The organism is Streptomyces sp. NPDC028722, assembly GCF_040637655.1.
Classification (GTDB): Bacteria; Actinomycetota; Actinomycetes; order Streptomycetales; family Streptomycetaceae; genus Streptomyces.
Genome location: NZ_JBEZWU010000038.1, coordinates 1 through 46461 on the forward strand (window position 1 = coordinate 1; position 46461 = coordinate 46461).

46 protein-coding genes and 3 pseudogenes are annotated in these 46461 nt (G+C 72.2%); 24 read left to right on the forward strand and 25 right to left on the reverse strand.

Going from position 1 to position 46461, the window contains the following annotated elements; genetic code table 11:
• Positions 1–128 precede the first annotated feature (128 nt).
• The 4 genes from AB0F03_RS34225 (at position 129) to AB0F03_RS34240 (ending at position 4254) form a co-directional block, all read left to right on the forward strand.
• Positions 129–884, forward strand: coding sequence for a (Fe-S)-binding protein (locus AB0F03_RS34225; protein WP_361999413.1), 756 nt, complete (start codon positions 129–131; stop codon positions 882–884).
• A complete protein-coding gene (locus AB0F03_RS34230) occupies positions 881–2368 on the forward strand; it encodes a lactate utilization protein B (protein WP_361999415.1) in 1488 nt (495 codons plus the stop codon). The genes AB0F03_RS34225 and AB0F03_RS34230 overlap by 4 nt, the downstream gene beginning before the upstream one ends.
• Positions 2365–3006, forward strand: a complete 642-nt coding sequence (locus tag AB0F03_RS34235; protein WP_361999417.1) for a lactate utilization protein C — start codon at positions 2365–2367, stop codon at positions 3004–3006. Before AB0F03_RS34230 ends, AB0F03_RS34235 begins: the two co-directional genes overlap by 4 nt.
• 93 nt (positions 3007–3099) lie before the next feature.
• On the forward strand, positions 3100–4254 hold the full coding sequence (locus AB0F03_RS34240) for an ATP-binding cassette domain-containing protein (protein WP_361999419.1): 1155 nt from the start codon (positions 3100–3102) through the stop codon (positions 4252–4254).
• Between the two features lie 6 nt (positions 4255–4260).
• On the opposite strand, the gene AB0F03_RS34245 is transcribed toward AB0F03_RS34240, so the two are convergent.
• From AB0F03_RS34245 to AB0F03_RS34260, 4 genes are all read right to left on the reverse strand, one after another.
• Positions 4261–5205, reverse strand: a complete 945-nt coding sequence (locus AB0F03_RS34245; RefSeq protein WP_361999422.1) for an ABC transporter substrate-binding protein — start codon at positions 5203–5205, stop codon at positions 4261–4263.
• The gene (locus tag AB0F03_RS34250) at positions 5202–5873 is read right to left on the reverse strand and encodes an ABC transporter permease (RefSeq protein ID WP_361999425.1); all 672 of its coding nucleotides are present in this window, start codon (positions 5871–5873) and stop codon (positions 5202–5204) included. The genes AB0F03_RS34245 and AB0F03_RS34250 overlap by 4 nt, the downstream gene beginning before the upstream one ends.
• Before the next feature lie 28 nt (positions 5874–5901).
• Complete coding sequence (locus AB0F03_RS34255) at positions 5902–6582, reverse strand: ABC transporter permease (protein ID WP_361999427.1); 681 nt, start codon at positions 6580–6582, stop codon at positions 5902–5904.
• Between the two features lie 151 nt (positions 6583–6733).
• Complete coding sequence (locus AB0F03_RS34260) at positions 6734–7321, reverse strand: TetR/AcrR family transcriptional regulator (protein WP_361999430.1); 588 nt, start codon at positions 7319–7321, stop codon at positions 6734–6736.
• 207 nt (positions 7322–7528) lie between these two features.
• Between AB0F03_RS34260 and AB0F03_RS34265 the strand changes: the two genes are divergently transcribed.
• The 3 genes from AB0F03_RS34265 to AB0F03_RS34275 all read left to right on the forward strand — a co-directional run bounded on the left by AB0F03_RS34265 (position 7529) and on the right by AB0F03_RS34275 (position 10825).
• Positions 7529–8386 carry a MoxR family ATPase gene (locus AB0F03_RS34265; protein WP_361999432.1) on the forward strand — a complete coding sequence of 286 codons (858 nt, stop codon included), beginning with the start codon at positions 7529–7531 and terminating at the stop codon, positions 8384–8386.
• Complete coding sequence (locus AB0F03_RS34270) at positions 8383–9738, forward strand: VWA domain-containing protein (RefSeq protein ID WP_361999434.1); 1356 nt, start codon at positions 8383–8385, stop codon at positions 9736–9738. Before AB0F03_RS34265 ends, AB0F03_RS34270 begins: the two co-directional genes overlap by 4 nt.
• A gap of 112 nt (positions 9739–9850) precedes the next feature.
• A complete protein-coding gene (locus tag AB0F03_RS34275; RefSeq protein ID WP_361999436.1) occupies positions 9851–10825 on the forward strand; it encodes a D-cysteine desulfhydrase family protein in 975 nt (324 codons plus the stop codon).
• Positions 10826–10944: 119 nt separating this feature from the next.
• Here the strand turns inward: AB0F03_RS34275 and AB0F03_RS34280 are convergent, their stop codons facing one another.
• Complete coding sequence (locus AB0F03_RS34280; protein WP_361999438.1) at positions 10945–12096, reverse strand: LysR substrate-binding domain-containing protein; 1152 nt, start codon at positions 12094–12096, stop codon at positions 10945–10947.
• Between the two features lie 148 nt (positions 12097–12244).
• Here AB0F03_RS34280 and AB0F03_RS34285 point away from each other — a divergent pair, with 148 nt between their 5' ends.
• The 3 genes and pseudogenes from AB0F03_RS34285 to AB0F03_RS34295 all read left to right on the forward strand — a co-directional run.
• Complete coding sequence (locus AB0F03_RS34285; protein ID WP_361999441.1) at positions 12245–12940, forward strand: type 1 glutamine amidotransferase domain-containing protein; 696 nt, start codon at positions 12245–12247, stop codon at positions 12938–12940.
• Positions 12941–13204: 264 nt separating this feature from the next.
• Positions 13205–14170 carry a pirin family protein gene (locus AB0F03_RS34290; protein WP_361999444.1) on the forward strand — a complete coding sequence of 322 codons (966 nt, stop codon included), beginning with the start codon at positions 13205–13207 and terminating at the stop codon, positions 14168–14170.
• 4 nt (positions 14171–14174) lie between these two features.
• A pseudogene (locus tag AB0F03_RS34295) lies at positions 14175–14312 on the forward strand (SAM-dependent methyltransferase); the annotation flags it as partial.
• 165 nt (positions 14313–14477) lie between these two features.
• Here AB0F03_RS34295 and AB0F03_RS34300 read toward each other — a convergent pair.
• A complete protein-coding gene (locus AB0F03_RS34300) occupies positions 14478–15329 on the reverse strand; it encodes a class I SAM-dependent methyltransferase (RefSeq protein ID WP_361999447.1) in 852 nt (283 codons plus the stop codon).
• Between the two features lie 216 nt (positions 15330–15545).
• Between AB0F03_RS34300 and AB0F03_RS34305 the strand changes: the two genes are divergently transcribed.
• On the forward strand, positions 15546–16799 hold the full coding sequence (locus tag AB0F03_RS34305; protein ID WP_361999520.1) for an Ig-like domain-containing protein: 1254 nt from the start codon (positions 15546–15548) through the stop codon (positions 16797–16799).
• A gap of 580 nt (positions 16800–17379) precedes the next feature.
• Positions 17380–17895, forward strand: coding sequence for a DUF2231 domain-containing protein (locus AB0F03_RS34310; RefSeq protein ID WP_361999449.1), 516 nt, complete (start codon positions 17380–17382; stop codon positions 17893–17895).
• A 312-nt stretch (positions 17896–18207) separates the two neighbouring features.
• On the opposite strand, the gene AB0F03_RS34315 is transcribed toward AB0F03_RS34310, so the two are convergent.
• Both AB0F03_RS34315 and AB0F03_RS34320 read right to left on the reverse strand, forming a co-directional pair.
• Positions 18208–18438, reverse strand: coding sequence for a 4-oxalocrotonate tautomerase family protein (locus AB0F03_RS34315; RefSeq protein ID WP_361999451.1), 231 nt, complete (start codon positions 18436–18438; stop codon positions 18208–18210).
• A gap of 104 nt (positions 18439–18542) precedes the next feature.
• Entirely contained in the window at positions 18543–19325 is a 783-nt protein-coding gene (locus tag AB0F03_RS34320; protein ID WP_361999453.1) for an SDR family oxidoreductase, read from the reverse strand.
• 158 nt (positions 19326–19483) lie between these two features.
• On the opposite strand from AB0F03_RS34320, the gene AB0F03_RS34325 reads away from it, so the two are divergent.
• Positions 19484–20389, forward strand: a complete 906-nt coding sequence (locus AB0F03_RS34325; protein WP_361999456.1) for a helix-turn-helix transcriptional regulator — start codon at positions 19484–19486, stop codon at positions 20387–20389.
• 96 nt (positions 20390–20485) lie between these two features.
• Here the strand turns inward: AB0F03_RS34325 and AB0F03_RS34330 are convergent, their stop codons facing one another.
• The 6 genes from AB0F03_RS34330 to AB0F03_RS34355 form a co-directional block, all read right to left on the reverse strand.
• The gene (locus AB0F03_RS34330) at positions 20486–21049 is read right to left on the reverse strand and encodes a fasciclin domain-containing protein (protein ID WP_361999458.1); all 564 of its coding nucleotides are present in this window, start codon (positions 21047–21049) and stop codon (positions 20486–20488) included.
• Positions 21050–21344: 295 nt separating this feature from the next.
• Complete coding sequence (locus AB0F03_RS34335) at positions 21345–22247, reverse strand: hypothetical protein (protein WP_361999460.1); 903 nt, start codon at positions 22245–22247, stop codon at positions 21345–21347.
• Positions 22181–22618, reverse strand: a complete 438-nt coding sequence (locus AB0F03_RS34340) for a LysR family transcriptional regulator (protein WP_361999523.1) — start codon at positions 22616–22618, stop codon at positions 22181–22183. The genes AB0F03_RS34335 and AB0F03_RS34340 overlap by 67 nt, the downstream gene beginning before the upstream one ends.
• Before the next feature lie 237 nt (positions 22619–22855).
• Positions 22856–24010, reverse strand: coding sequence for an enolase C-terminal domain-like protein (locus AB0F03_RS34345; protein WP_361999462.1), 1155 nt, complete (start codon positions 24008–24010; stop codon positions 22856–22858).
• Positions 24007–24213, reverse strand: coding sequence for a hypothetical protein (locus tag AB0F03_RS34350; RefSeq protein WP_361999528.1), 207 nt, complete (start codon positions 24211–24213; stop codon positions 24007–24009). The genes AB0F03_RS34345 and AB0F03_RS34350 overlap by 4 nt, the downstream gene beginning before the upstream one ends.
• Before the next feature lie 342 nt (positions 24214–24555).
• The gene (locus AB0F03_RS34355; protein ID WP_361999465.1) at positions 24556–25251 is read right to left on the reverse strand and encodes a haloacid dehalogenase type II; all 696 of its coding nucleotides are present in this window, start codon (positions 25249–25251) and stop codon (positions 24556–24558) included.
• 82 nt (positions 25252–25333) lie between these two features.
• Here AB0F03_RS34355 and AB0F03_RS34360 point away from each other — a divergent pair.
• Positions 25334–25592 (forward strand): annotated as a pseudogene (locus AB0F03_RS34360) (beta-glucosidase); the annotation flags it as partial.
• A 95-nt stretch (positions 25593–25687) separates the two neighbouring features.
• Here AB0F03_RS34360 and AB0F03_RS34365 read toward each other — a convergent pair.
• Both AB0F03_RS34365 and AB0F03_RS34370 read right to left on the reverse strand, forming a co-directional pair.
• Positions 25688–26770, reverse strand: a complete 1083-nt coding sequence (locus AB0F03_RS34365; protein WP_361999468.1) for a DUF1996 domain-containing protein — start codon at positions 26768–26770, stop codon at positions 25688–25690.
• Positions 26771–26900: 130 nt separating this feature from the next.
• Positions 26901–29081 (reverse strand): discoidin domain-containing protein, encoded by a 2181-nt coding sequence (locus AB0F03_RS34370; RefSeq protein ID WP_361999470.1) that lies wholly within the window; start codon positions 29079–29081, stop codon positions 26901–26903.
• Positions 29082–30003: 922 nt separating this feature from the next.
• On the opposite strand from AB0F03_RS34370, the gene AB0F03_RS34375 reads away from it, so the two are divergent.
• Positions 30004–30459, forward strand: a complete 456-nt coding sequence (locus AB0F03_RS34375; protein ID WP_361999473.1) for a TerB family tellurite resistance protein — start codon at positions 30004–30006, stop codon at positions 30457–30459.
• Positions 30460–30629: 170 nt separating this feature from the next.
• Here the strand turns inward: AB0F03_RS34375 and AB0F03_RS34380 are convergent, their stop codons facing one another.
• Both AB0F03_RS34380 and AB0F03_RS34385 read right to left on the reverse strand, forming a co-directional pair.
• Positions 30630–31013, reverse strand: coding sequence for a BlaI/MecI/CopY family transcriptional regulator (locus tag AB0F03_RS34380; protein ID WP_361999476.1), 384 nt, complete (start codon positions 31011–31013; stop codon positions 30630–30632).
• 340 nt (positions 31014–31353) lie between these two features.
• Positions 31354–32427, reverse strand: a complete 1074-nt coding sequence (locus AB0F03_RS34385) for a hypothetical protein (RefSeq protein WP_361999479.1) — start codon at positions 32425–32427, stop codon at positions 31354–31356.
• 242 nt (positions 32428–32669) lie between these two features.
• Between AB0F03_RS34385 and AB0F03_RS34390 the strand changes: the two genes are divergently transcribed.
• Both AB0F03_RS34390 and AB0F03_RS34395 read left to right on the forward strand, forming a co-directional pair.
• Entirely contained in the window at positions 32670–34538 is a 1869-nt protein-coding gene (locus tag AB0F03_RS34390; RefSeq protein WP_361999482.1) for a hypothetical protein, read from the forward strand.
• A 163-nt stretch (positions 34539–34701) separates the two neighbouring features.
• Positions 34702–35229, forward strand: coding sequence for a TerD family protein (locus AB0F03_RS34395; RefSeq protein ID WP_361999485.1), 528 nt, complete (start codon positions 34702–34704; stop codon positions 35227–35229).
• Positions 35230–35271: 42 nt separating this feature from the next.
• On the opposite strand, the gene AB0F03_RS34400 is transcribed toward AB0F03_RS34395, so the two are convergent.
• Positions 35272–35400, reverse strand: coding sequence for a hypothetical protein (locus AB0F03_RS34400; protein WP_361999488.1), 129 nt, complete (start codon positions 35398–35400; stop codon positions 35272–35274).
• Between the two features lie 35 nt (positions 35401–35435).
• Here AB0F03_RS34400 and AB0F03_RS34405 point away from each other — a divergent pair, with 35 nt between their 5' ends.
• The 3 genes from AB0F03_RS34405 (at position 35436) to AB0F03_RS34415 (ending at position 38485) form a co-directional block, all read left to right on the forward strand.
• The gene (locus tag AB0F03_RS34405) at positions 35436–36296 is read left to right on the forward strand and encodes an aldo/keto reductase (protein WP_361999526.1); all 861 of its coding nucleotides are present in this window, start codon (positions 35436–35438) and stop codon (positions 36294–36296) included.
• A gap of 22 nt (positions 36297–36318) precedes the next feature.
• A complete protein-coding gene (locus AB0F03_RS34410; protein WP_361999491.1) occupies positions 36319–36666 on the forward strand; it encodes a MerR family transcriptional regulator in 348 nt (115 codons plus the stop codon).
• 211 nt (positions 36667–36877) lie between these two features.
• Complete coding sequence (locus tag AB0F03_RS34415) at positions 36878–38485, forward strand: N,N-dimethylformamidase beta subunit family domain-containing protein (protein WP_361999494.1); 1608 nt, start codon at positions 36878–36880, stop codon at positions 38483–38485.
• Between the two features lie 34 nt (positions 38486–38519).
• On the opposite strand, the gene AB0F03_RS34420 is transcribed toward AB0F03_RS34415, so the two are convergent.
• Entirely contained in the window at positions 38520–38906 is a 387-nt protein-coding gene (locus tag AB0F03_RS34420; protein ID WP_361999497.1) for a metalloregulator ArsR/SmtB family transcription factor, read from the reverse strand.
• A gap of 93 nt (positions 38907–38999) precedes the next feature.
• Between AB0F03_RS34420 and AB0F03_RS34425 the strand changes: the two genes are divergently transcribed.
• Both AB0F03_RS34425 and AB0F03_RS34430 read left to right on the forward strand, forming a co-directional pair.
• Positions 39000–40976, forward strand: a complete 1977-nt coding sequence (locus tag AB0F03_RS34425) for a heavy metal translocating P-type ATPase (protein WP_361999499.1) — start codon at positions 39000–39002, stop codon at positions 40974–40976.
• Positions 40973–41389: a (2Fe-2S) ferredoxin domain-containing protein gene (locus AB0F03_RS34430; protein ID WP_361999502.1), complete on the forward strand. Its 417-nt coding sequence runs from the start codon at positions 40973–40975 to the stop codon at positions 41387–41389. The genes AB0F03_RS34425 and AB0F03_RS34430 overlap by 4 nt, the downstream gene beginning before the upstream one ends.
• Positions 41390–41522: 133 nt before the next feature.
• On the opposite strand, the gene map is transcribed toward AB0F03_RS34430, so the two are convergent.
• The gene (gene map / locus AB0F03_RS34435) at positions 41523–42305 is read right to left on the reverse strand and encodes a type I methionyl aminopeptidase (RefSeq protein WP_361999504.1); all 783 of its coding nucleotides are present in this window, start codon (positions 42303–42305) and stop codon (positions 41523–41525) included.
• A 66-nt stretch (positions 42306–42371) separates the two neighbouring features.
• Here map and AB0F03_RS34440 point away from each other — a divergent pair, with 66 nt between their 5' ends.
• Positions 42372–42674, forward strand: coding sequence for a helix-turn-helix transcriptional regulator (locus tag AB0F03_RS34440; RefSeq protein ID WP_361999507.1), 303 nt, complete (start codon positions 42372–42374; stop codon positions 42672–42674).
• 128 nt (positions 42675–42802) lie between these two features.
• On the opposite strand, the gene AB0F03_RS34445 is transcribed toward AB0F03_RS34440, so the two are convergent.
• The 3 genes from AB0F03_RS34445 to AB0F03_RS34455 form a co-directional block, all read right to left on the reverse strand.
• The gene (locus tag AB0F03_RS34445; RefSeq protein ID WP_361999509.1) at positions 42803–43822 is read right to left on the reverse strand and encodes a CorA family divalent cation transporter; all 1020 of its coding nucleotides are present in this window, start codon (positions 43820–43822) and stop codon (positions 42803–42805) included.
• 473 nt (positions 43823–44295) lie between these two features.
• Positions 44296–44946, reverse strand: coding sequence for a peroxiredoxin-like family protein (locus AB0F03_RS34450; RefSeq protein WP_361999512.1), 651 nt, complete (start codon positions 44944–44946; stop codon positions 44296–44298).
• A gap of 119 nt (positions 44947–45065) precedes the next feature.
• Positions 45066–45212, reverse strand: a complete 147-nt coding sequence (locus tag AB0F03_RS34455) for a hypothetical protein (protein WP_361999515.1) — start codon at positions 45210–45212, stop codon at positions 45066–45068.
• Positions 45213–45375: 163 nt separating this feature from the next.
• On the opposite strand from AB0F03_RS34455, the gene AB0F03_RS34460 reads away from it, so the two are divergent.
• A complete protein-coding gene (locus tag AB0F03_RS34460) occupies positions 45376–45975 on the forward strand; it encodes a TetR/AcrR family transcriptional regulator (protein WP_361999517.1) in 600 nt (199 codons plus the stop codon).
• A gap of 75 nt (positions 45976–46050) precedes the next feature.
• Here AB0F03_RS34460 and AB0F03_RS34465 read toward each other — a convergent pair.
• Positions 46051–46461 (reverse strand): annotated as a pseudogene (locus AB0F03_RS34465) (sodium:solute symporter); the annotation flags it as partial.

A 46461-nucleotide genomic window follows, 5' to 3' on the forward strand; every position in this document is an offset into this window, starting at 1 on the left:
GGCGCTGCTGCGCGGCACCGACGAGGTGCTCCTGCTGGACGAACCGGTCACCGGGCGGTGAGCCGCGCCGCGGCCCCCGCCGGCGCACTACCCTGCATGCGTCCGACGACCGTCACCGAGGAGCCGCGATGCGTGTCGCCCTGTTCCTGACCTGTGTCAACGACACGCTGTATCCGGACACCGGGCGGGCCGTGGTGAGGCTGCTGACCAGACTCGGTGTCGACGTCGACTTCCCGGGCGGCCAGACGTGCTGCGGACAGGCCCACTACAACACCGGCTACCGGCACCAGGCCGAACCGCTGGCCCGGCACTTCGCCGAGGTGTTCGGCGGGTACGAGGCGATCGTGACCCCGTCGGGGTCCTGCGGGGCGATGGTGCGCGAGCTGTATCCGCGGCTGGGTGAGCGGGCGCGGGCCGAGGGGCGCGGGGACGCGCTGGCGAGGACGCTGGCACCGGTGGTGCCGAGGACGTACGAGCTGACGGAGTTCCTGGTGGACGTGCTCGGGGTGACGGACGTCGGGGCGTACTACCCGCACAAGGTGACCTACCACCCCACCTGCCACGGCCTGCGCGGCCTCGGGCTCGGCGACCGGCCCCGGCGGCTGCTGGCGGCCGTCCGGGGGCTGGAGCTGGCCGAGCTGCCCGGTGCCGAGGAGTGCTGCGGCTTCGGCGGCACGTTCGCGCTGAAGAACGCCGAGGTGTCGGCCGCGATGGGCGCGGACAAGGTGCGCAACGCCGAGTCGACGGGCGCGGAGGTGCTGTGCGCGGCCGACAACTCCTGTCTGATGCACATCGGCGGCATGATGAGCCGGCTGCGGACGGACCTGCGGCCGGTGCACCTGGCGGAGATCCTGGCGAGCACGGAGGAGGAACCGGCGGTATGAGCGGAACGTTCGTCGGCATGCCCGCGTTCCCGGCGTTCCCGGAGGCCGCGCACCGGGCGGTGCACGATCCCGTCCTGCGCGCGAACCTGCGGCACGCCACGCACACCATCCGGGCCAAGCGCGCCAGGGCGGTGGGCGAGTTGTCCGACTGGGCGGAGCTGCGGGAGGCGGGCCGCCGGATCAAGGACCACACGCTGCGCCATCTCGACCGCTATCTCGTGCAGTTGGAGGAGTCGGTCACCGCCGCCGGGGGCACGGTCCACTGGGCCGCCGACGCCGGGGAGGCCAACGCCATCGTCGCCCGGCTGGTGAAGGAGACCGGTGAGTCGGAGGTCGTCAAGGTCAAGTCGATGGCCACGCAGGAGATCGGGCTGAACGAGGCCCTGGAGGCGGAGGGCATCCGTGCCTACGAGACCGATCTCGCCGAACTGATCGTGCAGTTGGGGAGGGACCGGCCCTCCCACATCCTGGTGCCGGCGATCCACCGCAACCGGGGGGAGATCCGGGACATCTTCGTCCGCGAGATGGGCGCGTGGGGCCGCCCGGCGCCGGCGGGCCTGACCGACACCCCCGCCGAACTCGCCGAAGCCGCCCGGCTGCACCTGCGGGAGAAGTTCCTGCGCGCCAAAGTGGGCGTCTCCGGCGCCAACTTCATGGTCGCCGAGACCGGCACCCTCGTCGTGGTGGAGTCCGAGGGCAACGGCCGGATGTGCCTGACCCTGCCCGAGACGCTGATCTCTGTCGTCGGCATCGAGAAGACCGTGCCGACCTGGCGGGACCTGGAGGTCTTCCTCCAGACACTCCCCCGCTCCTCCACCGCCGAACGCATGAACCCGTACACGAGCATGCGGACCGGCACCACCGACGGGGACGGGCCGCGCACCTTCCACCTCGTGCTCCTCGACAACGGCCGCACCGACACCCTCGCCGACCAGGTCGGCCGCCAAGCGCTGGCCTGCATCCGCTGCTCGGCCTGCCTGAACGTCTGCCCGGTCTACGAACGGGCGGGCGGCCACGCCTACGGCTCGGTGTATCCCGGCCCCATCGGCGCCATCCTGAGCCCGCAACTGCGGGGCACGGGCAGCGACATCGACGCCTCCCTGCCGTACGCCTCGTCGCTGTGCGGCGCCTGCTACGAGGTGTGCCCGGTCGCCATCGACATCCCCGAGGTGCTGGTGCACCTGCGGGAACGGGTCGTGCAGGGCGGGCCGGCGGTACGGCAGGGCAACAGGGTCGTCCTCAAGCCCGCCCGGGGACACGCGGCCGAGCGGGCGGCCATGCGGGCCGCGTGCTGGGCCCTCGCCCGCCCCGGTGCTCTGCGCACCGGCCAGCGGCTCGCCTCCCGCACCCGCCGGCTGCATCCCCGTACCCTCCCGGGCCCGGGGAGGGCGTGGAGCGGCACCCGGGATCTGCCGGCCGTACCGGCCGAGCCCTTCCGGGACTGGTGGCAGCGCACCCGCGGCGGAAAGGACGGCGCCGAGTGAACAGCAGGGAGCGGATCCTGGGCCGGGTGCGGCGGGCCCTCGCCGACGTCACGCCGGACGAGCGGCCGTACGAGGAGGCCGTGGTCCGGCGCTACCTGCGCGAGCACGGGCGGCGGACCGTCGAGCGGACGGTGGAGCTGCTCGCGGAGAACCTGGCCGACTACCGGGCGACCGTGCACCGCTGCGACGCCGATGAGCTGCCGCACCTCGTTTCGCGGCTGCTGGCCGAGCGCGGCGCGCGGGAGGTACTGGTGCCGCCCGGGCTGCCACCGGAGTGGCTGCCGGCCGCCGGCGCCGCACTGATCCACGACCGGGCGGTGAGCACACCGCACCGGCTGGACCGGGTGGACAGTGTGGTGACGGGGTGTGCCGTGGCGATCGCCGAGACCGGCACGATCGTTCTCGACGGCTCCCCGGATCAGGGCCGGCGCCGCATCTCGCTCATCCCCGACCACCACATCTGTGTCGTCCGCGTCCCCGGCCAGGTCGTCTCCTCCGTCCCGCAGGCCCTCGAACGCCTGGACCCCGCCCGCCCGTCGACCTGGATCTCCGGCCCGTCCGCCACCAGTGACATCGAACTGGACCGGGTGGAGGGCGTGCACGGCCCGCGGACGCTGGAAGTGGTGCTGCTGAGCTGACCCGGCACGGCGCCGGCCGGAGCGGTCCCCGGCCGTCCGCCGGTCGGAGCACGGTGGGGCGAGGTGTCCGGCGCCCTGCCGTAACGTGAGGGAATGATCCGGTTCGAGCAGGTCGGCAAGCGGTATCCGGACGGTACGACGGCCGTGGACGACCTCTCCTTCGAGGTGTCCGAGGGGGAGCTCGTCACCCTGGTCGGCCCGTCCGGGTGCGGCAAGACGACGACCATGATGATGGTGAACCGGCTCATCGAGCCGACCTCCGGCCGGATCTTCGTCGCCGGCGACGACATCGCGACCGTCGACCCGGTGCTGCTGCGCCGCCGTATCGGCTACGTCATCCAGCAGGTCGGCCTCTTCCCGCACCGCACGGTCCTCGACAACACGGCCACCGTGCCCGCGCTGCTCGGCTGGAAGCGGGCGAAGGCGCGGGCGCGGGCGGCCGAACTGCTGGAGCTGGTGGGCCTCGACCCGCGGACGTACGGGTCCCGCTACCCGGAGCAGCTGTCCGGCGGGCAGCGGCAGCGGGTGGGCGTGGCGCGGGCCCTGGCCGCCGATCCGCCGGTGCTGCTGATGGACGAGCCGTTCGGCGCGGTGGACCCGGTGGTGCGCGAGCAGTTGCAGGACGAGTTCCTGCGGATGCAGGCCGCCGTGCGCAAGACGGTGCTGCTGGTCACCCACGACATCGAGGAGGCCGTCCGGCTCGGCGACCGGATCGCCGTGTACGGGCAGGGCCGTATCGAGCAGTTCGACACGCCGGGCGCGGTGCTCGGGGCGCCCGCGTCGCCGTACGTCGCCGGGTTCGTGGGCGCGGACCGGGGGCTGAAGCGGCTGTCGGTCACCGCGATCGAGCCGGAGGACCTGGAGGAGCCGCCGGTGGCCCGCCTGGACGAGCCCGCCGGCCGGGCGCTGGACCGGCTGCGGGCGGAGGGCGCGCGCTGGGCGGTGGTCCTGGACGCGGGCGGTGACCTGCACGGCTGGGTCGGCATCGGGGAGCTGGCGGCGGGCGGCACGGTCGCGGCCCTGGCCCACCGGATGACCGCCTGGGTGCCGGTGGGCGCGCCGTTGAAGCAGGCGTTCGGGGTGATGCTCCAGTACGACGCCGGGTGGGTGGCCGTGCTGGACGGGTCGCGGTTCCTCGGCGTGCTGACCCCGGCGCGGCTGCACGAGGCGCTGCGCCGCTCGGTGGACGCGGACGCCCGCGGGGTGGCGCGCGGGCAGGTGCCGTTCGACTCGGTGGCGGATGCCTGAGCCGGGTCATGCCAGCAGCCCCTTGGCCTTCAGGTAGGCGCGGGCCACGTCGGCCGGCAACCGGCGCCAGCTGTCGACCTGCCGGTTCAGACCGGCCAGGTCACCGGTGGTGAGGACGCCGTTCAGCGCCCCGAGGGCCTTCGTCACACCGGCGCCGCCCGCGCGGGAGCGGTTGACGACGGGGACGATCAGGTCGGCGTTCTGAAGGTGTCTGTCGTCGGCGAGCAGGACGAGGCCGAAGGAGTCCAGGGTGGCGTCGGTGCTGGTGGTCAGCACCAGCTGGTCCCGGCCGTCCTGCACGGCCCGCTTGGCCTGGGTGGTGCCGACGCCCTTGGGATCGACGCCGGTGACGTCGACGCCGTACACCTTTCTCAGGCCGGGGGCGCAGTACGGCCGCTGGACGCACTCGTCACCGGCGGCGAGTCGCACGCCCAGCCGCGAGGCGCCCAGGTCGCTGAGGGTGCGCAGGCCGTGCCGGCGGGCGTAGGAGGCGCTCACGGCGAAGGCGTTCTGGTCGACGGCCCGGCCGGGCGGGAGCACGGTGAGGCCGCGGGGCGCGGCGAGGGCGCGCAGGGCCCGCAGGGTGGTGGCGGGGTCGGGTGAGCCGGCCGGGGGCGCGCCCGTGCCGTGGCTCCTTGCGGCGAGCCAGTCGGCGAAGGTGGCCGCGTACTCGGGCACCACGTCGATCTGGCCGGACTCCAGGGCGGGTTCGTACAGTTCGCGGTTGGCGACGGTGAGGAGGGACGTGCGGTAGCCGGCCTGGTTCAGCAGCTGCGCGTACATCTGGGCGAGCAGGTCGCTCTCGGTGAAGCCGGCGGAGCCGATCACCAGGTGACGGCGGTCGCCGGGCGGTCCGGTGACCTGGCCGCGGTGCTCCAGGGACGGACCGGTGGAGCAGGCGCTCAGGAGGAGGAGCAGGGCGAGGGCGGCGAGGGCCGTACGGGTTGTCATCGGCCGCCCCGGACCCACGGCGGCGCCAGCCGTCCGGCGATCTCGAAGACGCCCTCGACGAGGAGGGCGAACACGGCGACGAGCAGGGCGCCCGCGACGACCTGGGGTGTGCTGGCGAGACTGAAGCCGGCCGTGATGATCCGGCCGAGGCCGCCGCCGCCCGCGAGCGCGGCGATCGTGGCGGTGGCGACGAGCTGGACGGCGGCGATCCGCACCCCGTTCAGGATCATGGGGAGCGCCAGGGGCACTTCCACGCGGAACAGCAGTTGTCGGCCGGTCATCCCCATGCCGCGCGCGGCCCGCACCACGCTCCGGTCGACCTCGCGCATGCCGACGTAGGCGTTGGTGAGCAGCGGCGGCGCGGCGAACAGGACGAGGGCGACCACCGTGGGGCCCTCGCCCCACCGGCCGACCGGGGTCAGGAGCAGCAGGACCAGGACGGCGAAGGTGGGCACGGCCCGGCCGGCGTTGGCGAGGTTGACGGCGAGCGCGCCGCCCTTGCCGAGGTGGCCGAGGACGAGGGCGACGGGCAGCGCGATCAGGCAGCTGACGAGCAGGCAGACGACGGTGAGCAGCAGGTGCTGGAGCAGCCGGTGCCGGATGCCGTCGTCGCCCGCCCAGTGCGCGGGGTCGGTGAGCCAGTCCCAGGTGGCGGTGAGGGTGGTCATGCGGGGCCCGTCCGCGTCCGGGGCCGGCTCATGCGCGGCCGGCCCGGGTCCAGGGGGTGATCAGCCACTGCACGCCGAGCAGGAGCAGGTCGGCGGCGACGGCGATCAGCACGCACAGGACGGACGCGGTGAGCACCTGGGCCTTGAAGTAGGTGTTCATGCCCGCGTAGAGGAGGTTGCCGAGGCCTCCGAAACCCACGATCGCGCCGACCGTGACCAGGGAGACCGCCGAGACGGTGGCGATGCGCAGGCCGGCCATCGCGGCGGGCAGCGCGAGGGGCAGTTCGACGGTGAGGAGCAGGCGGAGGGGGCCGTAGCCCAGGCCGCGCGCGGCCTGCCGGGTCTCCTCCGGGACCGCGCGCAGGCCCGCGAGGATGTTCCGTACGAGCAGGGTGAGCGAGTACAGCACGAGACCGGCGACGACGAGGGCGGCCGACAGGCCGTAGAGGGGCAGCAGCAGGGAGAACATGGCCAGCGACGGGATCGTGTAGAGCACCGTCGTGACGGCGAGGACCGGGCCGGCCGCCCAGCCCCGGCGGCGGGCCAGGAGCGCGAGCGGCAGGGCGACGGCCACGGCTATGAGGACGGACAGCGCGGTCAGCCTCAGATGCTGGAGCACCGCGTCGAGGAGGATCTGGCGGCGGGTGGTGAGATAGAGGCCGCAGATCCACTCGTTGCGTGTGAGGCAGTCGTCCGGGGGCGCGGTCACGGGTCCATTGGACCGGGCGGAGCAGCGGACCCGCGCGTTGTGGTGACCCGTACGGGAAGCAGGTGGGCGGTTCCGAGGGGGTGGCGACCCGGCCGGCTGGAGTCGCTGCTGTCCGGAAGGTCACCCTTGGCCGGGTCGGCCGGCGCGGACCCTACGCCGGGTCGGTCCGGCGCATGCCGGCCGCGTCCAGCAGGGCGGTCGCCGTCGCCGTGGCGAGGCCGTCGGCCAGCTGCTCCACCCCGGCGCCGGCCCGGGCGCCGGCGCCGTCGAAGACGATCAGGAGCTGGCGGGCGAGCAGCTCGGGGTCGCGGGCGCCGCCCCGGCCGGCCTCGGCACGGAACACGGCGGCCAGCCGTTCCTTGACCTCGCGGGCGACCTTGCTCGCCGGGTGCTCCGGGTCCTTCAGTTCGACCAGCACGGCCAGGTAGGGGCAACCGTGGTAGCCGGCGTCCAGGGAGGCCTGCTCCAGCCGTTCGAAGACGTACAGGATGCGCTCGCGGGGGCTCGCGCTCTCCGGGTCGGGGTGGGTGAACCGGGCCTCGTACCACGGGACGCCGCGCTCCAGGCTCGCGGCGAGCATCGCGTCCTTGCTGTCGAACAGCTGGTACATCGACCGCTTGGACACGCCCGCCGCCCGGCACAGGGCCTCGATGCCGACGGAGACGCCGTCGCGGTAGGAGAGCCGGGCGGTGGCGTCGAGCAGCCGGTCGCGGGGTGACGCCTTCTCCGATGTGGCCATACGGCGAGGTTACCGCGCCACGAGGGAAGAGAAACCGATCGGTGTATACATCGGTGGATACGTCGGTGTGCAGGTCGGCCGAGGTCGGCGGTGCCGGTCACCCCGGTCCGGGCCCGCCCCGGACCGGAACACGTGACAGAAACGCTGAACAAGCGCTTAGATAGGCCGCCGAAGGACGCATCGCTCCCCGACCCGCCGGAGGCCCCGTTGTTCACATCCGTCGACGACGTCTCCGCCCGCCTGGCCGAGACCGGCTACCTCGCCTCCCCCGCCGTCGCCACCACCGTCTTCCTGGCGGACCGGCTGGGCAAGCCACTGCTGGTCGAGGGCCCCGCCGGGGTGGGCAAGACCGAGCTGGCCAAGGCCGTCGCCCAGGTGGCCGCGGCCCGGCTGGTACGGCTCCAGTGCTACGAGGGCGTGGACGAGTCCCGCGCCCTGTACGAGTGGAACCACGCCAAGCAGCTGCTGCGGATCAGCGCGGCCCGCGACGAGAACTGGGACGAGACCCGCACCGGCATCTTCAGCGAGGAGTTCCTCCTCCCCCGCCCCCTGCTGACCGCCATCCGCGGCGACGAACCGACCGTGCTGCTGATCGACGAGACCGACAAGGCCGACGTCGAGATGGAGGGGCTGCTGCTGGAGGTCCTCAGCGACTTCCAGATCACCGTCCCCGAGCTGGGCACGGTCACGGCCACCCGCCGCCCCTTCGTCGTCCTCACCTCCAACGCCGCCCGGGAACTGTCCGAGGCGCTGCGCCGCCGCTGCCTGTTCCTGCACATCGGCTTCCCGGAGGAGGAACTGGAGCGGCGGATCGTACGGCTGAAGGTGCCGGGCCTCGGCGAGGCGCTGACCGAGTCGGTGGTCCGGGTGGTCGGGGCGTTGCGCGCGATGGACCTGCGCAAGGTGCCCTCCGTCGCCGAGACCATCGACTGGGCCCGCACCCTGCTGGCCCTGGGCGCCGGCACGCTGGACGAGACGGTCGTCCTGGCCACTCTCGGGGTGATCCTCAAGCACGAGGACGACATCCGGAAGGCGGCGGCCAAGCTCGACCTGGCCGCGCTGTGACCGCCGTCGCCGGCCGGATCACCGGCCTGGTCGGGGCGCTGCGCGCGCACGGGGTACGGATCGGCACCGGGGAGACCGTGGACGCGGCCCGCGCGGTGGAGGCGCTGGGGCTGACGGACCGGGAGCTGCTGCGCGAGGGGCTGGCCGCGACGCTGCTGCACGGACCGGACCAGCGGGCGCTGTTCGACTCCGTCTTCGACCTGTACTTCCCGCGCCGCGTCGGCGGACCCGACGGCGCCCCCCAGGACCGGGAGGCGCTGCGCGACCGGCTCGCGCGGGCACTGGCCGACGACGACCGGGCGCTGCTGGCCCGGCTGGCGGCGGAGGCGGTCGACGCCCTGGGCGGGTACGGGAGTTCACCGGGCTCGGACGGCTGGTCGGCCTACCAGACCCTGGACCGGCTGCGCCCCCAGACCCTCCTGGCACGGGTACGGGCCGACGTGCGCGGCCGGGAGGGCGGCGGCGGGGCGGGCTTCGCCGACCGGTTGCTCGACGACGAGCTGCGGCGCCGCGTCGAGGAGTTCCGGCGGATGGTCGGCGCGGAGGCGCGGCGCCGGGTGGCCGAGCGGCGCGGACGGGACGACATCGCCCGGCGCGCCGTCCGCCCGACCGCCGACCGGGTGGACTTCCTGGCCGCGAACCGGGACCAGCTCGCCGAGCTGCGCCGGGTCGTACGGCCGCTCGCCCGCAAGCTGGCCACCCGGCTCGCCGCCCGCCGCCGCCGGGCCGCACGCGGCACGATCGACCTGCGCCGCACCTTGCGCTCCTCGCTGTCCACGGGCGGGGTGCCGATCCGGCCGGTGCTGCGCAGACGCCGCCCGGTCCGGCCCGAACTGGTGCTGCTGTGCGACGTGTCCGGCTCGGTGTCCGGGTTCTCGGACTTCACCATGCTGCTGGTGCAGGCGCTGCACGACCAGTTCAGCAAGGTCCGGGTGTTCGCGTTCGTCAACCGGCTCGACGAGGTGACCGGCCTGCTCGGCCACGGCCGCGCCGAGCCGGACGGGCTCGGCGCCCGCATCCGGGCCGAGGCCACGCTCACCGGCTGGCACGGCAGCAGCGATTACGGCGTGGCACTGGGCGAGTTCACCGAGCGGTACGGGGGCGCGGCCGGCCCGCGCACCACGGTGTTCGTCCTCGGGGACGCCCGGACGAACATGAGCGACCCCAATCTCCCCGCCGTCCGCGACCTGGCCCGGCGGGCCCGCCGCGTCTACTGGCTGAACCCCGAGCCACGCGACCGGTGGGGCACCGGCGACTCGGCCGCGCCCGCCTACGCGGAGCTGGTGGAGATGCACGAGTGCCGCACGGCCCGGCAGCTCGGCGCGCTGATCGCCCGTCTGCTGCCGGTGTGACGCCGGGCGGCCCGGGTCGGGCCGGCGCCGGCAGGGCGGGCTGCTGCCGGCGGCGCTCGGAAACCGTGATCGACTGGACGGCCACGCCGACCACTCATCCGAGGATGCCCCCATGAGCCACCCGCCCGTGCCACTCGGCACCTTCCCCACCCCCGTCGAACCCGCACCGCGGCTGGCCGCCGCGCTCGGGCTCGGACCCGGCGACCTGTGGGTGAAGCGCGATGACCTGACCGGCCTCGGCGCCGGCGGGAACAAGATCCGCAAACTGGAGTGGACGGCGGGCGCGGCCGTGGCGGAGGGCGCGGACACCCTGGTGACCACGGGAGCCCCGCAGAGCAACCACGCCCGGCTGACCGCCGCCGCGGGCGCCCGGCTCGGCCTGGACGTCGTCCTCGTGCTGCGCGGCTCGCCCGGAGTCTCACGGTCCGGGAACCTCGCCCTGGACGGCCTGTTCGGGGCGCGGCTCGCCTGGGCCGGCGAGGTGGACCGCGCCGGGCTGGACGCGGCGGCGGCCGAGGTGTGCGGTCGGCTGCGGGCGGCCGGCGCCCGGCCGGCACTCATCCCGTTCGGCGGCTCCGGCACGCTGGGCGCCCGGGGCTACGTCCGCTGCGGCGAGGAGCTGCGCGAGCGGGTGCCCGACCTACGGACGGCCGTGGTCGCCCTCGGCTCGGGCGGCACCATGGCCGGGCTGGTCGCGGCCCTGGGCACCGGGTCGGTGCTCGGCGTCGACGTCGGCGCGCTGCCCGATCCGGCCGCGGCGGTGGCGGAGTTCGCGGCGCCGCTCACACCGGAGAAGGTCACGGCGGCGGGGCTGCGGGTGCGCCGGGACCAGGTCGGCGACGGGTACGCGGCGCTGACCGGCCCGGTGCGCGAGGCACTCCGGCTGGCCGCCCGCACGGAGGGACTGGTCCTGGACCCGACGTACACGGGCCGTGCCCTGGCCGGCCTCCACGCGGCCGTCCGGGACGGCACCGTCCGGCCGGGCGAGAAGACGGTCTTCGTCCACACCGGTGGCCTGCCGGGCCTGTTCGGTCACGAGGACGCGCTCGCTTACGCGGAGGGCGGGGCGGAGACGTTCGGGGGCTGACCGTCGTGGGCGCGCTATCGGCGCCACGGACTCGACCAGCGGGATGCCGGACATCAATGTCGGTCGGCCAGGTTGTCCCGGCGGATGGGCGCGGATCCTGCGGGTGCCCGGGGGGCCGGCTACCAGCTGGGGGCCACCCGCAGCAGCAGGTCGTGGACACGGGCCACGTCCGGGTTGTCGCAGGCGCCGGGACGCCGGACGAGGAAGCTGGTGTTGATCGGTGGATCCTCCGGTTCCAGCAATGCCACCAGCGCGCCGGAGGCCAGCAGGTCCTGGCACAGGTAGCGGGGCAGCACGCTGAACCCGGCGCCCCCGGCCACGGCCGCGAGGACCCCGCGCAGATCCGGAACGGTCACGGCGGCGGTACGGGACAGCCGCCGGCCGAAGACGTGCCGCCAGTACCGGCGGGCGATCGGCAGATCCTCGGCGTAGGTGACGAGCGGGACATCGTGCAGGACGGCGGGATCGAGGAGAACGGCGGAGCCGGGGGTGGGAGTTTGCGCCGGGACCGGAGTCTCCGGGGCGGAACTCTCGAGGGAGGCGGGGCCGGGGGTGGGAGTTTCCGGTACCGGGCTCTCCAGGGCGGAAGCGTCGGGGCAGGCGGGGCCCGCGGCGGCGGAGCCCCAGGGGGTCGAGTCCGGCGCGGCGGAGCCCAGGGTGGCCGAGCCCGGCGTGGGGGACCCCGGGATGGTGGGGTCCTCGGTGGTGGCGTTCCGTTCGCTCTGCCGTCCCCGCAGCCGCTCGGCCCAGACCGGCGCGGCGACCAGGACGAACTCCTCGTCGGCGAGCGGTACGGCGTGGACCGTACGGCCGCGCGGGCGGGTCGTGGCGATCACCAGGTCGTGGCGGCCGGCGCGCAGTTCCTCCAGCAGCGGATCGGTCAGCCCCGTCGACACCCGCAGCCGCAGCCCCTCGGCGACCAGCGGGGCCAGAGCCGGCAGCACAGTGGTGCAGAGGAACTCCGCCGGGCCGGCCAGATGGACGGGCTCGGCGCGGGCCCCGGCCGGCGGGGTGGGCCCGGCGACGACGGCCAGGTCGTCCAGGGGCGCGGCGACCCGGGCCGCCAGCTCGTCGGCCACCGGCGTGGGCGTGACCCCGCGCGGCAGCCGCTCGAACAGTTCACGGCCGGTCTGCCGTTCCAGCGCGCGCATCTGCGTCGTCACCGTCGGCTGCGACAGCCCGAGCAGGCGGGCGGCGCCGGTGAAGGAGCCGGAGCGGTACACCGCGAGGAAGGTGCGCAGCAGGTTGAGGTCGAGTGAGGGGGTCTCCACGGTCCGAGTATCACCGCCCGCTATTCCCTCGGACCCATAGGAGATCGAATGCCTGTCATTCGTCACCTCATTGGATGTCTATGGGTGCGGTCGCCTACGTTCTCTTGCACAGGCACACACCTTCAGAAGACAGAACCCGGGAGACCCCATGTCGAAGATCCTGTTCGTGATGACCGGCGCCGATCACTGGACGCTTGCCGACGGCACCGCGCACCCGACCGGTTTCTGGGCCGAGGAGGCGGTCGTCCCGTACCGCGCCCTCAGGGCGGCCGGTCACGAGGTCGTCGTCGCCACCCCGGGCGGTGTGGTCCCGCCGCTCGACCGGGCGAGCCTGGCGGCCGAGGTCAACGGCGGCCAGGAGAAGGCCGACGAGATCGCCCGCGCCGTGGAGGAGATGGCCGAGCTGCGGACGCCGGTGAAGCTCGCGGAGGTGGACCTCGCCGACTTCGCCGCCGTCTTCTACCCGGGCGGGCACGGCCCCATGGAGGACCTGGCCGTGGACGCCGACTCGGGCAGGCTGCTGGTGACGGTCCTGGACTCGGGCAAGCCGCTGGCCGTGGTCTGCCACGGCCCGGCCGCCCTGCTCGCCGCGGTCCGGGAGGACGGCACCAACGCCTTCGCCGGCTACCGCGTGGCGGCCTTCACCAACGAGGAGGAGACGCAGGGCGGTCTCGCCGGGCAGGCCAAGTGGCTGCTTCAGGACCGGCTGACCGAGGTGAGCGTGGAGGTGGCAGCGGGCGAGCCGTGGGCGCCGCACGTGGTGGTCGACCGTACCCTGGTCACCGGCCAGAACCCGGCGTCCTCCGCCGCGGTGGCCGAGGAGCTGCTGAAGCGGCTGGGCTGATGCGGCTGGGCTGAAGGAGCCACCCGAGGACCGGCGTGCCGTCCCCCCGTCCCGAGCCCGGTCGTCCCGTCGACGGCCGGGCCGTCTCCGAGCGCCCGGCCGCCAGGAGGCTGACCGGCCCGCCGTACCGCGGTCCAGGGCGCTGCCGGAACGGGGCCGTCCGTGTCGTGACAGCGGAACACCGGCAGGGCTGCCGGGGCACACGGGGCGAAATCCCGGACACCGCGCACACCGTCCGGCCCGCGCACCGCTAAGTTGGGCGGTATGAGCAACCTTGACCGCGCACCCGTGCCCAGCGTCTGCGGTGGCCGCGGCTTCGTCGTCGCCGAACCGGTGCGCGAGCTGCTGAGCCCCCGGCACGTGAAGCTGGGCGAGTCGACCGAGGTACGCCGGCTGCTGCCGAACCTCGGGCGGCGCATGATCGGCGCGTGGGCCTTCGTCGACCATTACGGCCCCGACGACATCGCCGACGAGCCGGGCATGCAGGTGCCGCCCCACCCGCACATCGGGCTCCAGACGGTCAGCTGGCTGCACGAGGGCGAGGTGCTGCACCGGGACTCCACGGGCAGCCGGCAGACGATCGGGCCCCGGCAGCTGGGCCTGATGACCTCGGGCCGCGCGATCAGTCACTCCGAGGAGACCCCGCGCCCGCACGCCCGCTTCCTGCACGGGGCCCAGCTGTGGGTCGCCCTGCCCGACGAACACCGGCACACCGACCCGCGGTTCGAGTACCACCCCGAGCTGCCCCAGGTCACCGCGCCCGGGCTGACCGCCACGCTGATCCTGGGCGAGCTGGACGGCTCCCGGTCGCCCGGTACGACGTTCACCCCGATCGTCGGCGCCGACCTCGCCCTCGCCGGGGGCACCGATGTCCGTCTGCCGCTGGAACCGGACTTCGAGTACGGCGTACTGGCGATGTCGGGCGAGGTGCGCGTGGACGGGGTGCCGGTGCTGCCCGGCTCGATGCTCTACCTGGGCTGCGGACGGTCCGAACTCCCGCTGCACGCCGAGTCGGACGCCGGGGTCATGCTGCTGGGCGGCGAGCCGTTCGCCGAGGAACTCCTCATGTGGTGGAACTTCGTGGCCCGCACCCAGGCAGAGATCGAACAGGCCCGCGCGGACTGGATGGAAGGGTCCCTTTTCGGCGAGGTGAAGGGCTACGACGGAGCCCCGTTGCCCGCACCCCCGCTGCCGCCGGTACCGCTGAAACCCCGCGGAAGGGCACGCTGACCGGCTGCCGGGTGTGTTCACGGAGTTCCACCGCATGCTGGCTCCGGGCGGCCATCTGCTGATCGCCTGCAAGGCCGGTGACAGGCTCCGGCATCTGGAGCACGCATATGGGCATGAGCTGTCCCGCGACGCCTGCTGGGTCTGGTCGGTGGCTCCCGGAGGCAGTTGATGATCAATCGCTCCTGAATCATGGTGGTTTCAGTGGTCGTAGGCGGTCAGTGCGCGCATGACCGGCCGGCCGTGTACGAACCTGGCCCCACTCATCGGGCCCCCTTGGAATCGATCGTCCAGGGAACCGGGAGGCGTTCTACCGGCGGACCGCCGAGATCAGTCCGCCGGGCCGCTCCTCGCGCTGCGGCGGGGTGCTGATCGGGCGGCCGTAGGCGGCAGCGCGCTCACGCAGGGTGTGGCAGCCGGCCTCCCAGCCGTGCCCGGCCAGCCAGCTCACCGGGTCGTCGGGCATCTCCGAGACCCACATGGACGCCGCCGATCCCGGCACGGCGTCCGCGCCGAAGCGCTCGATCACACCGCGCGAGCCCAACGTCAGCCCCATCCGACTGCCTGCCGCCGACTGCGCGCTGATCCGGGCCAGCAGCAGCTCCACCACGTCCTCGGGCAGATAGATCAGCAGTCCTTCGGCGATCCACACGGTCGGCGCCGCCGGGTCGTGCACTGCGGCGGCCAGCGCGCCTGGCCAGTCCTCACGCAGATCCACCGCGACGGTGATCCGCTCGCAGCGTGCGACGGCCCGCTCCTGGCGGAGCACCGAAGCCTTGAAGTCCAGTGGCGCGGCGGTGTCGACCTCGAACAGCCGGGTGCCCTCGGGCCAGTCCAGCCGGAAGGCCCGGCTGTCCATGCCGGCGCCGAGCAGCACGACCTGCCGGACCCCGGACGCGGAGGCCTGCTGCAACAGGTCGTCGAGGAACTTCGTCCTGATGACGATGGAGAACGACACGGCCATCCGGCGGCGTCGCGCGGCCTCGTCGTCGGACAGCGACGGCGAGGAGGGCCACAGGCCGCCGGCGGCGGCGAAGGCCTGTGCCAGTGGGTCGCGGAACAGCGCGTTCTCCCGCTCGGTCTCCAGCGCCCGCACCCTGGCCACTCCCACCGCCGTGGCCCACACTCCCGACGGCTGCACCCGCTCCTGCTCATCAGTCACCGCGCAAGCCTAGATGACCGATTCCAACGGACCCGACTGTCGGAGACAGCCGCCCCCTGCTCTGCCAGTGCCCTCCCCGCACCGGCGATGACGCGCTCGGCAATGCGTGGCCTTCACCACAATTTACCCATTTGTGGACAGAGACGTGCCTATAAATACTTACAAGGCTGATTGCCCTCCTTCCGCGATCAGTACAGGAATGCAAAGACCGATGGCATGGAGAAACGCTTGATCACGCTGTGTAAACGAAGCACCAGGCTGGTGGCTGCGGCCGGCGTACTCGGCGGCGTACTCGCAGTCACGGCCCTCGGCGGTACGAGCAACGCCGCCACCAGTGGCAACGATGCCGGGAGCCACCCGAAATCGCAGGCGCCGGTGAATCAGACGGGCTCCCAGGAAGTTTCCGACGCCCGCATAAAGATTACGCCGGGGCAAGGTGCCTACAACGTCGGGGGAAACGACCCGGTCGGTGTCACCGTCGGCGACGGAACGCTCACCAAGGTGACCATGACCGCCGTCGCGACCGGCGCCGAGATCCCGGGCACTCTGTCCGCGGACCGCACCGCCTGGAAGGCGGACAGCCGGCTGGAGCGTGCCACCAAATACCAGATCGCCGCAGAGGCCGAGGACGCCAAGGGCCGCTCCGCCACCGGTAACGCCACGATCACCACGGTCTCCCCGGCCAACGACTTCATCGGGCACGTATCCCCCGAGGACGGCTCGACCGTCGGCGTGGGCATGCCGGTGACGATCAACTTCGACAAGGCGGTCAGCGACAAGGCCGCCCTGGCGTCGGAGATCCAGGTCAGTTCCAGCAGCGGCCAGCGGGTCGCCGGTCACTGGTTCAACGATCACCGCTTGGACTTCCGTCCCGAGAACCACTGGAAGCCCGGCTCCACCGTCACCGTGACGCTCGACCGCCATGGCATCCGGAAGACGGTCACGTTCAAGATCGGACGGAGCCAGATCAGCACCGTCGACGCGAAGACGAAGCAGATGACCGTCGTCCGGGACGGCAAGACGATCAAGACCATCCCGATCTCGTCAGGCAGCCGCGAGCACCCGACGTACAACGGCCAGATGGTGATCTCCGAGAAGTTCCGGCACATCCACATGAACGGTGCGAGCGTCGGCCTCACGGAGAAGGACGGCAAGCCTTCGTACGACATCAAGGCCGTGCCGCACGCTATGCGCCTGACCGACTCGGGCACGTTCATCCACGGCAACTACTGGGGTACCGACTCGGTCTTCGGCAAGGTCAACACCAGCCACGGCTGCGTAGGCATGAAGGACGTCAGGGGCGGCGGCGACGGCAGGCAGCCCGCCGCGTGGTTCTTCGACCACTCGATGACCGGTGACATCGTGATCGTCAAGAACTCCGAGGACAAGACCGCGTTGGCCCCGGACAACGGGCTCAGCGATTGGAACATGTCGTGGAGCGAGTGGACCGCGGGCAGCCCGACCACCTGACATCACGGCGCACTTTCCACGCATCCGGACCGACGTCCCTTCCGCCGGGCGGTGGCCGACACCATGTCGGCCACCGCCTGTGGCGTCAGCACGCTCGAACATCGTGCGCCCAGGAGCCCCCGCCAGGTACGCGGGGAACGGTGAGCCGGGTTCGGCGCGCGCCCCGGAGGAACGGACCGGTGGCAGCACCGGCATCGCGCTCCGCGGCGACTCACGGGCCGGCGGGCGGTGCTGTGCGTCAAGGTGACGGCGGCCTGCCCCTCCTCGTCGGCGTCACCCCCGGCGAGGCCCACGACAGCAGCAGAATCCTTTCGGCCGACGGAGGTTCGCCGTACCGGCCCGCGACAGTCGGTGGCGCCATGACCGGCGTGGTCATCACCGTCCGCTACGGCCGTCCCGGCGCTCCGGCACATCGCCACCGCGATCGGGCTGACGCGCCGCATGCACGGTGTCGTGAACGAGGCTGACGACCTCACCTGTCGCTTCGCCGACAGGCACCCGCAGCCATGGCGGTTGAGAGGTGGCTGAGAGGTGGCTGTGTCAGGGTGGCGCGCCCTTACCCCTCCGCAGGAGCCCCTCAATGAATCTGATCAACGGTCTGCCCGCCCATGTCCTGCTGGTCCATGTGGTCGTGGTGCTGATACCCCTTACCGCGCTGGCCCTGGTGACGGCTGCAATATGGCCGCGCGCCGCCCGGCGGTTGGGGCCCCTGCTCCCACTGCTGGCCCTGGTCGCCCTGGCCAGCGTGCCGTTGACCACGCACGCCGGCGAGTGGCTGGAACGCCACGTGGGCGACGACGCACTGGTGCGCCGGCACACCGAGCTGGGCGACGGACTGCTGCCGTGGGCCCTGGGGCTGTTCGTGCTGGCCGCGCTCGTGTGGTGGGCGGGACGAAAGACTCAGGCGCAGGAGCCCCGAAAGGACGGTGGCATGCGCTGGTCCGCTCTGCCCGTACGGATCGTCGTGGGCGTTCTCTCCACGGCCGTCGCGGTGGGGGCGGTGGTGGACGTCTACCGGATCGGCGACTCCGGAGCGAAGGCCGCCTGGCACGACGCCTACTCCAAGACGGCGACGGGGTCACAGGACGGCTCCTGATCCGCCGCGCGCCCACGGATCCCAGCCAACCCGATGGCACCGCTCCCGCCCGGGCCGCGAGCTTCCCTGCCGCCGGCGGCACCAGATGGCCCCTGGCGGGTGGCCGGGGTGGCCCATCGGTCCAGGTCGGTCAGCTCATGGTCGCTCCGTCGCGTGCGGAGGAGCCTCGCGTGCAGGCCCCTCCGCCCGGTCCGGCGTCTCCGGCTCTCTTTTCCCATGGCCGAGAACCACACGGGTGAGGATGACTCCACCGCACAGCCGAACCCCGACCTCGGCCGGACCCTGCTCTCGGCCGGACGACGGCCGATGCGGTCAGGCGTCGCTGGAGTCGGTCGGTGTCGCCTCACCGAGCATGGCGAGGGTCAGCACGTTGCCGGAGATGCCCCAGCCGCCGTCGGCCACCTCCTCGACCAGAACCATGGTGTTGTTGCGGGCGCGCTCGCCGTAGAGCTCGACGTACAGCTCGGTGGTGCGCGTGACGATCTCCTCCTTCTGCTTCGGGGTGAGGGTCTTCTCGGGGACCTTGAAGTTCGCGAAAGGCATGGCTGGTTGTTCCTTCTCTCAGTGGGGGGTCACAGGGAACTGCCTGCGGTGAGCGGGCTGTCCTCGTCCGGCTCGCGTCGGTCGGCGGGGCGGCCGGGGGCGGTTCAAATGATTCCGCCGTTGGCGCGGACGACCTGTCCGTTGATCCAGTGACCGGCCGGGGAGGCCAGGAACGCGACGACCTCGGCGATGTCGGCCGGGGTACCGAGGCGCTCCAGCGGGGGCTGGGCGGCGAGGCGGGCGATGGTCTCCTCGTCCTTGCCGGCCAGGAACATGTCGGTGGCCGTGGGGCCGGGCGCGACGGTGTTGGCGGTGACGTCCCGGCCCCGCAACTCCCGGGCCAGGATCAGCGTCAGCGCCTCGACCGCTCCCTTGCCGGCGGCGTACGCGCCGTAGCCCGGGAAGGCCAGCCCCACCACTGACGTGGAGAACGTCACGATCGCGCCGCCGGGGCGCACCCGACGGGCGGCCTGCTGGACGACGACGAACGTGCCGCGGATGTTGGTGCGGTGCAGGTCGTCCAGGGCTGCCAGGTCCAGCTCGGCGATCGGCGCAAGGTGCATCCGCCCGGCCGTGTGGACGACGACGTCGACACCGCCGAACTCTGCTTCGGCCACGTCGAACAGGGCCGCGACCGCGTGTTCGTCGGCGACGTCCGCGCGCACCGCGATCGCCCGGCCACCGCCGGTGACGACCTCCTTCGCGGCAGCTTCGGCCTCCTCCTGGTTGCCGGCGTAGCCGACCACGACGGCGTACCCGTCGGCGGCCAGCCTGCCGACCGTCCGGCGGCCGATGCCGCGCGAGCCGCCGGTGACGACCGCGACACGGGGTGAGACGGAGTGCTGGGCCGGGACAGCCCTCCCGTCGAGGGAAGTGGGGACAGGCATCGCTGACTCCTGTGGTGGATGCGGGTCGGGCCCCGGCCTCGCCGTCGCCCTGCTGCGTCCTCCACGATCGGCCGGTCCGTCATCCGTAGCCAGGGCTGCGTCCACCCAGGGGATGCCACCCCCTGGTTACGCTCCGGCGCGCGAGCGACCATGGAGGGGTGAACCTTCCAGAACTCGGTGCCTTCCTCAGGACACGCCGCGACCGCATCCGCCCCGCCGAGGTCGGTCTCTCCCCCGGCCCGCGCCGGCGCGTCCCCGGGCTGCGCCGCGAGGAAGTCGCCCAGCTGGCAGGGCTGTCGGCCGACTACTACACCGAGTTGGAACGCGGCAGCGCCAAGAACGGCGTGCAGCCTTCGGCCCAGACCCTGGCCGCCCTCGCCCGAGCCCTGCGCCTGACCGGCGACGAGCGCGACCACCTGTTCCATCTGGCCGAACGGCCGGTCCCCCCGTCGGCACACGGACCATCGGCACACGTGCAGCCCGCGCTCCTCGGACTGCTGGACCGGCTGTCCAACACCCCTGCGCGCGTCATCACCGACCTGCACGAGACCCTGGTGGAGAACGATCTGGCCCTGGCCCTGCTCGGCAGGTCCACGGCACACCGCGGCCCGGCGGCGAGCTTCGTGTACCGCTGGTTCAGCGACCCGCAGACGCGCGAGGTCTACCCGACCGAGGACCACCCGCACCACTCCCGGGTGTTGGTGGCCGACCTCCAGGCGGCGGCCGCCCGGCGCGGCCGGGACGCGGAGGTCACGAAGATGGTGGCCGTGCTACGCCGCCGCAGCCAGGAGTTCGCGGCCCTCTGGGACACCCATGACGTCGCGGTGCGCCGTATGGACCACAAGAGGATCGTCCACCCCATGCTCGGCGTCATCGAACTCGACTGCTACAACCTCCTCAGCGAGGACGGACGCCAACGCCTGCTGTGGTTCACCGCGCCGCCCGGAAGCCGGGGAGCCGAGCAGTTGGAACTGCTGTCCGTCGTAGGGACCCAGGAGCTGAGCGTCACGACCGGCACGGCACCGGAAGGGTTGTCCGCGGCGGAATCCGGACCGCGGCACTGACCGCGCCGCCGAGGGCGGGCCGCCTGCTGGCAGCGGCCCCTGTCCTGGTCCCGGGTCCCCTCGGGTCGCCCCGCGGCGGCGAACGGGAGTTATCAGTCAGGACGGGGGCTGGAGGACTGTGTCAACGACGTAGATCGTGGCGTTGGCGGCCTTGATGTTGCCGCAGACGATGTTCGCCTTGCCGTTGACCTTGAAGTCCGTGCCCGAGCCCGATGTGGTCAGTTTGCTGCCTTCGACCGTCGTGAAGGAGCCCTTGGAGAGCTGGTCCGGGGTGATCTGCTTGTCCACGACGTGGTAGGTCAGCACCTTCTTGAGCTGGCCCTGGTTGGTCAGCAGCGAGGCAAGTTGCGACGCGGTCACCTTCTGGAAAGCCTGGTTGTTGGGCGCGAAGACGGTGACGTCGGGCTTTCCGTCGAGGGTGCCGCTCAGTTTTGCTCTGACCGTGGCTGATACCAGCTGGCTCAGCTTCGGATACGCGGCCGCGGCCTCCACGACCTTGTCCTTGGCCGTGTCGGCTTTCTGGGAGAGCGCCGAGCAGCCGGAACCGAACGTCCCCGAGGGGCTGGGAGACGCGTCCTGTGCGTGACTCTGAGCTGCCAGACCTCCCAGCGCGAGCGGGATGGAGACCACGGCTGCCGCGGCGGCCTGTGCTGTACGCATGCGGGTGAACCTCATCGCACCTTCCTCCCGTGGAGGCGAACACTGCGAAGGTTTCGACTGCGGAAGTCCTCGTTTCCGCTGGGCGGGGCAAGGCGGCTGATGCGCCGGGCCTTGGTCCAGATCCCCCGGCCACTCACCGAGCCTATCCAGCAGCCCCGCACGACCGCATCCGGAAGCCGGACGCGGCGCCCGGTCGTCCTGGTCCGTCCAGGCCGGCCGATTACGGCGCCAAGCCACACCTACGGTCCCGGGCACGCGCCCGGGACCGGGTTCGCGCCCGGGACCGGGTTCGCGGTCAGCCTGCCTGCCGGGTGGCCGGCTCCTGCTCGTCCGTCGCCGCCCGGCCGGTGGTGCGGCGCTCCTGCACGTAGGCGTAGGCCATCAGCCCGAACAGGACGGCGAGCAGGACGGCGGACGATCCCGCGGTGCCGAGATCCAGGCCGCCCTTGGCAACCGGTTTGGTGAGGAAGTCGCCGGCGGTGGCACCGAGCGGGCGGGTGAGGACGAAGGCGATCCAGAACAACAGCACGTTCGGCACCGCGGGCAGCTTCATCAGCGCGACGAGCACGGCGAGCACCCCGGTCACGAGCAGCGCGCCGCCGGCGTAGCCGAGGCCGGAACTGTCGGAGAGGAAGTCGCCCATGGATGTGCCGAGGGTGTTGGACACGAGGATCGCCGACCAGAAGAGGGCCTCGCCCTTGAAGGTGACGATGTCGCGGATCTGGAACGTCATCCCGCTCAGCTTCCAGGCGAGGAAGATCGCCAGGAGCATCGAGACGAGGATGGCCGCTCCGGCGGGGTAGCCGAGACCGAGGCCCTGCGGGCCCCAGCCCAGCTTCGTGGCGCCGGCCGAGAGGTACTTGGAACTGGCGTCGCGGTTCATGAAGTCGGACATCGTGGTGCCTGCCATGCTGGTCGACAGGATCACGGTCCAGTAGAAGAACGGGTTGTAGCGGCTGGATCGCAGCTGGACCACCAGCGTCACCACGAAGATCAGGAACAGTGCGATCGTGGTGAGGAAGTAGCCGAGCTTCAGGGTCTGTGCGAAGAGGTCGCCCGCCGTCTCGCCCAAGGTCGTGGCGGCGATCTTCATGATCCAGAACGCCAGCGTGACCTCGGGCAGCTTCTTCATCACCGACTTGGTCGTGCTCGACGTGCCTGCCACGTCGAGGTCGGTGAGGACCTCCGAATTCTCCAACTCAACGTCTCCTGTCCGGTCGAATGACAGGGCGCTCGCCCCGCCAAGCGGGGCGAGCGCCCTGACAGATGAGTCGGCCGCCCGCGGCAGCCGAGATCCTCGACCGTCGCACAGAGAGCCTGAACACAACCTGAATGCTGACTGGTCGGCAGGTCGGGCCGCGTGTCGAGCCGCGGGCTCAGACCCGGCGACGTTGCCTGCACCGTGAGCGGCTGACTGCGCGTCGGCTCGCTCGGCGCGGAAGCGGCCATGCCGCTCGCCGGTCCCCGCATCTGCTGGCTGAGCGCCGGCTGGGAGAGGAACATCCGTGAGGCTGCGCGGTCGAAGTGCAATTCCTCCGCCGGCACGAGGAGCAGACGCAGCTGGTGCAGGCTCGGCTCTCGCCCGCCGCGCCCTACAGCCGGTAGAGGCCCGGCGAACCGGTGTCGAAGCGCGCTTCACCCCGGACGTACTTGCCCAGGGCCCGCTCCGGCTGACCCAGGTCTACCGTCTCCCGGGCCCGTGGAGGCCCGGCGATGCCCGGGGGCGTCCTGGCCGGGATCTCGCGTGGTGGTCCCGCGTGTTGCCTTCGCTCTCGGGTCTTCGCTCTCCTCGTGCGAGCCGGAGGATCAAACGGTCCGCGTGCCGTGGACGCGGTAGGGCTCGGCGTCCGCCCACTTGACGTCGAGTCCGAGGCCGGGCCGACCGGTGTCCGGGCGCAGCGCACCGCCGTCGGGCGTCGACGTGCCGTCGAACAGCAGGCGTTCGACGCGCACGTGATCGTGGAAGTACTCCAGGTGCCGCAGCCTGCGCACGGCACAGAAGGCGTGGGCGGAGACCGCCGGCGCACAGTGGGCCGACAGGTCCAGATGGTGAGCCGCCGACAGGCCTGCCACCTCCAGCACGCCCGTGATGCCGCCGCACCGGGTCACATCGGCCTGGAGGCAGTCCACGGCGGGACCTTCGGTGAGGTTGACGAAGTCGCGCAGGGTGAACGCGTACTCCCCCGCCGCGATCTCCAGCCGGTCCGGTCCTCGCTCCCGCAGCATCCGCAGGCCGTCCAGATCGGCCGAGCTGACGGGCTCCTCGAACCACCGCACGTCCCACTCGTCGTAGAACCGGTGCGCCCAGTACTGCGCCTCCTTGCGGCCGAGCGCCCCGTTGGCGTCGGTGAAGATCTCGGACTCGTCGCCGATCGCCTTCCGTACGGCCGCGAGGCGCCGCGGATCCCCTTCAGGCTCACGGGAGGTCTTCAGCTTGACACGCGGGATGCCCTGCTCGGCCCAACCGGCGAGCTGGTCGGCGAGTCGGTCGAGGGGGTAGTTCGTGAAGCCGCCGCTGCCGTACACCGGCACCCGGTCGTGGCAGGCCGGAAGAAGGTGGATGAGCGGCAGGCCCAGCAGTCTCGCCTTGAGGTCCCACAGGGCCACGTCGACGGCGGAGACCGCCATGGCCCCGACGCCGGGGCGGCCGGCGTTCCGGATCTGCTGTCCCATGCGCTGCCACAGGCTCGGCGGCGAACAGGCGCTCCGTCCCCGCACCACGGGCGCCAGTTCGGAGTCGATGAACGAGGCCACCGACACATCGCCGTAGGTGTAACCCGTCCCGGTGCGGCCACCTGCGTGCACCTGGACCAGAACCATGGTCGTGGAGTCCCACTCCAGAGTGCCGTCCTGTTCCTTCCCGTCCGGGCCATCCGTCGGCACCGTGAAGGCGTGCACGTCGACCGCGTCGACAGCGAGCGGGCCCAGCTCCGGTCCGGCTCCGGCGCTCTCGCCGCTCACGAGCGTCGTCCCGGCAGCTGTTCGGCGATCTCGGTCAGCTTCTGGCGTACGCCCTTGGCGGCGATGCCCACACGCTCCCGGTCGTGCACGGCCGCCTTCCCCACCTTCTCGGGCTTGCCGCAGTGGTCGCCGGCCGTGGCGCGCTGCTCCCAGGTGACCCGTGGGGCGCGGTCGACCTCGTAGTGCTGGTGCTTGCTGCTCATGGGTTGCCTCCTGTCGCGGCGGCTCTTCGGTACCCCGGCGCCGGGACACCGGCATGTCAACGCGCGACACCTGCGCGAACCGGGGGTGTCCGGGTCGTCGGGCAGCACGACACTCTGGCCACATGGGTCTCCGGCGACCTGGGCCGGCTGGTCCTCGCCCGGGTAGCCCGGCGCCGCGGCGGCAAACGGCGGCGTGATCATGGACTGCGGGGGCCCACCTCCCACCCCGCCCGGCCCACGTTCGGTCCACCGTGGCCATGGCGGCGTGGCGTCGCTCGGACACCAGCCGCCGTTCTGCCGCGCGTGCCGTGGGGGCGCCCCCCGTGCCTCACCGGGGATGGCTCAGTCCACTGCCGCGCCGAGCTGCCGGGCCAGGTCGGTCATCCCGGCCGCCTGCCGGGTCGCCGAGCGCTGCGTGGAGGGGTACGGAACCGGCGTGCGCCGCAGCCAGGCGGTGGCCAGACCGGCGCGCGCGGCGCCGTCGATGTCCCAGGGGTGCACCGAGACGAGCATCGCGGCCCCGGCCGGCACACCGACGGCGTCCAGCGCGTGCGCATAGGCGGCCGGTGCGGGCTTCCAGCGACCGCCGGCCCCCTCGACGTCGAGGTGCGTCTCGAAGCGGTCCGCCACTCCGGCCCTCTCCAGCACGGCGCGCGTGGTGTCCGCCGCGCCGTTGGTGAGCGTGACGAGGCGGTATCCGGCCGCATGCAGGGCCCGTACGCCCTCGGGGACGTCGGGGTGAACGGGCAGTTCCGGCAGGGCGCCGAGTACCTGCTCCACGGCCGCCTCCGGATCCACCCCGCCGGGCCGTTCACGGGCCAGCAGGGTCAGCAGGGCGTCCCGGGCCACCGCGGCGAACGGGGCCCGGCCGCCCGCCAGGGTGAGGGCGACGCCGTCGCGCAGGACGCCGGCGAACCAGGCCGACAGCAGGTGGCCGGGCAGGCCGACGTGCTCGAGACGGGCCGCGAGCGGGGACATGTCGGTGAGCGTCTCGTTGACGTCGAGGACGAGGACGGCGGGCCGGCGATCAGCGGACATCCGGTTCACCTCCGGGGGTGAGTAGTGCCAGGGCGTCGGCCGCCGAGGCCGGCCGCTCTTCCCGCGGTACCCGGGACCGGGTGAGACCATCGCGGCCCCGCTGGACCGGCACGGACTCCGCCACCACTTCCCGGCCACGGCCGGGACGACCCCGCCGGCCCGGTCCCGTACGCCCGCGAGCTCCGTCTGCCCGACGTCCCGCGCACGGACAGGCAGATCGACGCCGACGGCATGGAGAGCCTGTTGATGCGGCTCACCGACGACTACGGCATCCGACGCGCCTCTACGTCGCCGAGAACGGCTGCGCGTTGTCCGATCCCGTCCGTCCCGGATGTGACGGTGCAGGCCGTCTCCCGCCGGGGGGAGCAGACCGAGGGCCCGGCCTGTCCCCGCGGTGCGCACGGGACAGGCCGGGCCGAGCGGAACGGGCCGCCGGTCAGGGCAGCCGGTAGTCCTGGTTCAGGGCCGCGCCCGCTTCCGGGTGCGTCTGGTCGTACCCGCGGGCGTCGCACTGGAGGCCGCCCACCACGCAGTGGTCGACCATGGCCTTGAGCGTGCGGTCCTCCCAGCCGTTGAAGAAGTCGTAGTGGAAGGAGTAGCCGCGGCCGCTGGCCAGGCGCACCTGCGACATGTCACCGTTGACCGGGAACGCCATCTTGAACTCGATCATCGGCACGGCGACCGGGTGGTCGGCGGGGCACATGTTGTCGTTGGTGCCGGGCTTGACGACCGGGTAGGCCATGTGACTCTGGTGGTCCGGTGTGTCGAGATACTTCCCGTCCCAGCAACTGGGCGCCTGGAAGCGGATGTTGAGCTGGACGTCGGCCCGGCTGGGGCAGGTCGCGGGGAAGTCCGTGTTGAAGTAGCTGTCGCCGCACTCCCAGCCCTCGACGAAGCCCTTGAGGTGGCGGAACTCGTCGGCGCTCTGCATCGGGCTGCCCACGACGAACCGCAGCCCCTTGGGGAAGGGGCGCACGCTGGTGTAGTCGGTGACGCCGGCCTTGTAGTAGATGGTCTGCGGACCGACGGGGAGGATCTTCTGGTCTCCCTTGAACAGCGAGGGCATCCAGTACGCGGAGGCGTCGGCGGGCGCCTTGCAGGTGGTGGCGCCGCCGTACAGCGAGGCCGCGGTGCTGTTGGCGTTCGTCGAGGTGTTGCCCATGAAGGTGTGGTCGTGGGACTTGCCGGGCTGGCCCGGGTAGACGATCGGGTCGTCGGGGGCGGTGTGCGTGACCGAGCAGTTCGCCTGGAACTCGTGGAAGTAGCGCGGCGGCGGGGTGGCCGTGGACGGCGTGACACCGGTGACCTGGGGGACGGCCGGTATGTAGCCGTCGCCGTCCGGGTCGTCGGCGGACGCCTGGGTGGACACGGCCATCGTGTGCCCGGTGCGGGTGACGGTCGCGGATGCCGTGCCGCCGGTGTCGGTGGCGGCGGAGGCGATGGTGCCCACGCCGAGGACGCCGGCGAGCATCGCGGTGCCGAGGAGGAGTGCGGGGAGTCGTTTCGGACTCGATCTCATGGGGGTCTCCTGCCCATGGGGGGTGGGAAGGGCGCCCGCGCACGCGGGTGTGCGTCGCGCGGGTGGTGCGATCGGTGCGGTGGTGGCGGAAGCCGTGTGGGTTCCGCCGCCGTCGTCCGGGGCACAGCCGTCAGCTGTAGATCCCCAGCTCGTGCAGGGAGTAGCCGTAGCTCGTGCCGCGCGCCGTCAGCTGTAGGCGCACGTAGCGGGCGGTGGCCGAGACGTCGAGGGTGTCGACGTCACCGTCACCGGCGGTCGTGGAGTACACCGAACGCCAGTTGCTGCCGTCGTCGGAGACCTGCACCTCGTAGGACTTGGCGTAGGCCGGGTCCCAGACGAGCTGGAGCTTGCGCAGGGCCTTGGACGCGCCGAGGTCCACCTGGAACCACTGCGGGTCGCTCCAGTCGCTGGCCCAGCGGGTCTCGGAGCGGCCGTCGACGGCCAGTGCCGGGGTGCAGGGGCAGTCGCCGTAGGACTGCTGCGAGGAGGATGCGGTCGCGGGCCGGTTCAGCGCCAGGTCGGTGCCGGTCACCGGCGGGGCGACGACCTTGACGGACTTGGTCTCGATGCCGGCGTTGCCGTGGCCGTCCTCGGCCTGGACGTAGACCTTCCACACGCCGAGCTTCTGGGGCGCGGTGACGGCGAAGTTCCCGTTGCCGGTCGACCGCCACTGCGCCTCGACGAGCCGCTTGTCGCCGCTCGCGTAGTTGCCGCTGAGGAAGACCTTGTACGTGAGGGGGTCGCCGTCGGGGTCGCGGACGTCGGCGTGCACGGTGAACTCGGCCCCGGCCGGCGCCGAGGAGGCGGGGGTGACGGTCATGCTGCTGATGACCGGGGGCGTGTTGTCGCCGGCCGTCGAGCCGGTGTACGCCTTCTTGACGGCGTAGTACGACAGCCGCTTCAGCCCGTCGGGCACGAGGTTGAACCAGACGCCGCCGAAGTCGTGTTCGGTGCCGTAGTGGAAGAGGGTGGCGCCCAGGGCCACGCCCTGGTGGCCGGTGACGCAGTTCCAGGCCTTGGTGTAGCCGTCCGCCTTCTGCACGTCGGTCGGCTCGTCGGGGATGCCGTTGGCGTCGTCGGGCACCTCCCACTCGCCGGCCGGACCGGTCTCGGTGATGATGTAGGGCTTGGTGTAGCCGCCGTCGATCCAGTCCTGGCGGACCTTGCACACGTTGCTGTAGGAGTTCATCGCGTACAGGTCGAGGTCGGGTGCGTTGCGCTTGTAGTACGGCCAGGCGCCGGTCCACGCGTCGGTGGAGGTGACCGGGTGGTCGGGGTCGATGCTGTGGATCTTCTTGGCGACGTCGTCGACGAAGCTGGTGTAGGCGTTGCGCTGGGCTTCGAGTTGGCTGCCGCTGTAGCAGTTCTGTAGTCCGAGGACCGACTCGTTGCCGACGTTCCACATCAGCGTCGCCGGATGGCTCTTGTAGGCCTCCACCCACTTGGCGAACTCGGTGAGCGAGTTGTTCTTGTACGTCGTGTCGGTCACGTAGTCGACGCAGCCGCCGGCGCCCGGGCCGCCGCCCGGCTGGAGCCAGAAACCGTTGATGACGCGGATCCCGTTGGCCGCCGCGGCGTCCAGGAGCGTCTTGCTCGACGCGTCGGTGCCCCAGGTGCGGATCGTGTTGGCCCCCATGGCCTTGACGTCCGGCAGGTACCGGGGACCGTCGGAGACCGCCGGCCCCCAGGTGACGCCCTTGACGGTGTACGGCTGGCCGCCCGCGGTCAGGCGCCAGTTGCCCTGGGTGCCCTCGACCTTGACGGCGCCGCCCGGGGCCGGCGGCGGGGTGGTGCCGCCGGCGGAACCGTAGACCTGGAACTCCCACAGCGAGTACCCGTATCCGCCGGACCGGGCCAGGCCCTGCATGCGGACGTAGCGGCCGGTTCCGGAGACGGTGAGGTCGTCGGTGCCGCCGTCGCCGCCGGTCACCGTCTTCAGGGTGTGCCAGTCGGTTCCGTTGTCGGACGCCTGGATCTCGTAGTTCTTGCCGTAGGCCGATTCCCAGGTCAGGACGACGCGGCTGAGGTTCGACGTCTGGCCCAGGTCGACCTGGAGCCACTGCTGGTCGCTCCACTGGCTGGCCCACCGGGTTCCGGTCAGGTCGCCGTCCACCGCGGCGGCGGCCGAGTAGCCGGCCCCTTCCTGCGAGGAGGCGGTGGCGGTCCTGCCCTGGGACAGCAGGGCGTCGGCCGCGTGCGCGCTCGGCGCGAGGGCGACGGTGAGCGAGGAGGCGAGGAGTGCGCCGAGCGCGAGAAGGGACACGCCGGCGCGGCGTGGGAGGGGGGTGATCCTGGACGTTGGTCTGAACACGGACGCTCCTGACGGGTCGGTCGGTGCGGGTGCGGTCCCTCCGGGCCGGTGTGCGGGGCGGGCTCGGCCGGCCCGGAGGGAGTGGGTGCACGGGGCCACGCTCAGGACGGCGTGGCCCCGGGGCGTGGGATCAGGGAAACGGGATCAGGGAGGGGAGACGACGGTGGAGGGGACCGTCGAGGTGCCCGGCGCCGGTCGTCGTGGAGTAGGCCGTGTGCCAGTCGGTGCCGTCGGTGGGGAGCTAGATCCGATGGGCCTTGGCGTAGGCGGCCGTGCGGTGACCAGCGCGCCCACGGTGGCGGGCCATGTGACCGGGGCGTCCTCTTCGTGGCGGTGTCGCCACGGTGGTACCGAGAGCGGACACGAAGTCGTCTCCTAGGGAGCGGAGTCGGGGGCGGAGCGCGTCGGAGAGCGCTCTCCCGACCATGCCCGGCCATCATGACTCGGTCAAGAAGTTGAACACCCTTTTCTTTGACCTTCACTTAAGTCGGTGGGACCGTCGGTGATATACGGGGGTCCGCCGAGGCCGGCCTCCTCGCGGGGCCGATGCCCGGCCGTCGCCTCCCGGGCTGCACCGCACGGGGACTTCGTGTCCCCCGTGATGCCCCGCCGACCTCGCCGAGCGGGACGACGAGCGCTCGGCCGAGCTTGCGCCGCGCCCCCGCGTGCAGCACTGGCGGCCGAAGTCTTCGGCGAGGTCGGGGACTTCTTCGAGAGGGACCCTTTCGAGAGGGACTTCTTCTAGGGCGACGACGAAGACGAGGGCTGAGCCGGAACGTCGAGAGGCCGTCGTTCGTAGACAGGAGGGGGAAGAGCCCTGGCTCCCTGCCCCTTCCTGATAGTTTCTACGTTGTTGTAGAAGATTGTGCTGCTCCGGCCGCTCCCCCGGTCGGGCACACCTCACAACCCTTACGGAGTTCTGATGGCCCTGTGGGACCGCTTCAAGGAGTCCGCATCGACGATGCAGACCCAGCTCGTGGCGAAGAAGAACGACCTCAAGAGCGGCGCCTTCCGCGACGCGAGCATGGCGATGTGCGCGCTGGTCGCGGCGGCCGACGGCACCGTCGATCCGTCCGAGCGGCAGCGTGTTGCCCAGCTGATCGCCACCAACGAGGTGCTCCAGAACTTCCCCGCGGACGACTTGCGGCGCCGTTTCGAGGACAACCTCAACAAGCTGACGGCCGACTTCGCCTTCGGCAAGGTCAGCGTGCTCCAGGAGATCGCCAAGGCGAAGAAGAAGCCGGCCGAGGCCCGCGCTGTCATCCAGATCGGCATCGTCATCGGCGGCGCCGACGGCGACTTCGACAAGACCGAGCAGGCCGTGGTCCGCGAAGCCTGCTTCACGCTCGACCTGCCGCCGCACGAGTTCGACCTCTGACCGACCCCGCCCACGACGCCGGGCCGGCGCGAACGACGTCCGGCCCGGCGACGAGGTCCCGCCTCGTCGCCGGATGCCGACGGAGACGAAGCCCGTACCATCTGTGGGGCAGTTGAGCGGTGCCGGCCACCATGAGCAGCGCCGGACACGGTGCTGCGCCCAAGGAGGCGTCAGGCCTCGTCTTCGCTCCGAGGCAGGCTCAGCAGTTCTCGCAGCAGCCGTTCGTCGTCGGGGCCGAGGCCGGTGACGAAGCTGGCCAGCACGGCCTCTCTGTCACGCTCGGCGTCCAGCACCCTGCGCATCCTGCGGGCGGCCAGGCCCGCCTGGTCCGCCGCCGGGGTCCAGGCGAAGGACCGGCCCGTCCGTTCCCGGGTGACCGCCCCCTTGGCCAGCAGCCGGGTCAGGATCGTGATCACCGTCGTATGGGCGAGACCGCTGCCCAGGCGCTCCTGCACCCAGCCGGCCGTCGCCGGTCCGTCCGCTTCCCGCAGCGTCGAGAGGACCAGTGCTTCCAGCTCACCCTGGCGCCGCCGGGGGCGCTGCCGGTGATCCATCGCAGCTCGCCTCCTCTCCGCTCCGCTGCCGTCCGTTTCCCGGTCGGACATCGTATGGACGCCCGAAGCCTCTCATCCCCCCGCGGTCAGGCCCTGGGCGGCTCCACCGCCGCCGCACCCGTGGCGCTTGGTCCAGCCAACCACACCCCGACCGTGACGAATCGGCTCACGCCCGCGGCTTCCGCCGGTACCGCAACCCCCACGGCCCGCCCCAGCGCACCACCCGGGGCGGTCCTTCTTCACACCCGCCGCCCCTTCGGCACCTGTCACACCCATGCCGAAGAGGCCGCGCCCCTGATCACCGCAGGCCGCGGCCCTCTCGCCCGCAGCAGGCCGTCGGTCAGGCGGCGTCACCGGAGCCGGAGGCCCTGCGGCGGCGCACGAGGAACACCGCGCCCGTGCCGACCGCCACCGCGGCGCCGCCCGTGAGGGCGATGGCCGGGAGGGCGGAGTTCGAGCCGGTCCGGGCGAGGTGGCCCTGAGGCACGATCTCGGTGTCGCCCGCGGGCTTCTGCGGCAGCGGCTTGTTGCCGCCCTGCGGCTTGGCGTCGCCGGGGGCGCCGGGTGCGGAGCCGGCCTTGAGGATGTCGAACTCGTAGAAGCTGTCGTCGCCGGAGAAGACGCAGTTGCCCGCGTCGTCGGCGTACATGCCGATGCTGATGGCGTAACCGAGGCCGGCCGGGGCGGTCCTGTCCACGGCCAGGCGCAGGTCGATGGAGAAGGACTCCTTGGCCTTGACGTCGGTGTAACCCAGGTAGCCGGCGCCCTCGTCGTTCTCGTCCAGGGAGATGTCGACCCACTTGCGGGAGGACGGGTCCTTGTACTGGAGGACGAGGTGGGTGGTGTCGACAAAGTAGTTCTTCTCGTCCATCTGGGCGGTGAACACGCCGAGGTCGACGCGCTGGTAGGCGTGAGGGCCGCTGTTGCTGACGTTCAGCGCGAAGTCGTGGAAGCCACTGCCCGCCACGATCTTCGACGGCAGGCCGGAGAGGGTGGTGTGCAGATCGTCGTCGGTCTTCGGCTCGTCGCTGTCGGCGCACTCGGTGGGGAACCCGGAGGGAGAGGCCGAGGGGGACGCCGACGTCGAGGGGGACCCCGATGCGGAGGGGGAGGCCGATATCGAGGCCGAAGCGCTGGGGGTGGCCGTCTCGGAAGCGGACGGGCTGGACGTGCCGGTCCCCGGGGTGCCGTCCGTCGCGGGCGTGGACTCCTCCCCGGCCGGGGTCGTGTCGTCGGCGGCCGGGGTGGTGTCGTCGGCCGCGGGCGTGGACTCCTCCTCGGCCGGGGCCGTCTCGGTGGCGGTGGGCGACGCGCTGTCGTCATCCGACGCGTAGGCGACCGGGACCGCCAGCAGGACAGCCGGGGCGAGGGCGGCTGTCGCGGCGGCGAGAGCCAGGGAACGGCGAAGCTTCATGCGAACCTCAGGGGCAGAAGTGACCAATGTGTTCGCACACATGACCAACGGACACCCGGAAGAGTTGCCCAGAGCTCACACGATCTTTATGTGACATGGATCATGCAGGGGGAGGCGGTGGCGACCGGGTGGGTGTGGTGATCCCTCAGGGACGAGGCTTCGTCGGTACGTGACGAACCCGGTCCGGGACATCGCCGCACACCGGTGGTGTCGCGAGGGCGTCCGCACCGCATAATCCTCGGGTGTCCGAGCCTCCCGTCCCGATACCGTCCGGCTCCGTGCCCCCGGGCACGGCCGTCTGGTCGTCCGACGCCGCCGCCCGATGGACGCACGCCCAGGGCGCGCCCTGGGCGCGGCCCCTGTGGTCGGCAGCGGCGCTGCTGATCACCGTGGTCTGGGCGAGCGCGGCGACACCGGACCGGCCGTGCGGCGATGCCGCTCCGTGCGGTGCGGACTGGCTCGGCCTGGCGGAGACGGGTCTGTCCGCAGGGCTTCTGTACTGGCTCGTCCGGCTGCCGGAACTCGCCCTGATCGCCGCGCCGGTCCTGGCGGTCATCGTCGCGCGCGTAGAACTGCCCGGTAGCGGGCCGGTGGCGGTGGCCGCCAACTCCAGCGTCCTCCTGGCGCTGGCCTTCGGCTGGGCAGCCGCCTGCGCACGCGTCACCGCCCGTCACCGGCAACGAGGCCGGGCTGAACGGGCCGCGGGCGTCCGGCACTCACCGCCCCAGCCGGCCGTCCGGTCGCGGCGCGGGATCATGCCGGTCAGCGCGGGGCTGGTGCTCGTCGGGGTGGCCGCCTTCGCCGTCGTTCAGGGACTCGACGGCATCCGCGCGGACCAGCACCACGCGGATCGTGCCGCGCGCATCACCGCGACCGTGGTCGGACGGGGCGCGGAGTCGGTTCGGGTGCGCACCGGCGACGGCCGGCGCCTGAGCGTCAGCGCCTCCTCCCCGGAGGATCACCGCGTCGGCGGCATGGTGACCGTGCTGGAGGACGGGAGGTGGCGGCGCCTGGCAGCCGAGCCGTACGACGCCTTCGGCTGGCAGCTGCTCATCCTGGCCGCCGGCCTGCCCGGGGGTTCCATGCTGCTCACCGGCCTCCTGGCCCGACGCCGCGCCGCCGCACTGCGCCGTGCGCCGGCGCCGCCCCTGCGGGTGCTGGAACGCATCGACGATCACGGGCGGATCTGGATCTACGCGGGCGACGACGAAGCCGCCCGTTCACCGGTCCTGGTCGGCCGGTTCCCAGCGGATCGCGCCTACGCGGACGAGCCCGGGACGGAACAGGGCGACGACGAAGCGGACGAAGAAGAACCGCTCGTCATGGACACCCGGTTGCGCGAAGCCGTCATGTTCGGCTCCCCGCACGAAGGCGGCGAACTGGTCCTCGCCACCACCGGCAGGGACGGCCGGCCGGTGGTGATCCGTACGACCGGCCCCGTCCGGCTGCCCCGCCCCGGCAAGGGGCCGGTCATCGCCACCCGGCAGGCGGGCACCACCTCCGCGGCCACCGGCCCGCAGGAGCCGTCCGCGGCGGCCCGCGTCCCCACGCCTCTCCGCACGCCCCTGTCCCCGGCGGAACATCCTCTGCGCTGGGGACCGAGCGCTCTGGCACGCACGAGCGGCCTCGCCATGACCGTGTTCATGATCGCGGGTGTCACCTTCGGCGTCCACTTGCTCGTGACGGAGGGCTTCGGCTGGAAGGTCCTGCTCCTGCTCGGCCCCCTGACACTGGCCGACGCCGCTGCCGTACAGCTCAACTGGCGTGTCACGGCGGACAGTTCCGGATTGTGGCTTGCAGGGGCGTGGAAGGTCCGGCACGTCCCCTGGGAACGCGTGCGAGCCGTCCGTTACACAGCGGAAGGGAGCGTGGAGATAGCCATGACGGGCGACGGTACCTGGCGGCTCCCGGGCGTGGGCCTGCCCAAGGCGGAGCGTCGCCTCAACCTGTGTCCGTCGTACGTGCGCATGGTCCAGGAGGTCACCGCCCTCCACACGCATCCGGAGCTGCGGCCCACCCGGCCCGCCCCGCGCGCCGACCGCGGCCGTCCCCTGGGCCCCGTTCTGCTCGTCCTCACCGTCCTGGCCGTCAGGGCACGGTTCCTCGGCTGAGGCAGCAGCGACCCGCGGTACGGCGGAGGCGGGCTCCACCCGATCGGCGTGGCGGGACCCGGCGGTGGGGGAAGAGCCCCGAGGATGCTTCAAAAGGCTGTCGGAAACACATACTTGACTGTGCGGGAATGTCCCGCGGCGGTTCTGAGGGGGGAGCGGCAAGGTGAGCGGTGTCGGTGAGGGGCTGGGCAAGGTCGAGGTGCGGCTCCGATGGGATCCGAGTCCGTACGGGGAGCCGCCCCGGCATCTCGACATCATCGCGGCGACGTACCCGGTGGACGACCTCTACGGGCGGCCGGCGTATGTCGTGCACCACGGCAGCAGGTCGCCGGACGGCACCATCAACATGAGCCGGCACAGCGAGACCGGCATGGGTTTCGGCTTCGTCGAGGTGATGGAGCTGGAGTTCGAGCGGCTGTCGTCCGCCTATGGGCGGGTGGTGGCCGGGGTGGCCATCCACCAGGACGGCGGCCCCCGTACGTTCGGTGACATGTCCCACGCCGGGGTGGTCGTCGTCGAGGGGTACCGGCAGTTGCTGGCGGACGACTTCGCGCAGGTCGGCGATGCCACGGCCGCGACGGTCGCCGAGTTCACCAGGAACGCGTCCGGAGGGTGGGAGCTGCGCGAGATGATCCGGGGCTTCGACAGCGATCCGGTGCTCTTCACCGCGGAGATGGGGCGCGTTCCGTAGTCGTCGCCCGGTGCCGCTTCCGGTCGGTGCGTCCGCTCCCGGTCAGGTCTCTTCGGCCCGGCCCTCCACGTCCTCGGTGCCGGTGGGCCGGCCGGCCCGGTTCCAGCGGACGTACAGGCCGGCGGCGATGAGCAGCGTGGCCGCCATCGACAGCACGGGCCAGCCGCGCAACAGGTGATGACCGCGGCCGCGGCCAGGCCTTCGCGATCCTCGACTCCTTCGTCGCCGGCGGCGGTGTCTGGCTCGACACCGCGAACTGCTACTCCTTCTGGGCCGACCCCAGCGGCGTCGGCGGCGCCAGTGAGCGCCTCATCGGCGCGTGGCTCCGAGCCCGCCCGGGCGCGCGTGACGCGGTGCGGATCGCGACGAAGGTCCGGCAGAACCCGCTCGTCCCGCACTCCTGGCCGGACAGCGCCGAAGGACTGTCCGGCCGCGCCGTCCACGCCGGCGTCGAGGAGAGCCTGGACCGTCTCGGAGTCGATCACGTCGATATGCTCTGGGCCCATGCCGAGGACCGCGCCGTGCCGTTGGAGGAGACAGTCGGCGCCTTCGGTGAGCTGGTCACGAAGGGAACGGCGCTGCGGATCGGGGCGGCGAACCATGCCGCCTGGCGCGTCGAGCGCGCTCGGTCGCTCGCGCGGGAGCAGGGCGTGGAACCGTGGACGGCCCTGCAACTGCGCCACTCACTCGTCCAGCCCCGCCCACTCACTCCCCTCCCGGAGGCCGGTCACCGCATGCTCACCGCCGAGGACATGGACCTCGCGCGGTCGGAAGGGCTCACCGTGTGGTCGTACAGTGCGCTGCTGTGGGGTGCCTACGTGCGCGCGGACAAGCCGCTTCCGCAAGCCTACGATCATCTCGGGACCACCCGAGTGCTGTCGGTCCTGGACGACATGGCCGGCGAACTCTCGGCCACGCGGAACCAGGTCGTCCTCGCATGGCTGATGCGGCAGGGGATCGACCCCATCGTCGGCGCGAGCCGGGTGGAGCACGTCGAGCAGGCGCTCGCCGCACGCCAGGTGGCACTCGGCGACGAGCACGTGGCGCGCTTCGCCGAAGCGCGGTAGCGCCGGTCACGGAAGGGGCCCTATGACCGCCATCACCCCGGCAACGGCCGCCGGCCGCACCGGAGTTTCCCTCGACACGCTGCGCTACTACGAGCGCGAAGGGCTCATCGGCCCGATCCGGCGCTCCGCCGGTGGGCGCAGGGAGTACACCGAGGAAGACGTCTTCTGGATCGGCATGGTGACGTGCTTCCGTGACGCCGGCCTCGGCATCGCGGATCTGCGGGGCTTCGTCGCCATCGTGCGCGCCGAGCACCGCGCGCAGGACCGGGTCGCCTTCCTCCGCGAGCGCCGTGCCGCCCTGGAACAGCGAGTGGCCGCGCTGTCCCGGGCCATGGCGGTCCTGGACGAGAAGATCGCGTACTACAGCTGAGCGTGGAGGGCCGGCAGGACGGTCACCAGGGCCGGGGCGACCTGGCCGCACCGGCGCCGCCTCCCTGGACCGGGCCGGGGCGGTGTCAGGGGTGCCGCGGCCCGCGCCCCTCCATGACGCCCGGCGCCCGGGAACAGGGCGCGCGGCCCGCGTCGCTGTGTCACCTTGTCCCGGAGAGCGGGTGACGCTGGCCGGAATTACGGGAGGCGATATGGGCACGGGTCCTGGCCGGGAAGGGATGCCGGAGGACGGGACGGCGCCCGTACAGCGGCTGGTGCGCAGGCGCTTCCTCGGAGCGTGCGCCGGCATCGGGCTCGCCTCGGTGACGGCCGCCGCCTGCGACGCTGCCGCTCCCCCGCGCGGACCCCACCGGGCGGCCGTCGGCCACCGGCCCGAAGCGGAACGGGACCGGCCGGGGACACCCGACTGGCGTATCACGTCCCGGGGTCCCGCCCCGGCCGTCGCCGGCTACGCGGACCGGGTGAGCGTGGTGCCGGGCGAGGAGTGCGGCCTGTACGTCTCGACGACCGCGTCGTCCTTCCGGGTCTCGGCCTTCCGTGTCGGCTGGTACGGCGGGGCCGGGGCGCGGCTCGTGTGGTCGTCGGAGCGCGTGCGGGGCCGCGTCCAGCCGGAACCCCGCTTCCTGGCGGACACCCGCACCGTGCGCGCGGACTGGCCGCGCACGCTCACGTTCGGCACGGCCGGCTGGCCGGAGGGCGCGTACCTGCTGCGGCTGGAGGCGGACAGCGGCCACCAGCGCCACATCCCGCTGATCGTGCGCTCCACGCAGGGCTCGGGACGGACGGTCCTGATCCACGCCCCGGCCACCTGGCAGGCCTACAACCGGTGGGGCGGCTACAGCCTCTACGCCGGTGCCTCCGGCGCGTACGCCACCCGTTCCCTGGCCGTCAGCTTCGACCGGCCCTACGACGCCGACGGCGCGGAGAAGTTCATGGTGTACGAACGGGCGGCGGTGGTCCTGGCGGAACGGCTCGGCATACCCCTCGCCTACACCACCGGGACGGATGTGCACCGCGACCCGGAGGTCCTGCGCGGCGCGGCCGCCGTCGTCTGTCTGGGGCACGACGAGTACTGGACCTCCGAGCAGCGCCGGCATGTCACGCAGGCCCGCGACGCCGGCACCAACGTGGTCTTCCTCGGCGCCAACACCTGTTTCCGCCGTATCCGGCTCGAGCACGGGGAGACGCGGCCGGACCGCACGGTGGTCTGCTACAAGACCTCCGTCCGGGCCGACCCCTGCTACACCACCCGGCCCGCCCTGGTGACCACCGACTTCCGCCAGGCTCCGGCGCCGGATCCCGAGTCGTCGCTCACGGGAGTGCTCTACGAGGGCTTCCCGACGGACGCGCCGTACGTCGTCCACGCGGCGGACCACTGGCTGTACGAGGGAACGGGCGTACGGCCCGGCGACGGTTTCGACCACCTGGTCGGCGTCGAGTACGACCGGGTCACACCGGCTGCGCCCGTCCCCGGGCGACTGGAGATAACGGCCCACTCCCCCTTGGTGTGCGGTGGCCGCCGCAGCCACAGCGACTCGGCCTACTACACGGTCCCGAGCGGCGCGGGCGTGTTCGCCACCGGCACCATGCGCTGGGTGGAGGCCCTCATGGCCGGCACCCCCGACGGAGGCCGCGACCACGGGATGGATGCCCGTACCCGCACCTTCGTGACGCGCACGACGGAGAACGCCCTGCGTGCCTTCGCGCGGGGCCCCGCCGCCCGACACCGTCCGGCAGCGCGCCCGAACGTCAGCGAGGTGTACCGGGCGGGCGCGTCGGGCGGTGCGCCGACCGGCTGAGGCTTCGGCGAGTGCCGGCGGCGGGTCGCCCGCCTCAGTCCGCGGCGGCGGGCGCGGGCAGGCCGGCAGGGGCGTCGCGGACCCCGAGCCGCAGGTGCTCCACGTGGTAGAGGGCCTGGTCGAGGAGTTCGGCGACGTGGTTGTCGTAGAGGGCGTAGACGATCGAGCGCCCGTGGCGTTCGCCGGTGACCAGTCCCAGATTGCGCAGGAGGCGCAATTGGTGGGAGCAGGCGGAGGCTTCCATGCCGACGGCGTCGGCGAGGTCGCCGACCGAGCAGGGCCCCTCCTGGAGCCGGGCCAGGATGTACAGCCGCGAGGGGGTGGCGAGGGCCTGGAGGGTGGCGGCGACGTCGGCGGTGCCGACGGCGTCGAGGCGCTCGCGGGTGGTGGCGCTGGTGGCGGTGTCGGTTCCGTGGCCCATGCGGTCATCATACGCATGACACATGAAGACCTATTCAGACGTTCCTGTATGGTGGGAGTATTGCCCCGTCCGCCGGTGAAGGGTTGTCCTGTCGTGCCTTCTGTCCTGGATCAGCGGCCCGCGCCTGCCGCCGCCGACCCGCGTCCGGCGCCCGCACCGAGGCGTACTCGGGTGCTGGCGCTGCCGGAGGCCCGGTGGGCGCTGGCCGCGCTGGTCCTGTTCCTGGCCGCCCTCCCGCTTCATCTCCTCGGCGCCCCGGACTGGCTGTGGGCTCCGCTGTACGCCGCCGTCTACGTCACCGGCGGCTGGGAGCCGGGACGGGAGGGCCTGAAGGCTCTCGGGAACAGGACCTTGGACGTGGACCTGCTGATGGTCGTCGCCGCTCTCGGCGCGGCCGCCATCGGCCAGGTCCTCGACGGGGCGCTCCTGATCGTCATCTTCGCGACCTCCGGCGCCCTGGAGGCCGTCGCGACCGCCCGCACCGCGGACTCCGTGCGCGGCCTGCTCGATCTCGCCCCGTCCACCGGGACCCGGTTCCTGCCCGACGGCGGCGAGGAGACGGTCCCGGCCGAGGCGCTGAAGGTCGGGGACACGATCCTGGTACGGCCCGGTGAGCGGATCGCCGCCGACGGTCAGGTCCTCGACGGGGCGAGCGAGGTCGATCAGGCCACCATCACCGGGGAGCCGCTGCCGGTGGCCAGGGGGGTCGGGGACGAGGTGTTCGCGGGCACCGTCAACGGCACCGGTGCCCTGCGCGTCCGGGTCGAGCGCGACCCTTCGGACTCGGTGATCGCGCGGATCGTGAAGATGGTCGAGGAAGCCTCCGGGACCAAGGCCCCCACTCAGCTCTTCATCGAGAAGATCGAGCAGCGGTACTCGATCGGCATGGTCATCGCCACCCTCGCCGTCTTCGCGGTCCCGCTCGCCTTCGGTTCCGACCTCCGGCCCGCCCTGCTCCGGGCGATGACCTTCATGATCGTCGCCTCTCCGTGCGCGGTGGTGCTCTCCACGATGCCGCCGCTGCTGTCCGCGATCGCCAACGCCGGCCGCCACGGCGTCCTCGCGAAATCCGCCGTCGTGATGGAACGCCTGGGGCAGGTCGACGCCGTCGTCCTGGACAAGACCGGCACCCTGACGGAGGGCACCCCACGCGTCACCGATGTCCGTCCCCTGCCGGGCACCGGCCTGACCGAGAACACGCTGCTGGCGCTGGCCGCGGCGGCGGAGCACGCCAGCGAGCACCCGCTCGCCCGCGCGGTCGTCGACGCCGCCCGCGTACGCCGTCTGCCGCTGCCGGAGGCGCTGGACTTCGCCTCCGCCCCCGGCCGGGGCGTGAGCGCCACCATCGACGGCCGCACCGTCCGGGTCGGTTCCCCCGCCCACCTCCTGCCCGAACTCGGCGCGACCGTGCGCGACTTCGTGGCGGACCTGGAGGGCGCCGGGCGGACCGCGGTCCTGGTCCTGAGCGACGGCACTGCGGCCGGGGTGATCGGCATCGCCGACCGGCTCCGCCCGGACGCCGCCGCCACGGTCGCCGCCCTCACCGCGCTGACCGGCCGCACCCCGGCCCTGCTCACCGGCGACAACGAACGCGCCGCCCGACAGCTGGCCGGCCAGGTCGGCATCAGCGACGTCCGCGCCGGACTCCTGCCCCAGGACAAGGTCGCCGCCGTCAGGGAACGGGAGGCCGAGGGCCGCCGGGTGCTCGTCGTCGGCGACGGCGTCAATGACGCCCCCGCGCTCGCCGCCGCCCACTCGGGCATCGCCATGGGCAAGGCGGGTTCCGATCTCGCCCTGGAGACAGCCGACGCCGTCGTCGTCCGCGACGAACTCGCCACCATCCCCAAGGTCGTCACCCTCTCCCGGGCCGCACGGCGCCTGGTCGTCCAGAACCTCGTCATCGCGTCCGTGTGCATCACCGCCCTGGTGGCCTGGGACCTCCTGGCCACCCTGCCCCTGCCGCTCGGTGTCGCCGGCCATGAAGGCTCTACAGTTGTCGTCGGCCTGAACGGCCTGCGCCTGCTGCGTGAAACGGCCTGGCACAACCCCGTCCGAGGAGGCGCCGCGTGAGCAAACGCTCCCGCCGTGCCGCGCCCGCCCCAGCCACCGGGGCCGAAGCGGCACGGCCCATGGTCACCGTCTGCCGCGGCTGCTGTTGCGGCACGCCGAAGGTTCCCGGCCTCGACCACGCCGCCCAACTCCGCGCGCTGCGCCAGGCGTTGGACGGGACGGCGACCGTGCGGGTCACCGACTGCCTGGACGCGTGCGAGCGCGCCAACGTGGTCGTGGTCCAGCCCTCCCCTGCCGGCCGCAAAGCCGGCGGGCGCCCGGCGTGGCTCGGCCTGGTCAACGACTGCGACGCCACCGCCGACATCGCCACCTGGATCGAGGGCGGCGGCCCCGGCCTCACCGAACCGCCCGGCATCCTCGACCTCTACACCTTCAGCCCGTCACGCCGCGTACGTGCCGAACTCGACGAGTAGAACCTCGTGCGGGTGCCCGCCCTCAGCGGTTGCCGGTGGCCGGTAGGGGGCGGCCGGTACGGCGCTCGTCCGTGCCGTCCCTGCCGTCCGTGCCGTCCATGCGGCGGGCGTCAGGGAACACGGGGCTCGGGCCTCACGACCGCGCCTGCTTCGGCAAGGTGAGGATCTCGGCTCCGTCCTCGGTGATGGCGATCGTGTGCTCGCTGTGTGCCGTCCGGCAGCCCGTCGCACTTCGCAGCGTCCAGCCGTCGGCATCGGTGACGAGTTCAGCGGTGTCCGCCATGACCCACGGCTCCAGCGCCAGCAGCAGCCCGGGGCGCAGCGTGTAACCGCGGCCGGGCCGGCCGGTGTTCGGCACGTGCGGGTCCTGGTGCATGGTCGATCCGATGCCATGACCTCCGAACTCGGTGTTGATCGGGTACCCCGCCTCGCCGAGGACCGTGCCGATGGCATGGGAGATGTCGCCGATGCGCGCCCCGGGCCCGGCAGCGGCGATCCCCGCGGCCAGCGCGCGTTCGGTCACATCGATCATCGCGACGCTCTCCGACGGCCTGGCGTCGCCCACGATGAAGCTGATGGCAGCGTCTGCGGCGACTCCGCCCCTGGAGACGGCGAGGTCGAGTGTCACCAGATCGCCGTCGGCGAGCCTGTAGGCGTACGGCCGTCCGTGGAGGACGGCGTCGTTGACGGCCGTGCAGATGTAGTGGCCGAACGGGCCGCGCCCGAAGGACGGCTCGTAGTCGACGTAACAGGATTGCGCTCCCGCCTCGACGATCATGGTCTTGGCCCACCGGTCGATGTCCAGAAGGCTCGTGCCGACCGCGCTACGGCTCTTCAGCGTCTGGAGGATGTCAGCGACCAGGGCGCCTGTGTCCTTCGCCCGGGCCAGCAGGGTGGGGTTCAAGATCTCGATCATGCGGCGCCCTTCTCATGCGACCAATAACTATACCGGGACTACTATACCGGTACTAGAATGGGAGTCATGGTCAGGTTGCCGCTCACCCCCGCAGAGGTCGAACGCGGACAGCGCCTCGGTGCCCTCCTACGGCGGGCCAGAGGAGAGCGCTCGATGCTCGACACCGCGCTCGACGCACGTGTCTCACCGGAGACCCTCCGGAAGATCGAGTCGGGCCGCGTGGCCACCCCCGCCTTCCCGACCATCGCGGCGATCGCCGACGTCCTCGGCCTCTCCCTCGACGCCGTGTGGGCCGAGATCAGCCGGCCCGAACGTGGCGTCAGGTCCACCGGCTCCGGCCGCAGCGCACGTGAGCAGTTGACCTCGTAGAGGCCGACCGGGTGTCGCCGGGAGCGCCTCGACAACAGGGCACTGCCGAAAGGCAAACCCCCACGCATTCCCTGCACCGCACGGGCCGAGACGACGTCCAGCGGTCCTCCCGGTGACCGGCTGCGGACTTACCGGTCCTCCAGATCGTCGTCATTACGCAGCCTGCGCCAGAGGTGGGTACGGTGCAGGACGTAGAGCGCTGCGAACAGGACGCCGACCTGGAGACCGACGGCGAGGAGCCAGAAGACGGCCCGGCTTTCCATCTCGTCCGTGAGGAAACTGAAGTTCATGCCGAAGTAGCCGGTCAGGAACGTCAGCGGCAGGAAGATCGTCGACACGATGGCCAGCCGGTTGATCACGCCGTTCTGCTCGCCTGCCGCCAGGGAGGAGTAGCTGGCGGAGGCCCGCCGGGTGGCGTCCTGGAGGGCCTCGACGTCCGTGAGCACCAGTCTGCCGGCGTGCTGGAACTCCCGGGCGAGCCGTTGGCGCTGTTCGGGGAAGCCGCGGTTCAGCATCCGCCTCGTGAAGGTCTCGTCCGTCACCTGGAGGTACGGGAGGAGGGTGTGGTGGAGAAGCGCGGCGCGCCGTCGCAGTTGTGCCAGGCGGTAGACCTGCTGCGGGTTCCGCTTCTCGAACATCTCGTCCTCCAGGTCCTCCACCACCAGAAGGTCCGCCACGGCGGCCCGGCGGAACGTCTCCAGGGCCTCTTGGAGCAGCAGGAAGAGCATGGCCACGGTGTCGGGCGGCCCCTCATGCCTCAGCCGCGCGATGAAGTTCTCCAGTGGCGTGGCCGGCCCTCGGTGGAGCGTGACCAGGTGCCGCTCGGTCACGAGGGCGTGGATGCGGACGATCCGGTCGTCGACGAACACGGGGACGACGAAGCCTGCCCTGTCCCCGAGGAAATCGGCCCTCGCGGGTTCGCCGACCCTGCCGAACCAGTACGGGGTCTCGGCCTCCAGGCCGAGCTGTTCGATGACCGGCCGTTCGTCCGTCTTAGCATCGCCGGTCGATGGGTCGTCGGTCGTCGGGTCGTCGGGCAGGTGGACGTCGACGAGCAGGAAGTCGGACCCGGCGAGGCGTTCCCGGGCCTCTGGCAGGCCGGTATGAGTGGCACTCCCCGCCGGCATCGATACCACCGATACGATCATCTGCCCTCACCGTCGTCACGGCCCCTGGGTCTCACCGTGCGCACGATCCGGCGTCCCCGCATGCGGGCGCACGCATGCGCCGCACCGGATGCCCCCTACGAGTGACAGCGGGTGGCGGGTGCTTCCACCGGACTCCGGGTGCCGGCAGCCGGACCGTGCGCTTCGGCAGGACCCGGTGCCGTGCAGCCGCTGCCCGGGGGTCGGTGGCGACCGGGGCTGCCGGGTGCCTGAGGTCGCGTCCATGACGAGGACCACACCCCCACGCCCGCTCGATGTAGGGGCGCACTTCCCGGACCTCGCCGTCCATCGGACATCCGCACCGCTGGAGCATCCAGCAGCGTGCCGGGACCGGTCGTCCGACTGCCTTGGACGCGGCCGGAGTTGTCCTCCGGCCGCCCGGAATCGCATCGGCGTCGCCGCGGGACCCGGGCCGGTCGTCAGGTCGCCGCGCCGAACAGGCGCTGGATGGCGCCTCAGCCGAGCGCGTCGAGGGCGGTGATGATGTCGGCGGGTTCGGCCCGCTTGGTGTAGTCGGTGTCGGCGAAGGCCCAGCGGATGGTGCCGGTGCCGTCGATGACGTAGGTGGCGGGCAGGGGCAGGGTGCGCGGGTGGCCGCCGTTGACGCGCTGGAGGTCGAAGCCGAGCTTGTCGTAGACGGCGGCGAGGTCGTCGGGGAGGTCGAAGGCGAGGCCGTACTGCTTGGCGGTGTCTGAGCCGATGTCGCTGAGGACGTCGAAGGCGAGGTCGTGCTTCTCGGTGAGGGTGAGGGATTCGTCAGGGATCTGCGGGGAGACGGCGACGAGGCGGGCGTCGCGTGCGGTGATGTCGGTGTGGTGTTGCTGGAGGGCACGCAGGGCGAGATTGCAGTACGGGCACCAGGCTCCGCGGTAGAAGGTCAGCACGACCGGGCCGTCGGCGAGCAGGTCGTCCAGGGCCGTCGTCCGGCCGGTCGCGGAGGGCAGCCGGAACCGGGGGGCCTGGTCGCCGACGGTCAGGGCCCGGTCGCTCTGTCCGGAGTCGGCGAGTGCCTGGCCGGATCGCCGCATGACCTCCCGGACCTCGGCGGGGATCTGCTGCTGGCGGGCGTCGTAGAAGGCGCGCAGTTCGGCGTTGAGACTGAGCATGCTGCATTTCTCCCGGTCGATGGCAGGCGCGGGGCGGAGCCCCCCCCCAGAACTTGAAACGACCGTTCCAAGATAAAGGCAGGACATGGCCCCGCGCCAGGCGACGTGCGGTGGGAAGCTCAAAGAGTGGTGAACGGGCGGTGGTCCGCCAGGGCGAGCATGCGCACGAATTCGGTCAGCCGGATCCCCCGGCGGGCGAGAAAGCGGAGGAACCGGGGCCCTCGGGGGCCGTAGGCCGCCGTCCAGAGTGCTGGTATGCGATTCATGGCCGCAGGATGGCGGCGGTGCCGTCCCGCCGGGGGGATCGTGGACGAACCTGGATGCCGCTCCCGGACGGGCGGTGCGCCGGCGGCGTGCGTGGCGCTCCCTTTGCCCTTCGACGGGTGCGGAGTATCTTGGAATCCTCATTTCAAGATGGCGGGGTGACTCATGCCGGACGTCAAGCACTTCGATCCGGACGCAGCCCTGGAAACCGTGGTGCGGCTGTTCTGGCGGCAGGGCGTGGCCTCCACCGGAATCCAGGACATCGTGGCCGCGACCGGTCTCAATCGCTCCAGCCTGTACGCCACCTTCGGCGGCAAGCAGGAGCTCTACCTCACCGCGCTGCGCCGCTACCTCGAGCAGCGGTCGCAACCCATGTTCCGCCGGCTCGCCGAGGACGAGCGCGGACTGCCGGCCGTCGCCGAGTTCTTCGACGGCCTGATCGAGGCCAGGTGTTCGGGCGAGTACGCCCGCTGGGGCTGCATGGTCTCCAACGCGCACGCCGGCGCCGAGAGCGGCGACCCCGGCGTCCGCTCCGTCCTCGACCAGCACCACCAGGAGCTGCGAGACGCGATGTACGCGGCACTGGTCACGGCCGAGGCCGAGGGAGAACTCGCCGCGGGGGCCGATCCGGCGGCCTCGGCCGACCTGCTGGCCCTGCTCGCCTATGGCGTGAACCTGCGCTCACGCGCCGGTGCCGACCCCCGGGCGCTGAGGAGGACGGTGACCGCCGCGCTCCAGTCGATCGGCCACCCGGCTGCCGCGTGACACGGCGGACCCGTGAGCTTCCGGCCCGGCGCGGGCTGAGCGCGGGGGGCCGGAAGCCGCGTGCCGGGCGGATCCTCAACCGGCGGACGGGGCAAGCGAATCGCCGGTCCGCGGCCCTCGCCGGCTGTCCGGGACGGCTGCTTCCGCGTCGGCCGTGTAGTCCCCCCGTTCGGTCTCGTCGACGCCGTCGGGGGCGTTCAGCGACTTCAGTACGAAGGTGAGCACCACGGTCACCACCACGTTGAGGACGAACGCCGTGAGGCCGATGTAGCCGATCTCGCCGATGCCGGGGATCTTCGCGCTGGAACCGCCGAAGTGCTTCTGCGCCGGCGAGGCGATCCCGTACGCGGCGAGCGTGCCGTAGACCATGCCGACCGCCCAGCCCGCGAGGAGTGCCCAGCGGTGGAACCAGCGGGTGAACAGGCCGCCGACCAGGGCCGGGAACGTCTGGAGGATCCAGATGCCGCCCAGGAGCTGGAAGTTGAT

Excerpts from the sequence above, each read along its gene's own strand:
- AB0F03_RS34455 (WP_361999515.1), bottom strand. The coding sequence starts at position 45,212 with ATGAATCGCATACCAGCACTCTGGACGGCGGCCTACGGCCCCCGAGGG.
- AB0F03_RS34250 (WP_361999425.1), bottom strand. The coding sequence starts at position 5,873 with ATGACCACCCTCACCGCCACCTGGGACTGGCTCACCGACCCCGCGCAC.
- AB0F03_RS34415 (WP_361999494.1), top strand. The coding sequence starts at position 36,878 with ATGGGCACGGGTCCTGGCCGGGAAGGGATGCCGGAGGACGGGACGGCG.
- AB0F03_RS34385 (WP_361999479.1), bottom strand. The coding sequence starts at position 32,427 with ATGAAGCTTCGCCGTTCCCTGGCTCTCGCCGCCGCGACAGCCGCCCTC.
- AB0F03_RS34380 (WP_361999476.1), bottom strand. The coding sequence starts at position 31,013 with ATGGATCACCGGCAGCGCCCCCGGCGGCGCCAGGGTGAGCTGGAAGCA.
- AB0F03_RS34285 (WP_361999441.1), top strand. The coding sequence starts at position 12,245 with ATGTCGAAGATCCTGTTCGTGATGACCGGCGCCGATCACTGGACGCTT.
- AB0F03_RS34375 (WP_361999473.1), top strand. The coding sequence starts at position 30,004 with ATGGCCCTGTGGGACCGCTTCAAGGAGTCCGCATCGACGATGCAGACC.
- AB0F03_RS34290 (WP_361999444.1), top strand. The coding sequence starts at position 13,205 with ATGAGCAACCTTGACCGCGCACCCGTGCCCAGCGTCTGCGGTGGCCGC.
- AB0F03_RS34410 (WP_361999491.1), top strand. The coding sequence starts at position 36,319 with ATGACCGCCATCACCCCGGCAACGGCCGCCGGCCGCACCGGAGTTTCC.
- AB0F03_RS34330 (WP_361999458.1), bottom strand. The coding sequence starts at position 21,049 with ATGCGTACAGCACAGGCCGCCGCGGCAGCCGTGGTCTCCATCCCGCTC.
- AB0F03_RS34440 (WP_361999507.1), top strand. The coding sequence starts at position 42,372 with ATGGTCAGGTTGCCGCTCACCCCCGCAGAGGTCGAACGCGGACAGCGC.
- AB0F03_RS34260 (WP_361999430.1), bottom strand. The coding sequence starts at position 7,321 with ATGGCCACATCGGAGAAGGCGTCACCCCGCGACCGGCTGCTCGACGCC.
- AB0F03_RS34320 (WP_361999453.1), bottom strand. The coding sequence starts at position 19,325 with ATGCCTGTCCCCACTTCCCTCGACGGGAGGGCTGTCCCGGCCCAGCAC.
- AB0F03_RS34225 (WP_361999413.1), top strand. The coding sequence starts at position 129 with ATGCGTGTCGCCCTGTTCCTGACCTGTGTCAACGACACGCTGTATCCG.
- AB0F03_RS34420 (WP_361999497.1), bottom strand. The coding sequence starts at position 38,906 with ATGGGCCACGGAACCGACACCGCCACCAGCGCCACCACCCGCGAGCGC.
- AB0F03_RS34240 (WP_361999419.1), top strand. The coding sequence starts at position 3,100 with ATGATCCGGTTCGAGCAGGTCGGCAAGCGGTATCCGGACGGTACGACG.
- AB0F03_RS34450 (WP_361999512.1), bottom strand. The coding sequence starts at position 44,946 with ATGCTCAGTCTCAACGCCGAACTGCGCGCCTTCTACGACGCCCGCCAG.
- map (WP_361999504.1), bottom strand. The coding sequence starts at position 42,305 with ATGATCGAGATCTTGAACCCCACCCTGCTGGCCCGGGCGAAGGACACA.
- AB0F03_RS34355 (WP_361999465.1), bottom strand. The coding sequence starts at position 25,251 with ATGTCCGCTGATCGCCGGCCCGCCGTCCTCGTCCTCGACGTCAACGAG.
- AB0F03_RS34365 (WP_361999468.1), bottom strand. The coding sequence starts at position 26,770 with ATGAGATCGAGTCCGAAACGACTCCCCGCACTCCTCCTCGGCACCGCG.
- AB0F03_RS34350 (WP_361999528.1), bottom strand. The coding sequence starts at position 24,213 with ATGAGCAGCAAGCACCAGCACTACGAGGTCGACCGCGCCCCACGGGTC.
- AB0F03_RS34275 (WP_361999436.1), top strand. The coding sequence starts at position 9,851 with ATGAGCCACCCGCCCGTGCCACTCGGCACCTTCCCCACCCCCGTCGAA.
- AB0F03_RS34310 (WP_361999449.1), top strand. The coding sequence starts at position 17,380 with ATGAATCTGATCAACGGTCTGCCCGCCCATGTCCTGCTGGTCCATGTG.
- AB0F03_RS34445 (WP_361999509.1), bottom strand. The coding sequence starts at position 43,822 with ATGATCGTATCGGTGGTATCGATGCCGGCGGGGAGTGCCACTCATACC.
- AB0F03_RS34305 (WP_361999520.1), top strand. The coding sequence starts at position 15,546 with ATGGAGAAACGCTTGATCACGCTGTGTAAACGAAGCACCAGGCTGGTG.
- AB0F03_RS34230 (WP_361999415.1), top strand. The coding sequence starts at position 881 with ATGAGCGGAACGTTCGTCGGCATGCCCGCGTTCCCGGCGTTCCCGGAG.
- AB0F03_RS34315 (WP_361999451.1), bottom strand. The coding sequence starts at position 18,438 with ATGCCTTTCGCGAACTTCAAGGTCCCCGAGAAGACCCTCACCCCGAAG.
- AB0F03_RS34460 (WP_361999517.1), top strand. The coding sequence starts at position 45,376 with ATGCCGGACGTCAAGCACTTCGATCCGGACGCAGCCCTGGAAACCGTG.
- AB0F03_RS34245 (WP_361999422.1), bottom strand. The coding sequence starts at position 5,205 with ATGACAACCCGTACGGCCCTCGCCGCCCTCGCCCTGCTCCTCCTCCTG.